Raw genomic sequence first — 56,714 nt, 5'->3', positions numbered from 1 at the left:
TCTTCGCCGACGCCGATCTGGACGCCGCCGTCGCCGCCGCCCCCATGTCCTTCCTGGACAACTCCGGCCAGGACTGCTGCGCCCGCACCCGCATCCTCGTCGAGCGCTCCGTCCACGACCGCTTCCTCGAACTCCTCGCCCCCGCGATCGAGTCCGTCGTCGTCGGCGACCCGGCGGACGAGAAGACCCAGATGGGCCCGCTGATCTCCAAGACCCAGCTGGAACGGGTGCGTTCGTATGTCCCCGAGGACACACCCGCCCTGCGCGGCAGCGCCCCCGAGGGACCCGGCTTCTGGTTCCCGCCCACCGTCCTCACCGGGCTCGCGCCCGACGCCCCCTGCGCCGTCGACGAGGTCTTCGGCCCGGTGGCCGTCGTCCTCCCCTTCGATGACGAGGCCGACGCGATCCGCTTGGCCAACGCCACCGAATACGGGCTCTCCGGCTCCATCTGGACCAGGGACGTCGGCCGCGCGATCCGCGTCTCCCGCGCCGTCGCCGCCGGCAACCTCTCCGTCAACTCCCACTCCAGCGTCCGCTACTGGACCCCGTTCGGCGGCTACAAGCAGTCCGGCCTCGGCCGGGAGCTGGGCCCCGACGCCCTGACCGCCTTCACCGAAACCAAGAACGTCTTCATCAGCACGGAGGCCTGAGCACCCATGCGCGACACCACGTCCACGACCGAGAACATCTGCCGCCGTCTCATCGGCCGCACCGCGGTCATCACCGGCGCCGGCAGCGGCATCGGCCTCGCGGCGGCCCGCCGGCTCGCCTCCGAGGGCGCGAACGTCGTCTGCGCCGACATCGACGAGACGGCGGGCAAGGCGGCCGCCGAGGAGGTCGGCGGCACATATGTACGCGTCGACGTCACCGACGCCGAACAGGTCGAGGCCCTGTTCCGCACCGCGTACGACACCTACGGCAGCGTCGACGTCGCCTTCAACAACGCGGGCATCTCGCCCCCCGACGACGACTCCATCCTTGAGACCGGCCTGGAGGCGTGGAAGCGCGTCCAGGAGGTCAACCTCACCTCCGTCTATCTCTGCTGCAAGGCCGCCATCCCCTATATGCGACGGCAGGGCAGGGGCTCCATCATCAACACGGCGTCGTTCGTGGCCGTGATGGGCGCGGCGACCTCGCAGATCTCCTACACCGCTTCCAAGGGCGGCGTGCTCGCCATGTCCCGCGAGCTGGGCGTGCAGTTCGCCCGCGACGGCATCCGGGTCAACGCCCTGTGCCCCGGACCGGTCAACACCCCGCTGCTCCAGGAGCTCTTCGCCAAGGACCCGGAGCGCGCGGCCCGCCGGCTGGTGCACATCCCCGCGGGCCGGTTCGCCGAGGCCGAGGAGATCGCGGCCGCCGTCGCCTTCCTCGCCAGCGACGACTCGTCGTTCGTCAACGCGGCCGACTTCCTGGTCGACGGCGGGATTTCGGGGGCGTACGTCACCCCCGTCTAAGGTGTGCGCATGAGCATGACCACCCCGCCCGGCTGGTACCCGGACCCGAACACGCCCGGCGTCGAACGCTGGTGGGACGGCGTCGCCTGGGCCGCGCACACCCGCGCGGCCCAGGCTGCGCCGGCACAGGCCGCCGCCGCGCTGTCCACCGTGCCGATGCACCTCTCGCCGCCACCGCCGGGCGGCGGCCGGCCGGAGCGGCGGCGCGGGCGGCTCGTCGCCTTCACCGCGGCGGGCGTCGTGTTCACGGCGGCCGTCGTCGCCGTCGCCGCCGTGATGCTCCGCGGCGGCCGCGAACCCCTCCCCGGCGATGCGTCGCAGGCCACGCCGAGCGCCTCCGAGGCCGCCGCCGTGACTCCCACGAAGGCTCCCGAGCCCTCGGAGACCGCTGCCGACCCTGAGGACGCGGCCGTCCTCGAAGACCAGCTCAACGGCATCGCCATACCCATCCCCGACGGCTGGGAGAAGTCCAGCAGATCCTCGGACATCGGCGCGACGATGGTCACGGACGAGAGCTACGACTGCCCCGGCGGCACTTCCTCCCTCTGCCGCCACGGACGTGTCACCTCCATCACCGCCGACGCCGGCGCCAAGTCGCCCGAGGAGGCGGCCAGAAAGGACATCCCGCAGGCCGCGGACAAGGCGTACGGGGAGGAGATCCTCGGCAGCCAGCCCTACGGGGGCATCACCTCGCACACCGAGGTCAAGGCCCAGTCCATCGCGGTGGCCGGCCGCGCGGGCCATCTGGTCCGGTGGCGCGTCCACACCAAGGAGGGCCGCGGCGGCTATGTCCAGTCCGTCGCCTTCCCCTCCGCCATCGGCACCGAAGCCATGATCGTCGTCCGCCTCGCCTTCGACGCGGGGCCGGACGGTCCGCCGCTCGCGGCCATGGACACGATCGTCTCCAGCGTCAGGCAGCTGGGGGACGGGGCGGGGGAGAGCGGGGGTGTGGGGGGCGGGATCACGCGGGATCCGCGGACGGGGTAGCCGGTGGGGGCTGCTCAGCACCTGGGGCTGAAGCCCCAGCCCCCCGTTTCCCGGGGGCTCCGCCCCCGGACCCCCGCGCCTCAAACTCCCCCAGCTACCGCTGGGAGGTGCCCCCACGGGGCTGAAATGTGCAGCCCCTTGCGCCTCAATCGCCGGCGAGGCTGAATTTCCGGCCCCCGCGCCTCAATCTCCCCCAGACTCCGTCCGGGGGTGCCCCCAGGCGGGGCTGGGATTTGGCGCAGCCAAATTAAGCCCGTCCGGCGATTGAGGACACGGCCGAAGGCCGTACGGGGGTCTGGGGGCGAAGCCCCCAGTTACGGGAAGGGGGGGTCCCCCTACGCCCCAGGGCGTAGGGGGAGGGGTAGGGGAAACCGCCCCGCAGGGCTACAAAAACGTCCGGCCCTCCCCCCGGTACGTCGGCGCCGCCCCCACCACCCGCTCCCCCTCCACCAAATGCACCGCATCGAACCGCTCACACAGCTCCCCCGCCTTCGCATGCCGGAACCACACCCTGTCCCCGATCAGAAGATCGTCGGCCGGGGCGCCCAGCAGCGGTGTCTGGACCTCGCCCGCGCCCTCCTGAGGGTCGTAGCGCAGGCCTTCGGGGAGATACGGGACCGGCAGCCGGTCCGCGCCCGGTGCGCCGGAGGCGGGGTAGCCGCCGCCGAGGACCGTCACCGCGCCGACGCCGGGGCGGCGTACCACCGGCTGGGCGAACAGCGCGGCCGGACGGCCCGTGAACGAGGTGTAGTTGTCGAACAGCCGCGGCATATAGAGGCCGGAACCCGCGGCGACCTCCGTCACCACGTTCTCCGCCGCGGTGTGCTGCACGCTGCCCGTGCCGCCGCCATTGACGAACTCCAGCCCCGGCGTCACGGCCCGTACCGCCTGCACCACGGCCGCGCGGCGCGCGGCGAGCTCCCGGCGGGCCGCACGCTGCATCAGCCGCACCGCCCGGGACCGCAGCGGCCGCCCCGCGACGCTGTCGCCCACGCCCGCCACATGCCCCTCGTATGCCATCAGCCCCACTAGCCGGAAGCCCGGGCGGCGGGCGATCGACCGTGCGAGCTCCGCGAGTTGCGCGGGCTCGCGCAGCGGGGAACGGCGTGCCCCGATCCGTACCCGGCCGCCCAGCAGCCACAGCGCCGTGTCGAGTTCCAGACAGAGCCGGATCTCCTCGCGCCCGCGGCCGCGCGAGCGGTCGATCAGATCCAGCTGCGCGGGGTCGTCGACCATCACGGTCACCGCGGCGGCCAGTTTGGGGTCGGCGGCCAGTTCCGCGAACCCGGCCCGGTCCGCCGACGGATACGCCAGCAGGACGTCATCGAAGCCCGCGCGCGCCAGCCACAGCGACTCTTCGAGAGTGAACGACATGATCCCGGCGAAGCCGTCGTGCGCCAGCGCCCGCTCCAGAAGCGCCCGGCAGCGCACCGACTTGCTGGCCACCCGGACCGGTTTGCCCCCCGCGCGGCGTACGAGGTCCTCTGCGTTGGCGTCGAACGCTTCGAGATCGACGATCGCGAGCGGGGCTTCGAGATGCGCGGTGGCCTGGTCGTACCGGGCCCGGTCAGCGGCACGCGGAGTCATGGCCTGAGCTTGCCAGAGAGGTTTACCCGAGGGTAGGGGGATGTTCTGCGCAGATGCCCCGGAGTTCCGGTCTCATTGCCTCCCCGTATGGAGCAGCCCGTAGAGTGACCACACACGGTGACGAACCGGGTTGCCCTGGAAGGCGATCCGCCGGTGCAGGTATGTGAACGATGGGGGCGGGATGAGCACGGAACCACACCGCCCTCCTGGCCGCCCCACCTCCCGGATCGACTCCCTCATCTCACCGGACCCGCGCGCTCCGTTCCCGGAAGCCGACGACCCCCGCGGTTCCATACGTTCCTCGCGTCCGTCACGTGCGTCGAGTCCATCGCGCCAGTCCGCGCCCGGCGAGGCCCTCCCTGCTCAGCGGGACCAGCACCCCGGCGACGCCCACACGCCCGGCGCAACGGCGGCCGGACAGCGGCCCGGGCCGTCCGCCGCTCCCGCCGCGGGTCCGCCGAGCCCTGGGCCTTCGAAGCACCCCGGCGACGTCCTCCCCGAATCCCGTGCCGGGGAGGGGGACACCCCGGACACCGACGTCACCACCCGGCTCCGCCCGCTCGGCGGCGCGCGCTCCGCACAGCCGCCGGGTGTGCCCCCGCAGAGCGACGCCTCCGCGCCCGTCACACCTCCCGCGCCGCCCCGGCGCAGGCCCGTCGGCGCCGTCGACCTCTCGCCGCCGCCCGGCGCGACGCCGGGCGTCACCTGCGAAGGGCCGAGGTATCACCTGTGGGCGCCGCCCGAGCACCCCGCCGAGATGACCACGCGGCTGCGCCCCATCCGCCCGCGCCGCCGTGGCAGAACCGCCGCAGCCGTCGTCTGCGCCGTCCTGGGGGTCGGGCTCCTCGGCGGCGCGGCCGCGGGAGCCTGGCTCATCGGTGACGCGAACGCCGACCCGGCGGCCCGCAGCGGCTACGCCCAGGCCCGCGATCTGTGGCACAGCGTCCCCGTGGACACGCTCTTCCCGCGCGCCCTCGACGGCGACCGCGCAGGCCCCGGCGGCGCCGACCGCGCGTGGAGACGGATCGCCGTCGCCCCCGACAGCGGCTGCGCCGAGGCGCTCGACCCGCTGCTCGACCAGACGCTTCAGACGGTGGGCTGCAGCCGCCTGGTGCGGGCCACCTACACCGACACCACCGCAAGCGGCGTCATTACCGTCGGTCTGGTCTTCACAGAGGCCGACGAGCAGGCGATGCGCGAGCTGAAGGCCCGCTTCGCTCGCGAGGGGCTCGGCGAGCGCACCGATCTGATGCCGCGCGCCCTGTCCGCCACGGGCACCGTCGCCGCCGGATTCGGCGATCCGCAGCGGGCGAGCTGGACGGTGAACGTCCTCACCGACGCGCCCGTCGTCGTCTACGCCGTCTCCGGCTTCGCCGACGGCCGTCCCGTGGACAAGCCGGAGCCCGCGGCCGAGGCCACCGCCGAGGGCGCGACCTCCGCCCCCGCGCAGTCCGGCCTCGGCCATGAGGCCGAGGGCGTCGCGGCGGCCGTCGAGCGAGCCCTGCGCACCACCGTCCGCCCGTCCGCGGAGGACCGCACATGACCGACCGCATCCGGCGGCCCCGCGCCCACCGGCGGTCCGCATGCCGGCCGTCCGCACACCCCGTCCACGGTCTCCCCGTCCACGGTCTCCCCGTCCACGGTCTCCCCGTCCACGGTCTCCCCGTCCACGGTCTCCCCGTCCACGGTCTCCCCGTCCACGGTCTCCCCGTCCACGGTCTCCCCGTCCACGGTCGCACGCAGCCCGCGCACCAGGCCCCCGCACCTCGCGGCCGCCGGCTCGCCGCCGTACTCGCCGCGGCCGTCCTCGCCCTGCTCCCCGCCGTGCCCGCCCACGCCGACGGCATCCGCGACCAGCAGTGGGGCCTCGACGCCCTGCACACCGAAGAGGCCTGGCGGACCACCAAGGGCGAAGGCGTCACCGTCGCCGTCCTCGACACCGGAGTCGACGACCGCCACCCCGACCTCGAAGGCTCCGTCCTGCCCGGCAGGGACTTCATCGGTTTCGGCGCCGTGCGGGGCGACCGTGCCTGGGCCCGCCACGGGACCGCCATGGCCGGCATCATCGCCGCCCATGGACACGGTCAGGACGGCGGATCCGGAGTGATCGGGATCGCTCCCGAAGCGAAGATCCTTCCCGTCCGGGTGATCCTCGAAGGCAGCGACAAGGCCCGCGAGAAGGCCCGCACCTCCCGCGGCAGCGCTCTCGCCCAGGGCATCCGCTGGGCCGCCGACCAGGGCGCGGACGTCATCAACCTCTCGCTCGGCGACGACAGCGAGTCCGCCCACCCCGAAGCGGGTGAGGACGCCGCAGTCCAGTACGCCCTGTCCAAGGGCGCTGTCGTCGTCGCCTCCGCCGGCAACGGCGGAGAGAAGGGCGACCACATCTCCTACCCGGCCGCCTACCCCGGAGTGATCGCGGTGACCGCCGTGGACCGCGCGGGCACCCATGCCTCCTTCTCCACCAGCCGCTGGTACGCCACCGTGAGCGCGCCCGGCGATGACATCGTCATCATCGATCCCGACCGCAAGTATTACGAGGGCTGGGGCACCAGCGCGGCCGCCGCGTTCGTCTCCGGCGCCGTAGCCCTGGTTCGCTCCGCCCATCCGGATCTCACCCCCGCTCAGATCAAACGGCTCCTCGTCGACACCGCCCGCGACGCGCCCGACGGCGGCCGCGACGACGCCAGGGGGTACGGGCTCGTCGACCCCGCCGCTGCGATCGAGGCGGGGGCCCGGCTGCGCCCCGCCGACCCCGTGGCGGCCGTGTCCGGGTACGACCGCCAGTACTTCGGACCCGGCCCGACCCCCGAACCCGAACCGGAGAAGACCGCCGGCCGGCTCGCCCCCGCGGCCGCGGGCCTCGGCGCGCTGGCGCTGGCCGGCGCGGTCGTGCTGTGGCGCACGAGCCGCCCGCGGTATCTCTGACGGCCGCGGCTGTGGCCTCCGTATCTGTGACGGCCGCAACCGTGACGGGCGTGCCTTGCACCCGACGCGGCGGGGCCATACCCGGACGCTAGGCTCGTCGGGTGGCGCTCAAGAACATTCCCGACCCCGGCTTCTCCGACGACGACGGCACCGCCGACCCCAGGCTTGAGGCGGCCCTTGCCGCATGGGCCGAGGACAGGGCTGCCGAACCCCGTGTCCTGGAGGCCCTCAGGGACGCCCGGCTGCTCGTGCCGGTCGTCGCGGTCCTCGGAGACGTCGAACAGGACGAGCAGACGGGACTGCGCCGTGAGAAGACCAGCGACATGGCCGTGCCCACGCTGACGGCGGGCGACCGGCGCGCTCTGCCCGCCTTCACCTCCATCGCCTCGCTGGCCCGCTGGGACCCCGAGGCCAGACCGGTCGCGGTCCCGCTGCACCAGGCGCTCCAGGCGGCAGCCCACGAAAAGGCCGACACCCTGGTCCTGGACCTCGCGGGGCCCGTCCCGTACCAGCTCACCGGCCCCGCCCTGCTCGCGCTCGCCGAGGGCCGCACCAGCGCCGATCCGCTCGACGACCCCGCGGTCACCGAAGCGGTGCGCGCCGCCGTGGCCGCCGAGCCCGCCGTGGTCCGCGCCCACCTCGGCAGAGGCCGCGCCGACGGGACCCTGGCCCTGGCCTTCGCCCCGGACGCCGCGCCGGCCGAGGCCGCCCGGCGCGTGGCCGAGGCGCTCGCTGCCGACGATGTGCTGAGGGCCCGCCTGGTGCGGGGCCTCGACCTGGCGGTGGTGCCGGCCGAGGCCGCCGTGCCGGGCGAGCCCCTGTTCGTACGCGACATGCGCGGTTGAGCGGTCGAAAAGCGGTCGAAAAGCAGTCGAGAAGCGTCGAGAAGCGTCGAGAAGTGCTTGAGAGCGAGTGGGCGGGTCAGCCGAAGACCGGGCCCGTGTACTTCTCGCCCGGTCCCTGGCCCGGCTCGTCCGGCACCAGGGACGCCTCGCGGAAGGCGAGCTGCAGCGACTTCAGCCCGTCGCGCAGCGGCGCCGCGTGGAAGGAGCTGATCTCCGTCGCGCTGGCGTCCAGCAGCCCGGCCAGGGCGTGCACCAGCTTCCGGGCCTCGTCCAGGTCCTTGTGCTCCGCGCCGTCCTCGGTGAGCCCGAGCTTCACGGCGGCCGCGCTCATCAGATTCACCGCGACCGTGACGATCACCTCGACTGCCGGGACCTCCGCGATGTCGCGGGTCATGGCGTCGAAGTCGGGGGCGGCCGCAGGGGAGGCCGCCGGGTCATTGGGGGAGGTCGCGTCACTCATGACGCACACGATATGCCCCGCCGTCCGCGCCGCCGCCGCACCCGTCGGTTAGCCGCTTCCCCCGGGAGCTGCTAACCTTGTGTGACGACCGGCCGGATCCCGTGTGAGCTCACGCAGACGCTCACACAGATTCAGCCCACAAGTGGAGGCTCCGCTCTCCCACCTTGCCGTCCTCTGGGGCGGCGGGTCACCGGTCAGGCGGTGCCCATCGTTCCGTACGGACGATGGAAGCCGTCCGATGCGCGCCCCGCGGCACACCGCGGCGGTGCTCCGGTAGTGATGGAGCAGCCGCCTGTGTACCGTCCGGGGCATTTTTCGTGCTCCGGTGTGGTTGGTCCTGCTGAAACAGATGTTGCTCGGCTGTCCGCCGGACGGCCGTGTGGTGCTACCGAGGAGGATCCATCAGCGCCGAGCCCCGCATCAACGACCGGATTCGCGTTCCCGAGGTGCGACTTGTCGGTCCCAGCGGCGAGCAGGTCGGGATTGTCCCGCTTGCCAAGGCCCTGGAGCTTGCGCAGGAGTACGACCTCGATCTCGTCGAGGTCGCGGCGAACGCCCGTCCGCCCGTGTGCAAGCTCATGGACTACGGGAAGTTCAAGTACGAGTCGGCCATGAAGGCCCGTGAGGCGCGCAAGAACCAGGCGCACACGGTCATCAAGGAGATGAAGCTCCGGCCGAAGATCGACCCGCACGACTACGACACCAAGAAGGGTCACGTCGTCCGGTTCCTCAAGCAGGGCGACAAGGTCAAGATCACGATCATGTTCCGTGGTCGTGAGCAGTCCCGCCCCGAGCTTGGCTTCCGTCTGCTGCAGCGTCTCGCCGCAGACGTAGAGGACCTCGGCTTCATCGAGTCGAACCCGAAGCAGGACGGGCGGAACATGATCATGGTTCTTGGCCCCCACAAGAAGAAGACCGAGGCCATGGCCGAGGCGCGTGAGGCCCAGGCCGCACGCAAGGCGGAGCGCCAGGGCTCGCAGGAAGACCGGGCGGCGAGCGCTCCGGCCGACACATCCTCCGAGGCGTGACCTGAGGGGCTGCCGGCACGGCAGCCCCGGGTCCGCTCGGAACCACACACTGAGGACTGACGCTCCCGCTGACCGGTGCCCGCACCGGGGGAGCGCCACTGACGAGGAGAGAACGGCGCGATGCCGAAGAACAAGACGCACAGCGGTGCCAAGAAGCGCTTCAAGATCACCGGCTCCGGCAAGGTGCTCCGTGAGCGCGCCGGCAAGCGCCACCTGCTTGAGCACAAGTCGTCCAAGCTGACGCGCCGCCTCACCGGCACCGCCGAGATGGCCCCGGGCGACGCCGCGAAGATCAAGAAGCTTCTCGGCAAGTGACGTCCGCCGTCCCCGCCGAATGACCGGGGACGGGACGCCGAGACCGGGACCTATTCGTTTCCGGGCCGTGTGAGGACACACCACGGCCCCGCTACAAGGAGTTAACAAGTGGCACGCGTCAAGCGGGCAGTCAACGCCCACAAGAAGCGCCGGGCGATCCTCGAGCAGGCCAGCGGCTACCGCGGCCAGCGGTCGCGCCTGTACCGCAAGGCCAAGGAGCAGGTCACCCACTCGCTGGTCTACAACTACAACGACCGCAAGAAGCGCAAGGGCGACTTCCGCCAGCTGTGGATCCAGCGCATCAACGCCGCTGCCCGCGCCAACGGCATGACGTACAACCGCCTCATCCAGGGTCTGAAGGCCGCCAACATCGAGGTGGACCGCAAGATGCTGGCCGAGCTGGCGGTCAACGACGCGAACGCGTTCGCGGCGCTGGTCGAGGTCGCGCAGAAGGCGCTGCCGAGCGACGTCAACGCCCCGAAGGCCCCGTCGGCGGCCTGACGGCCGCACCGACCGCGCCCCTCGGACGCCCCGGACCCGCAGGCTTCTGGCCTGCGGGTCCGCGCGTGTCGTCGCGCTGAGGGCTGCCGCGGCGGCCATGCCTGCGGCGTCCGGTGAGCGGCGGATTCGCACCCCCGCACCGGTCGGCGTACGGCGCGGCGCCGCCCCTATCCCCCAGAGCGCAGCACCCCGCGTTGCCCCGCTCGCGGGCGGGGCGGTGATCCGGCTGATCGCGATCCCGCTGAGCCCGGCCGGACCTGCGGACACGTGCCCGCGGGCACGTGCGCGGGAACCGGAGCGGTCGGCGAACGCCGGGCCGCGGCCGCCCGGCGCGGGAGTGCGTCCTGGGCGTGCGGACCCGCTGGCGGGCGTGTGCAGGTCCTCGCGGGGTACACAGGACGGGGGCCGCGCCCCGGCCCCGTACCGGCCCGCCCCCTACCGAACCGCACACGGCGCACACGCACACCGCACGCGCCCCGAGACGAAGTGAGTTCATCCCGCATGGGCACCGCCGACCAGGCCACACCCGAGCTGATCTCGCCGCGGTCGCCGCGCGTCGCCGCCGCACGCAGACTCGCCAAGCGCAACTTCCGGGGCAAGGACCGGCTGTTCCTCGCCGAGGGGCCGCAGGCCGTGCGGGAGGCCGCCGGGCACCGGGGGCCCGACGGCAGGCCCACGCTGGTGGAGCTGTTCACCACCGTCGAGGCCGCGGAACGCTACGGGGAGATCATCGCGGCCGCCCGCGCCTCCGGCGCCCGTGTCCACCACGCGTCGGCGGACGTGCTCGCCGAGGTCTCGCAGACCGTCACCCCGCAGGGCCTCGTCGGCGTCTGCCGCTTTCTGGACTCGCCGTTCGAACAGATCCTCGCCGCACGGCCGAAGCTCGTCGCCGTCCTGGCGCACGTACGCGACCCGGGCAACGCCGGCACCGTGCTGCGCTGCGCCGATGCCGCAGGGGCCGACGCCGTCGTGCTGACCGACGCCTCGGTCGACCTCTACAACCCCAAATCGGTGCGCGCGTCCGTCGGTTCGCACTTTCATCTGCCCGTCGCGGTCGGCGTCCCCGTCGAGCAGGCCGTGCGGGGGCTGCGCACCGCCGGAGTGCGGGTGCTCGCCGCCGACGGCGCGGGCGAGGACGACCTCGACGACCAGCTCGACGCCGGGTCGATGGGCGGGCCCACCGCATGGATCTTCGGCAACGAGGCATGGGGCCTGCCCGAAGAGACCCGCGCCCTCGCCGACGCCGTCGTGCGCGTGCCGATCCACGGAAGGGCCGAGTCGTTGAACCTCGCGACCGCCGCGGCCGTATGTCTCTACGCCTCCGCGCGCGCCCAGCGCGCCGGCCGCGCCCGCTGAGTGGGCGGTCTCCTCGCTGAGGGGGTCCGCGCCGTCACATCCAGCTAGTAGGGTGACGGGCTCGGGGGCCATACGCCTGGGGAGAGGGTGGGGTACGGGGATGGCTGTCCGGACGAGCGGAGCCGCACACGCAGACGCCGCACACGCGGACGCGGCCGTGCTGCGCCGCCGCGACGGATCCGAGCAGCTCGGGGTCGACCCCGACGAGCTGCCCGACGGCCTGGTCGTCGCGGACGAGACGGGCCGGGTGATCTGCTTCAACGCCGCAGCGGCGAAGATCACGGCCGTCTCCAAGGCGGAGGCCCTCGGCGCCCCCCTGGAGCGCGCCCTGCCGCTGGAGGACCTCAAGGGCCGCCGCTGGTGGCGGCTGACCGACCCGTACGGAGGCATCGCCACCCGCGTCGGACAGCCCGAGCGGAATCTGCTGCTGCCCGGCGGCCGGGAGGTCCTGGTCTCCGCCCGCTATGTGCGCGACCGCCCCACCGGGCCGATCCGGCGGCTGGTGGTCTCGCTGCGCGGCACCGAGGCCCGCCGCCGCACCGAGCGCAGCCACGCCGAACTGATCGCGACGGTCGCGCACGAGCTGCGCTCCCCGCTCACCTCCGTCCAGGGATTCACCGCGACGCTGCTCGCCAAGTGGGAGCGGTTCACCGACGACCAGAAGCGGCTGATGCTGGAGACCGTCGACGCCGACGCGCACCGCGTCACCCGGCTGATCGCCGAGCTGCTCGACATCTCCCGCATTGACTCGGGCCGGCTGGAGGTGCGCCGTCAGCTCGTCGACGTCGCGGCCGCCGTCGGCCGGCACATCCAGGCGCACATAGCGGGCGGCCAGTCGGCCGACCGGTTCCTGGTCCGCATTCAGCAGCCGCTGCCCGACCTGTGGGCCGACCCGGACAAGATCGATCAGGTGCTGGGCAATCTGCTGGAAAACGCGGTGCGCCACGGCGAGGGAACGGTCACCATTGAGGTGGCGCCCGCCTCGGCGCACGACGATCAGAAAGGGACGGCTGTCACCGTGAGCGACGAAGGCCCCGGCATCCCCGAGGAGTCGATGGGCCGTGTCTTCACCCGCTTCTGGCGGGGAAGCAAGCGCGGCGGCACCGGCCTGGGCCTCTATATCGTCAAGGGCATCGTCGAAGCGCACGGGGGCACGATCGCCGTCGGCCGCGGGCCGGGCGGCGGCGCCCAGTTCCGATTTACCCTGCCCGTCGGCGCCCCCGCGTATCTCAGCTGACCGCTCCCGGACCCTCCGGATCACCGCTGATACGCACCCCGGGCAGCCCACGGGCGCATCCGCGACTCCCCACCCCGTTAGACTCGGCCTTTGGCACCTTTGCGTCCTCGGTCGTCGAGCGGGGGCCCAGCCACCCCATCGGAAGTACGGGAAGAGATGTCGGCACCCAACAAGTCGTATGACCCGGTCGAGGTCGAGGCACTGAAACCGGAAGAGATCGAGCGCATGCGCGACGAGGCGCTCGCCGCCTTCGCCGCCGCCGGCGACCTTGAGGCGCTCGCCGCCGCGAAGGTCGCCCACACCGGCGGCACCTCGCCGCTCGCGCTCGCCAACCGGGAGATCGGCGCGCTGCCGCCGCACGCCAAGGCGGAGGCCGGCAAGCGCGTGGGCCAGGCCCGCGGCGCGGTCAACAAGGCGCTCGCCGCCCGCCAGGCCGAGCTGGAGGCGGAGCGTGACGCCCGTGTGCTGGTCGAGGAGGCCGTGGACGTCACACTGCCGTACGACCGCGTCCCGGCCGGCGCCCGCCACCCGCTGACCACGCTGTCGGAGCGCATCGAGGACATTTTCACGGCCATGGGCTACGAGGTCGCCGAAGGCCCCGAGGTCGAGTCCGAATGGCTGAACTTCGACGCGCTGAACATCGCCGCGGACCACCCGGCGCGCGGCGAGCACGACACCTTCTTCGTCCAAGGCCGTGAGGCGGACCAGGACTCCGGCGTCGTGCTGCGCACCCACACCTCGCCCGTGCAGGTCCGCTCCCTGCTCGACCGCGAGCCGCCGGTGTATGTCATCTGCCCCGGCCGCGTCTACCGCACCGACGACCTGGACGCCACGCACACCCCGGTCTTCCACCAGGTCGAGCTGCTCGCCGTGGACGAGGGCCTGACCATGGCCGACCTCAAGGGCACCCTCGACCACATGGTCCAGGCGCTCTTCGGCGGCGAGGGCATGAAGACCCGGCTGCGGCCGAACTTCTTCCCCTTCACCGAGCCGTCCGCCGAGATGGACATGGTCTGCTACGTGTGCCGCGGCGAGTCCGTGGGCAACCCGGACCGGCCCTGCCGCACCTGCTCCAGCGAGGGCTGGATCGAGCTCGGCGGCTGCGGGATGGTCAACCCCAAGGTGCTCATCGCCTGCGGCGTCGACCCTGACAAGTACAGCGGATTCGCCTTCGGGTTCGGCATCGAGCGGATGCTGATGTTCCGCCACAACGTCGAAGACATGCGAGACATGGTCGAGGGTGACATCCGGTTCACCCGGCCGTTCGGGATGGAGATCTGATGCGGGTCCCGCTTTCCTGGCTGCGGGAGTACGTCGACCTGCCGGCGACTCAGACCGGCCGTGACGTCCAGGCCAAGCTCATCTCCGCGGGCCTTGAGGTCGAGACCGTCGAACAGCTCGGCGCCGGGCTCAAGGGCCCGCTCGTCGTGGGCAAGGTCCTCACCGTCGAGGAGCTGACGGAGTTCAAGAAGCCCATCCGCTTCTGCACCGTCGACGTCGGCGACGCCAACGGCACGGGCGAGCCGCAGGAGATCGTCTGCGGCGCCCGGAACTTCGCCGAGGGCGACAAGGTCGTCGTGGCGCTGCCCGGCGCGGTGCTGCCCGGCGACTTCCAGATCGCGGAGCGCAAGACGTACGGCCGGATGTCGCGCGGCATGATCTGCTCCGGCGATGAGCTGGGCATGGGCGACGACGGCAGCCACGGCATCATCGTGCTGCCGCCGGAGGCCGAGATCGGCGCCGACGCCGTCGAGCTGCTCCAGCTGCACGACGAGGTCCTGGACATCGCCGTCACCCCCGACCGCGGCTACTGCCTGTCCATGCGCGGAGTCGCCCGCGAGGCGGCCACCGCCTACGGCCTGCCGCTGCGCGACCCGGCGCTGCTCGATGTGCCCGCCCCGAACTCCTTCGGCCACGCGGTCAAGATCTCCGACCCGATGGGCTGCGACCGCTTCACCGCGCGCACCGTCGTCGGACTCGACCCCGAGGCCCGTTCCCCGATCTGGCTGCAGCGCCGCCTCCAGAAGGCCGGCATGCGCCCGATCTCCCTCGCCGTCGACATCACCAACTATGTGATGCTCGAAATCGGCCAGCCGCTGCACGCCTATGACCGCTCCCTGATCGACGGACCCATCGGCGTGCGGCGCGCCGAGCCCGGCGAGAAGCTCACCACCCTCGACGGCGTCCAGCGCACCCTGGACCCCGAAGACCTGGTGATCACCGACAACCGCGGGCCGATCGGCCTCGCGGGCGTCATGGGCGGCGCCAACACCGAGATCGCCGACTCCGTCCGCGACCCCGAGACCGGTGAGATCAAGGGCACCACCGAGGTCGTCATCGAGGCCGCGCACTTCGACGCCGTCTCCATCGCCCGCGCCGCCCGCCGCCACAAGCTCGGCTCCGAGGCGTCCCGGCGCTTTGAGCGGGGCGTCGACCCGCAGGCCACGGCGGCCGCCGCCCAGCGCACCGTCGACCTGCTGGTGCTGCTCGCCGGCGGCACCGCGGAGGGCGGCGTCACCGAGGTCATCGCACCGACCGCGCCGCGCGCCATCACCATGGCCGCCGACCACCCCGACCGGGTGGCCGGCGTCACCTACGGCCGCGAGACCGTCGTACGCCGCCTCCAGGAGGTCGGCTGCGACGTCTACGGCCAGGACGAGCTGGTCGTCACCGTCCCGTCGTGGCGTCCCGACCTGCACGAGCCGAACGACCTCGCCGAAGAGGTCATCCGGCTGGAGGGCTATGAGAACCTGCCCTCCACGCTGCCCACCCCGCCCGCGGGCCGCGGGCTGACCCCGCGGCAGCGGCTGCACCGCCGCGTCGGGCGCGCCCTGGCCGGGGCCGGCTATGTGGAGGCGCCGAACTACCCCTTCATCGGGGAGAGCGTGCTGGACCAGTTCGGCCTGGACGCGGACGACCCGCGCCGCACCGTCGTGACGCTGGCCAACCCCATCTCCGACGAGGAGCCCGCGCTGCGCACCACGCTGCTGCCCGGACTGCTCGCCACGCTGCGCCGCAACCACGGCCGCGGCGCGTCCGACCTGGCGCTCTTCGAGACCGGCCTGGTCTTCCGGCCGACCGGTGAGGAAACGGTCCCGCCGGCCGCCCTGCCCGTCGACCGCCGCCCCACCGACGAGGAGATCGCCGCGCTGAACGCCGCCCTGCCGCGGCAGCCGCGCCGTGTCGCGACCGTCCTGGCCGGTGCGCGCGAGCAGGCCGGCTGGTGGGGCGAGGGCCGCCCGGCCGACTGGGCCGACGCGATCGAGTCCGCCCGCACGGTCGCCCGCGAGGCCGGCGTCGACCTCGTCCTCCGCTCCGACCAGCACGCGCCGTGGCACCCCGGCCGCTGCGCCGCGCTGTACGCCGCCGTGGACGGCGAGGAGACCCTCGTCGGCCACGCGGGAGAGCTGCACCCGCGCGTCATCAAGGCGCTCGGACTGCCGGAGCGCACCTGCGCGATGGAGCTCGAACTGGATCTGCTGGAGCAGGCTGACCGGGGCCCCGTGCGCGCCCCGGGCATCTCGGCCTTCCCCGTGGCCACCCAGGACGTGGCGCTCGTCGTCGCCGACGACGTCCCGGCCGCCGAGGTGGAGCAGGCCCTGAGTGACGGCGCGGGCGAACTGCTCGAGTCCATCCGGCTCTTCGATGTGTTCAGCGGGGAACAGATCGGCGAGGGCCGTAAGTCGCTGGCGTACGCGCTGCGCTTCCGCGCCGCCGACCGCACCCTGACCGTCGAGGAGGCCTCGGCCGCCCGTGACGCGGCGATCGCCCTGGCGGGCGAGCGCACCGGGGCGGTGCTGCGCGGGGCCTGAGCAGCGGAACGGCCCGGCTGAAGGGGCGCACACGGACCGGCCGTGTGCGCCCCTCCGCCGTATCCGACCGCCCCTTCTGCCGTGTGTCCGGGGCAACTCCGACCGGTGCTCACTCATTTGGGTGAGTTCGTCGGACGATGTTCCTTTCAGCCCTTCGTGCTCGACAGAATCGAGCCGGTCGAAGGTGCGGGCCGGTGCGCCGGACAGGGTCAATGAGGGGATCATCCGCATGATCCGTATCAGATCTCGGAGCCCCTTTCCGCTCTCTCTGTGGGGGAGATCCGCGAGGGAGCGCCAGGCGCGGTTGCGCCGACTGCTGCCGATCGCCCTGCCGGTGGGCTGGGCCGCGGCCGCCGTCGTCTGGCGGCTGGTCTGCGCCCCCGACGAACCGGACGGGCAGGGTGAGCGGATCGTCACCTCCGTCGTCTTCTTCGCCACGGGCGTCGCCCTCGTCCTCGGCGTCCGCCGCGGGCTCTACCGTGAACTGCGCCGCGTCCGCGAAGTCGCCCACGCCGCCCAGCGGGTCCTGTTGCGGCCGCCGCCGCCCCGGCTGGACGGGCTTGCGCTGGCCGCCGGACAGCTGTCCGCCAGCCGTGGCGCGGCCGTCGGCGGTGATCTGTACGAGGCGGTCGCCACCCCCCATGGCGTCCGTCTCGTGATCGGGGACGTCCGGGGCCATGGCATCGGCGCGATCGGGGCCGTCGCCGCCGTCCTCGGCAGCTTCCGCGAAGCGGCGTACGACGAACCGGAACTCTGCGGGGTGCTGCGGCGGCTGGACCGCGCGATCCAGCGTCATCTGGGGGAGCGGGCGGGCGAAGGCCATCCAGCGGCGCGGCTTGACGCGCACCCGGCGGCCGAGGAGTTCGTCACCGTACTGCTGCTCCAGATCGGCCCGGACGGCAGGCTCACGGCGCTCAACTGCGGCCACCCCTGGCCCTATCGGCTGCGCTGCGGACCGCAGCCGCCCGCCGCACTGCCGCTCGCGGACGCGGACCCGCTGCCGCCGGTCGGCATGTTCCCGCTGCCGCCGAAGCTGCCGGAGCAGGAGTGCGGAAGGCTGCTGCCCGGCGACACGCTCGTCCTGCACACGGACGGGGCGGAGGACGCCCGCGACGCATCGGGCCGCTTCTTCAGCCTGGACGCCGCGCTGACCGACGCCGCGCTCGCCTGCGACGGCACACCGGTCCCGCCCGCCGCGGTGATCCACGCCGTGCACACGGCGCTGCTGCGGCATACCGGCGGCCGGCTCACCGACGATGTGGCGCTGCTGGTGTTGCGCAACGACCGTGCCCGGGTGCCGGCGCAGCCCGGAGAGACCGCGGAGACCGCGCCGCGCCGCACCCGGCCGGAACCCTCCAATCGCTGACGTCACGTTTACGGACTCGGCGCGGCCGGGCGTCGTCCGCCCTGCCGCGGAGTGTCGGGCAGATCAGCAGGGCAGACGACGCGAGCACGGGCCGCCGCATGTTTCGAGGGGGAGCCGGCGGCCCCGGCCGCCTCTGTGAGAGGGAGACAAGTCAACCGGCGCACCCGGCACGGCGGCAGAGCGCACGGGGCACAGACGCGGGCACTTGATTCACACCCCGTGCGAATCGCCCTCCACTAGGCTGGGCGCACCGAGTTGACGGAGGGGCACCATGCAGCCCAACACCCTGCTCGACGCCCTGCTCGACGAGGCGGGCATCTCCCACGCCGGGCTCGCGGCCCGCGTCAACCACGCGGGCCGGGCCAGAGGACTCGCGCTGCGCTATGAGCACACGGCGGTGGCGCGCTGGCTGAAGGGACAGCGCCCGCGGGGACAGGTGCCGGATCTCATCTGCGAGGTGCTCGCGGACCGGCTGCGACGGCCCGTCACACTCGGGGACATCGGTCTCGCGGTGCCCGGGGAGCCGCCGCCCGCCCTCGGCACCCCCCTCTCCGGATTCGTGGAGCGTGCCACCGCGCTGTGGCGCTCCGACGAGCAGCAGCGCCGCCACCTCCTCCAGGCCCCCGCCGTCACCGGCACGCCCGCCGTGATGCCCGTGTGGGAGTGGGAGAACCCGCCGGAGGACGCCGATGTGTCACGCGCCGGACAGACCCGCGTGTCCATGTCCGACATAAAGATGCTGCGCGCCGCCAGGGCCCACTACGAGCTGATGTACCGCAGAGCGGGCGGCGTCGCCACCCGCTCGCGGATCGTCGGCTTCCTCAACGCCGAGACCGCGCCGCTGCTGCGCGGCGGCTACAGCGACGCCCTGGGGCGGCAGCTGCACCGCGCCACCGGCGGACTGGTGGCGGTGGCCGGCATCTGCGCCTATGACTCCGACGCCCACGGTCTGGCGCAGCGCTACTTCCATCAGGCGCTGCGGCTGGCGAAGGCCAGCGGGGACCGCGGGCTCGGCGCCTATGTCATCGCGCTGCTGGTCAACCAGGCCCTGTTCATGGCGGAGTACCGGCAGGCGGTGGCCTTCGCCGAGGCGGCGCTGCGCGGCGCCGGGCGGGAGATCACCCCGGCTCTCGCCGCGGATCTGCATGCGATGCAGGCCAAGGCGTATGCGCATCTGGGCGACGGGAGCAGCGCGCTGCGGTGCATACGGCGGGCCGAGCTGGAGGCGGAGCGGATCAGCCCGGGCACGGAGCCGGACGAGACCGGCTATGTCCAGCCTGGTCTGGTGAACGTCCAGGTGGCGGAGGCGCTGCTGAGCCTCGGTGATCTGCCGGCCGCGCGGGAGCACGCCGCGGTCGCGGTGGACGCGCCCGCCCATGACCGCGGACGCGTGCACCGGCTCGCCATGCTCAGCCAGATCGAGCTGCGGCAGGGCGAGGCGGAGCGGGCGGCGTGCACCGCCGCGGAGATGGCCGAGCGGGCCAGGGGGATGGAATCCCAGCGGCTGCGGGACCGGCTGCGGGCGGTGCGCCGTCATCTGGCCGCGAGCGGCTGCACCGACGCGGAGGAGGCGGCCGAACTGATCGACGGGGCGTTGCGCGTTCCCCTCTGATCGTGCTCCTGCTGCGATATTGCCACCGACTCATCGAAAGGTGGCAGAAGCGTGCAGTGGACGAAATTAAGCGAACAGACCGTGTATGAAAACCGCTGGTTCCGCGTCAATCTGGCGGATGTGGCGCTGCCCGACGGGCGGCGTCTTGACCACTTTCTGATCCGGCTCCGCCCGGTCGCCGCCGCCACCGCGGTCAACGCGGCCAACGAGGTGCTGATGCTCTGGCGGCACCGCTTCATCACCGACAGCTGGGGGTGGGAGCTGGCCGCGGGGGTCGTGGAGGACGGGGAGGACGTGGCCGCCGCGGCCGCGCGGGAGATGGAGGAGGAGACCGGCTGGCGGCCGGGCCCCCTCCAGCATCTGCTGACCGTCGAGCCGTCCAACGGCCTGACCGACGCCCGGCACCACCTCTACTGGTCCGAGGAGGCCGCGTACATCGGCCCCCCGGAGGACGACTTCGAGTCCTCGCGCCGCGAGTGGATCCCGCTGAAGCTGATCCCCGACATGATCGCCCGCGGCGAGATCCCCGCGGCGAACATGGCGGCGGGCCTGCTGATGCTGCACCACCTGCGCCTGGGCTAGCCCCGGCCCGCGCGGGAACGGGGTGCGGGGCTTTCCGCTCCGCACCCCGTGCACGACGTCCCCGCCGCGCGGCGGGGGTGCGGGGGCGGCAGCCCCCGCTTCAACCTCCCACCGCCTCCCAGAGCGCGACCGCCAGCGCCCCCAGCGCGGTGAGCGCGGCCACCGCGGGCAGGGGCCACCTGCCGTGTTCCAGCGAGCCGACGCGTGCGGCGAGGTCGGACAGGTCCCGGTCGATCTGTTCGTTGCGCTGTGCCAGCAGCGCGAGTTGGCCGTCGATGCGGGCCAGGCCGACGTCGATGCTGCGGCGCAGTTCTGCGAACTCCTCGACGACCACTAAGTGATCAGGGCCGGTGGTCACGGATGGACTCCTTAAGCAGGGGGAAAGTCGTGCGCGGACCCTTGGCTGAGCGAGTCCGAGTCAACTCCCCCTGACAGAAGGGCGGGAGTGTGTGCGCAGGGCATATGCGAGCACGCCCCGCACACTCCGTGTGAAGCGTTCCGGGTGGACCGGTCTCTCAGGAGTACGGGTAGAAGCCGGCTCCCGACTTCCGCCCCAGCCGCCCCGCGTCGACCATCCGCTGCAGCAGCGGAGGCGCGGCGTACAGCGGCTCCTTGAACTCCGCGTACATCGAGTCCGCCACGGACGCGACCGTGTCCAGACCGATGAGGTCGGAGAGCTTCAGCGGCCCCATCGGATGGGCGCAGCCGAGCTCCATGCCGTTGTCGATGTCCTCACGGCTGGCGATGCCCGACTCGAACATCCGGATCGCGGAGAGCAGATACGGGATGAGCAGGGCGTTCACCACAAAGCCAGAGCGGTCCTGGGCACGGATGGCGTGCTTGCCCAGCACCTGCTGGACCACGGCCTCGGAGCGCTTGACCGTCTCCTCGGAGGTGGTCAGCGCGGGGATCAGCTCGACGAGCCGCTGCACCGGCGCGGGGTTGAAGAAGTGGATGCCGATGACCTGGTCCGGCCGGGAGGTCGCCACCGCCAGCTTCACCAGCGGGATGGAGGAGGTGTTGGAGGCGAGGATCGCGTCCTGCCTGGTCACCACCTGATCCAGGACCTGGAAGATCTCGGTCTTGACCTGCTCGTTCTCCACGACCGCCTCGATCACGAGATCGCGGTCCGCGAACTCCCCGAGATCGGTGGTGAAGGTGAGCCGCTCCAGTGTCGCGTCGCGCTCCTCCTCGGTGATCTTGCCGCGCTCCGCGGCCTTGGCCAGAGAGTTGTACAGGCGGGTACGGCCGATCTCCAGGGCCTCCCCCGTGGTCTCGGCGACCTTCACCTCCAGGCCGCTGCGTGCGCACACCTCCGCGATGCCCGCGCCCATCTGGCCGCAGCCCACCACTCCGACGCGTGCAATGTCGGCCATTGAGTCCGTCACCTCGTGCCCTTCGCTCAGCTCCTGCGGCAGGCCCCCCGTACGGTTCCGGCGCCCGCCTCGACCCCCCGACGTTACTCCGACTGCCTCTGTGCAGGGCGGCCAGGGGCGGGCATGCTGTCCGGACATGGGAGCTGAAATCCGAACAGTCACCCGGCACACCGGGAGAAGAAGGCTTGTGCTCGGCGCCGCCGGCGCGCTGGCTGCCGCGCTGACGCCGGCCGGGGCCGCCTTCGCCGCATCCGCACCCGGACGTACACCCGCACCCGCGCGCAAGACCCGCCGGGGCCGGTGCGCCCGGGACTTCCGGGGCATGTGGGCGGCCACCGTCTCCAATCGCGACTGGCCCTCCCGGCCCGGTCTCGACGCCGCGCGGCAGCGCGCCGAACTGGTCGACCTCCTCGATGCGGCCGTGGTCCGGCGGCTGAACGCCGTCGTCTTCCAGGTCCGCCCCACCGCGGACGCCCTGTGGCCCTCCCCGTACGAGCCCTGGTCGCAGTACCTCAGCGGGGTACAGGGCCAGGACCCCGGCTGGGACCCGCTCGGCACGGCGGTGCGCGAGGCCCATGCGCGTGGGCTGGAGCTGCACGCCTGGTTCAACCCGTACCGGGTCGCCGTCCACGACGACCCGTCGCGGCTGGTGTCCTGCCACCCGGCCCGGCAGCACCCGGAATGGATCGTTCCGTACGGCGGCCGGCTCTACTACAACCCGGGCCTGCCCGAGGTGCGGCGCTTCGTCCAGGACGCGATGCTGGACGCCGTCGAGCGCTATGACATCGACGCCGTCCACTTCGACGACTACTTCTATCCCTATCCGGTCGCCGGGGAGCCGTTCGACGACGATGACGCCTTCGCCCGCTACGGCACGGGCTTCGAGGACCGGGCCGCCTGGCGGCGGGACAACACCGACCGGCTGGTGTCCGAGATGGCCGACAGGATCAAGGGCATCAGGCCGGGCGCCCGCTTCGGCATCAGCCCCTTCGGGGTGTGGCGCAACGCCGACAGCGATCCGCGGGGCTCCGACACCCGGGCGGGCGTGCAGACCTACGACGATCTCCACGCCGACACCCGCAAGTGGGTCAGGGAGGGCTGGCTCGACTATGTCGTGCCGCAGCTGTACTGGCACATCGGCTTTTCCGCCGCCGATTACGCGCGGCTGACGCCCTGGTGGGACGAGGTGGCCGCGGGCACCGGTGTGGACCTCTACATCGGGGAGGCGCTCTACAAGGCAGGCGCGCCCGGCCAGCCAGACGCCTGGCAGGACCCGGCGGAGCTGTCCCGCCATCTCACGCTCGCGGCCGCGTACCCGCAGGTCCGCGGCCACTGCTACTTCTCGGCGAGGGAGGTCGTGCAGGACCCGATCGGCGCGATGGCCAAGGTGGTCTCCGACCACTACACCGACCGGTGAGAGGTCTTGCGCCGAGTGCGTCTAGTGGTCGTTCTTGTCCGGGAAGTGGCGGACGACGGTGTCGGGACCGGGAGACATCAACGTCTCGTGCCCGTCCTCGAACCGGACCCGGAAGGGCGGCCCGCCGTTCTCACCCAGCACTTCGATGACCTCGGCCGTCCTGTCGTGCTGGCCGACGATCCTGCCGTGCACCACCAGCCTGTCGCCCTTGCTTGCGTGCATCGGGGTGACCTCCTCGAAGACGGTCGTCCGTGAAGCGGTGGTCCGTACTGAACAGTCTAAAGGCGCGCGGCCTGCTTGCACCTCAGTTGCCAGCCTTCTGAGTGACGGCGATGCACACCAGGACGGCCACGGCGGCCGCCGGCGCGGCGGGCGAGACGCGCTCGCCGAGCAGTGCGAACGACCATACGAGCGTCAGCAGCGGCTGGGCGAGCTGGAGCTGGCTCGCCCGGGCGATCCCGATCGCCGCCATGCCCCGGTACCACACGTACATCCCGGCGAAGCTGGACCCGGCCGCCAGCCACAGCAGCCCCGTCACGCCCCGGGCGGTCGGCGCCGCCGGCTCATGGGCCAGCGCGAGGGCCGCCCCGGCGAGCATCAGCGGCAGGGACAGCACCAGCGCCCAGCCGATCACCTGCCAGCCGGGCATCAGCCGCGCCAGCCTGCCCCCCTCGGCGTAGCCGACGGCGCACACCAGCAGCGCGGCGAACAGATACAGCTCGCCGGTGTGCAGCGCTCCGCCGCTCTGCCCCACGGTGAAGGCCGCGACGACCGCGGCCCCCGCACCCGCAGCCAGCCAGAACCTCCGTGAGGGGCGGTGGGAGGTGCGTACGGCGGCGACGGCGGCGGTCGCGAGCGGCAGCAGCCCCACCACGACGGCCGCGTGCGAGGTCGCCGACGTCTGCAGCGCGAGCGTCGTCAGCAGCGGGAAGCCGAGCACGACGCCGCCCGCCACCGCCGCGAGCGGGCCCCAGTGGCGGCGCTGGGGCAGCGGCGCCCGCAGCGCCAGCAGAAAGCCGCCCGCGATCAGCGCCGCGAGCACGCTCCGCAGCGCCACCAGCGACCAGGGGCCGAAGCCGTCCAGGCCCCAGACCGTGGCTGGAAAGGTGAGGGAGAAGACGACGACGCCGAGCGCCGCGAGGGCAGCGCCCGGGGTGGTGCTGCCGCCGATCGCTATCGCCGGAGGAGTAGTAGCGCTATTCTGTACCGTCATGCAAGAGCGTAGCAGTGTGGTCGAACTGGCGAATTCGCTGCGGCGGGAGCTGAAGCGCTATCCAGTCGGTGGAAAGCTGCCGTCCAGCCGGTCGCTCGTCGAGCGCTATCGGGTCTCCCCGGTGACCGTCTCGCGTGCGCTGGCGCAGCTCTCCGCGGAAGGGCTGGTCGTCACCCGGCCGGGCGCGGGCGCCTTCCGGGCACAGCCGCGTGGAGACGCCCCGACCCCCGCGGACACCTCCTGGCAGGAGGTCGCCCTCAGCGCCGACGCCTCCGCGGAACCCGTGCCGCGCGCGGTGGACGCCTCCGGCGTCCTGGTCACCCTCGCCGCGCCGCCGCCCGGCGTCGTGGAGTTCAACGGCGGCTATCTGCACCCCTCCCTCCAGCCGGAACGGGCCATGGCCGCGGCCCTCGCCCGCGCCGGGCGGCGGCCCGGAGCATGGGGCCGCCCACCCGTCGAGGGCCTTCCCGAGCTGCGCGCATGGTTCGCCCGCGGACTCGGCGAGACCGCATCCGCCGCCGATGTGCTGGTCACGGCGGGCGGCCAGTCCGCGCTGAGCTGTGCGCTGCGCGCCCTCGCCCCGCCCGGCGCGCCGGTGCTCGTCGAGTCGCCCACCTACCCCGGCATGCTGGCCATCGCCCGCGCCGCCGGGCTGCGGCCGGTGCCGGTCCCCGCGGACGACGACGGCGTACGGCCCGATCTGCTCGCCGCGGCCTTCGCCGCCACCGGCGCCCGCGTCTTCGTCTGCCAGCCGCTCTTCCAGAACCCCACCGGCGCCGTCCTCGCGCCCGGGCGCCGCCCCGAGGTGCTGCGCATCGCCCGCGACGCGGGAGCGTTCGTCATCGAGGACGACTTCGCCCGGCGGCTGGCCCACGAGGACGCCGGCGAGGTGCCCGCGCCGCTCGCCGCCCTCGACCGGGACGGAGTCGTCGTCCACGTCGGCTCGCTCACCAAGGTGGCCTCGCCGAGCCTGCGGGTGGGCATGCTCGCCGCGCGCGGGCCGGTGTTCGAACGGCTGCGCGCCATCCATGTCGTCGAGAACTTCTTCGTGCCGCGCCCGCTGCAGGAGACCGCCCTCGAACTGGTCGGCTCGCCGTCCTGGAGCCGTCATCTGCGGACGGTCGCCTCCGAGCTGAAGAGCCGCAGGGACACCATGGCCGCGGCGCTGCGGCTGCACCTGCCCGAGCTGTCCCTTCCGTATGTGCCCTCAGGCGGCTACCACATGTGGCCGCGGCTGCCCGAGGGCGCGGACGAGGCGGCCCTGGCGGCGGCAGCCCTGCGCGCCGGGGTCGCCGTCGCCCCCGGCCGCCCGTACTACTGCGCGGAGCCCCCGGCCGGCCGGCTGCGGCTGAGCTTCGCCGGGGTCGCGGGGACGGCGGAGATCACGGAGGGGGTACGGCGGCTGCGGGCCGCCTGCGACGAGGTTCTGCCGTCCTGAGACCGCACGGACGCGGCTGAGGCCGAATCGTTTCTTGACCAGGCGGGTCTGCATCAGCACGATCTGGCCATGGGTGTCCGGATCACGATGGTGGCCGCCGCGCGCAGCGCGTCCCTCCTTGCAGAGCGCTTCGGCGACGACCGGCCGCTCGACCACGCCGGCTGGCACGAGGTGCGGCTCGCCGCGCACGCCCTCGTGCCGCTGAGCGCCGCCGAGCTGCGCTACTGCTCGCCCACCCCGCGCTGCCGCGCCACCGGCGAGGCCCTCGGCTTCGCCCCCATGGCGCAGCCCGCCCTGCGCGACTGCGACATGGGCCGCTGGCACGGCTGCACGCTGGCCGAGGTGACAGCCCGGGAACCGGACGCGGTCGACGCCTGGCTCGCCGACCCGCGCTGCGCGCCCCACGGCGGCGAACCGCTGCTGTCCTTCATCACCCGCATAGGAGGCTGGCTGGACACCCGCCCCGCCGACGACGGCGGCTCCATCGTGGCGGTCGCCGAACCCGCCGTCGTCCGGGCGGCCCTGGTCTACGCCCTCAAGGCCCCGCCCTCCTCGTTCTGGAACGTGGAGGTGCGGCCCCTGTCGACGCTGACGCTCATGGGAATGCGGTCGCGGTGGAGCGTACGGCTGGAGATGGCGGCGTAGACGCGGTGCCGGTGTCCGGATCATTGCATAAAGCTGCGAAAGGCCGTATAGTCATGCCATCGAGAAGGAGGCTTCGATGGCGATTCGGGCGGCGGTGGCGGGAGCCAGCGGATACGCGGGCGGGGAACTGCTGCGTCTGCTGCTGGCGCACCCGGAGGTGGAGATCGGCGCCCTCACCGGCCACTCCAACGCGGGCCAGAAGCTCGGCGCGCTCCAGCCCCACCTGCTGCCGCTCGCCGAGCGGGTGCTCGAGCCGACAAGCGCGGCAGCGCTCGCCGGACATGATGTGGTGTTCCTCGCGCTGCCGCATGGACAGTCCGCGGCCGTCGCACAGCAGCTCGGCGACGAGGTGCTGGTCGTCGACATGGGCGCGGACTTCCGGCTCCGCTCGGCGGCGGACTGGGAGGCCTTCTACGGCTCCGAGCACGCCGGCGCCTGGCCGTACGGCCTGCCGGAGCTGCCGGGCGCCCGTGCCGCGCTGGAGGGGTCCAGGCGCGTCGCGGTGCCCGGCTGTTATCCGACGGCCGTCTCGCTGGCCCTGTTCCCCGCGTATGCGGGCGGGCTCACCGAGCCGGAGGCCGTGATCGTCGCCGCCACCGGCACCTCGGGCGCGGGCAAAGCGCTCAAGCCGCATCTGCTCGGCTCGGAGGTCATGGGCTCGATGAGCCCGTACGGGGTCGGCGGGGGGCACCGCCACACACCCGAGATGATCCAGAACCTCACCGCCGTGGCCGGGGAGCGGGTGAGCGTCTCCTTCACGCCCACGCTCGCCCCCATGTCCCGCGGCATCCTCGCCACCTGCTCCGCCAAGGCGAAGCCGGGCGCGACCGCGGCCGACGTCCGGGCCGTGTACGAGAAGGCGTACGCGGACGAGCCGTTCGTCAGGCTGCTCCCCGAGGGGCAGTGGCCCGCCACCGCGTCGGTCTACGGCTCCAACGCCGTGCAGATCCAGGTCGCCTACGACGCGGCCGCGGACCGCGTCATCGCGATCAGCGCCATCGACAACCTCACCAAGGGCACCGCCGGCGGCGCGGTCCAGAGCATGAACATCGCCCTGGGTCTCGGCGAGACCACAGGACTTTCCACGATCGGAGTCGCGCCTTGAGCGTCACGGCAGCACAGGGATTCACGGCGGCGGGGATCGCCGCCGGAATCAAGGAGAACGGCAACCCGGACCTGGCCCTCGTCGTCAACAGCGGTCCGCGCCGTGCCGCCGCGGGCGTCTTCACCTCCAACCGCGTCAAGGCCGCGCCGGTCCTGTGGTCCGAGCAGGTCCTCAAGGGCGGCGAGCTGGCCGCCGTCGTCCTCAACTCGGGCGGCGCCAACGCCTGCACCGGACCGAAGGGCTTCCAGGACACCCACGCCACCGCGGAGAAGGCCGCCGACGTCCTCGGCGTCGGCGCGGGCGAGGTGGCCGTCTGCTCCACCGGGCTGATCGGCGTACTGCTGCCGATGGACAAGCTGCTGCCCGGCGTGGAGAAGGCCGCGCGGGAGCTGTCCGCACACGGCGGCGAGAAGGCCGCCATCGCCATCAAGACCACCGACACCGTCCACAAGACCGCGGTCGTGACCAAGGACGGCTGGACGGTCGGTGGCATGGCCAAGGGCGCCGGCATGCTCGCCCCCGGCCTGGCCACCATGCTCGTCGTCCTCACCACCGACGCCGATGTGGAGGCCCCCGCGCTGGACAAGGCCCTGCGGCACGCCACCCGGCTCACCTTCGACCGGGTCGACTCGGACGGCTGTATGTCCACCAACGACACCGTGCTGCTGCTCGCCTCCGGCGCGTCCGGCGTGGCCCCGGCGCATGACGCGTTCGCCGAGGCGGTCCGCGAGGTCTGCGACGATCTGGCGCGTCAGCTCATCGGGGACGCCGAGGGCGCGTCCAAGGACATCCGCATCGAGGTGATCAACGCCGCGAGCGAGGACGACGCCGTCGAGGTGGGCCGCTCCATCGCCCGTAACAACCTCTTCAAGTGCGCCGTTCACGGCGAGGACCCCAACTGGGGCCGGGTGCTCTCCGCCATCGGCACCACTTCCGCCGCCTTCGAGCCCGACCGGCTCAACGTCGCCATCAACGGTGTCTGGGTCTGCAAGAACGGCTCCGTCGGCGAGGACCGCGACCTGGTCGATATGCGCTACCGCGAGGTCACCGTCACCGCGGACCTGGCCGCGGGCTCGGAGTCCGCTGTCATCTGGGCGAACGACCTCACCGCCGACTACGTCCACGAGAACAGCGCGTACAGCTCATGAGCACGACACGGAAGCACACCGCACTGCCCAAGGCCCAGACCCTCATCGAGGCGCTGCCCTGGCTGACCCGCCACAACGGCAAGACCGTCGTCATCAAGTTCGGCGGAAACGCCATGGTCGACGAGGACCTCAAGGCCGCCTTCGCCCAGGATGTCGTCTTTCTGCGGCACGCCGGCCTCAAGCCCGTCGTCGTCCACGGCGGCGGCCCGCAGATCAGCGCCCAGCTCGACAAACAGGGTCTGGTCAGCGAGTTCAAGGCGGGACTGCGGGTCACCACCCCGGAGGCCATGGACGTGGTGCGGATGGTGCTCGCCGGGCAGGTGCAGCGCGAGCTCGTCGGGCTGCTCAACCGGCACGGCCCGCTCGCCGTCGGCCTGACCGGCGAGGACGCCCACACCATCACCGCGACCAAGCACCAGCCGCGCATTGAGGGCAGGCTCGTCGACATCGGCCGGGTCGGCGAGATCACCGGGATCGACACCGGAGCGATCGAGGCGCTGCTCGACGACGGCCGCATCCCGGTCATCTCCTCCATCGCCCGCTCCGCCGACGACCACCACGTCTACAACGTCAACGCCGACACCGCGGCCGCCGCGCTGGCCGCCGCCCTCGGAGCGGAGACGCTGATGGTCCTCACGGATGTCGAGGGGCTGTACGAGGACTGGCCGGACAGCGACGAGGTCATCAGCAAGCTCACCGCCGCCCAGCTGGAGAAACTGCTGCCCGACCTCTCCAGCGGCATGGTGCCCAAGATGGAGGGCTGCCTGTACGCGGTGCGCAACGGCGTCACGACGGCCCGCGTGCTCGACGGGCGGGTGCCCCACTCGATCCTGCTGGAGATCTTCACGGACGAGGGCATCGGCACGATGGTCGTGGCCGACACAGACAGCGAAGAGACAGACGGCGGGGAGGCGGGGGAACCGGCATGAGCAACCAGGAGCTTTCGCGCCGCTGGCAGGGCGCGATGACGAACAACTACGGCACACCGGGGCTCGCTCTGGTCCGCGGCGAAGGCGCCCGGGTCTGGGACGCGGACGGCGTCGAGTACCTCGACTTCGTCGGCGGCATCGCGGTGAACGCCCTCGGCCACGCCCATCCGGCCGTCGTCGAGGCCGTCTCCCGGCAGATCGCCGCTCTGTCCCATGTCTCCAATCTGTACGTCGCCGAGCCGCCCGTCGTCCTCGCCGAGCGGCTGCTCCAGCACTTCGCCCGACCGGGCAGGGTGTTCTTCTGCAACTCCGGCGCCGAGGCGAACGAAGCCGCCTTCAAGATCGGACGGCTGACGGGCCGCCGGCATATGGTCGCCACCCACGGCGGCTTCCACGGCCGCACCATGGGCGCTCTCGCACTCACCGGCCAGCCGGGCAAGCAGGAGCCGTTCCTGCCGCTTCCCGGCGAGGTCAGCCATGTGCCGTACGGGGATGTGGAGGCGCTGCGCGCCGCGGTCACCGAGGACACCGCATTTGTCATCGTCGAGCCGATCCAGGGCGAGATCGGCGTGATCACACCGCCGCCCGGCTATCTCCGGGCGGCCCGGGAGATCACCCGTGCCGCCGGGGCGCTCCTCGTCCTCGACGAGGTGCAGACCGGCATCGGCCGCACCGGCCACTGGTTCGAGCACCAGGCTCACCAGGGCGTGGAACCCGATGTCGTCACCCTCGCCAAGGGCCTGGGCGGCGGTCTCCCCATCGGAGCGACCGTCGCCTTCGGCCAGGCGGCCGACCTCCTCAAGCCGGGCCAGCACGGCACCACGTTCGGCGGCAACCCGGTCGCCTGCGCCGCCGGACTCGCCGTGCTCGACACGCTCGCCGAAAACGGCCGGCTGGACGAGGTCAAGCGGCTGGGCGAGAAACTCCGCGAGGGAATCGAGTCCCTCGGGCACCCCGCGGTCTCCCATGTCCGTGGCGCGGGCCTGCTGCTGGGTATCGTGCTCAACGAGCCCCTCGCGCCCCGTGTGCAGCAGGCGGCTCAGGGTGCCGGTTTCCTGGTGAACGTCCCCGCCCCTGATGTTCTGCGGCTTATGCCGCCCCTGATCATCGGCGACGCGGAGGCGGACGCGTTCCTCCAGGCGCTCCCCGGCATCCTCGACGCGGGCTCGACAGGGACGGAGCCCGGGGCAGGACGATCCGGAGAATGAGACGACGATGACCGAGGCGCAGGACACCGAGCACGGAGGACCGGCGGTTCCACAGACCCGCACGGCCCGCCATCGCCGGATCGTGGACATCCTCAACCGGCAGCCGGTGCGCTCGCAGAGCCAGCTGGCCAAGCTGCTCGCGGACAGCGGGCTGAGCGTCACCCAGGCGACGCTCTCCCGCGACCTCGACGAACTGGGCGCGGTGAAGATCCGCAACACCGGCGGCGAGCTGATCTACGCGGTGCCGAGCGAAGGCGGATTCCGCACTCCGCAGGCTCCGCTCGGCGAGTCGGCCAAGGAGGAGCGCATGCGCCGCCTCTCCGGTGAACTGCTGATCTCCGCGGAGGCCTCGGCCAACCTCGTGGTGCTCCGCACCCCGCCCGGCGCCGCGCAGTTCCTCGCCTCGGCCATCGACCAGGCGGAACTCCACGCCATCCTCGGCACCATCGCCGGCGACGACACGCTCCTCCTGATCAGCCGCGACCCGACGGGCGGCCAGGCGCTGGCGGACCACCTGCTGCGGCTGGCCCAGAGCGGCCGCTAGCCGTCGAAGCGGGGGCTCCGCCCCCGGACCCCCGGCACAGCCTTCGGACGTGTCCTCGAACCCCGGACGGGCTGGAATTGGCTGCGCCTGAGTCCAGCCTCGCCGGCGTTCGAGGGGGGAGCCGAAAATTCAGCCTCGTGGGAGCACCTCCGTGGGGTCCCCCTGGGGGTACCCCCGGACGGAGTCTGGGGGAGTTTGAGGAGCGGGGGTCCGGGGACGTGCAGCGCGGGCGTCCGCTCAGTAGCGCGTGATCGCCGTCTCCCCGCCCGCCGTCCCGATCGCGATATGCGGCTCCCGCCCCCTGTCCACCCACGCCAGGATGCGCTCCATGGCGTCCTTGGGGACGGACACACAACCCGCCGTCGCGCCCTTCCCGTTGACGTGCAGAAAGATGCCCGCGCCGCGGCCCCGCACGGGCCGGTGGTAGTTGAAGCCGATGACCAGCGCCTGCGCGTACTGCGTGCGGTAGTCGGCCAGATGCTCGGACTCCGCGGCCCGGCAGTCCTCGGGCAGCCCTTCCACCCACCGGTTGTACGACCGTGACGCGTTGTCCTGGCACCACCAGGACGTCTGCGTCACCCTGCGATGGGGGTATTCCGTACCCGCGGGCGGGGCCTCGATGCCGAAGGCGTACGGCAGGTCGTACAGACCGGCGGGCGTGGTCGATGTGCCCTGCTCGCGGCGGTCGCCCGCCACCAGGCCGTTCGCCCCGAAGCGGGCCGGGGCCGACCCCGCCGCCACCCAGCGCCCGCCGCGCCGCCGGTCCCACCAGGTCACCCGGCCGGTCGTGGCGCCGGGGCCCGGCGCCTCGGCAGTGATCAGCTGACGGCCGCCTCCGGTGTCGGCCATCCGATGCGGCAGCGGCACGGGCCGATCCGCTGCGGCCGCGCCTGCGGGGGGCGCGGCCGCCATCGAGCCGGCGGCGAGCAGGAGCAGCACGGAGCGAAGTGCCGATGAGGGGCGCATGGTTCATGACCGTATGCGCACGGCCTGCCCGCCGCCGCCCGCACTGCGCCGTCCGGGCGGGCGAAGCCCCCCGTCAGTCCGCCCGCACGGGCAGCGGCAGCGGCAGGGGCGGCGGGCCGTCGAGGGAGGCTTACGCCTCGGCGAAGTGCTCGATGAAGTCGTGCCACGGCGGATCGTCAGTGCTGCCGCATCCGCCCCAGAACACCTTTGACAAAACATACGGAGGTCTGCATAGTTATACCCATCGTTGAATGCAGGGCATGCACCGTAAGGAGAAACCAGTGACCGAGCGCGTCGTACTCGCCTACTCGGGCGGTCTGGACACCTCCGTCGCCATCGGCTGGATCGCCGAGGAGACGGGCGCCGAGGTCATCGCCGTCGCCGTGGACGTCGGCCAGGGCGGCGAGGACCTGGACGTCATCCGCAAGCGCGCGCTCGCCTGCGGTGCCGTCGAGGCGGAGGTCGCCGACGCCAAGGACGAGTTCGCCGAGGAGTACTGCCTCCCGGCGATCAAGGCCAACGCCCTCTACATGGACCGCTACCCGCTGGTCTCGGCCCTCTCCCGGCCGACCATCGTCAAGCACCTCGTGGCCGCGGCGCAGAAGCACAACGCCTCGATCGTGGCCCACGGCTGCACCGGCAAGGGCAATGACCAGGTCCGGTTCGAGGCCGGCATCGCCTCGCTCGCGCCCGATCTGAAGTGCATCGCACCGGTCCGCGACTACGCGATGACCCGCGACAAGGCGATCGCCTTCTGCGAGGCGAAGCAGCTCCCGATCGCGACCACCAAGAAGTCCCCGTACTCCATCGACCAGAACGTCTTCGGCCGGGCCGTCGAGACCGGCTTCCTGGAGGACATCTGGAACGCGCCGATCGAGGACATCTACGAGTACACCTCCAACCCGGCCACCCCGCGCGACGCCGACGAGGTGATCATCTCCTTCAAGGAGGGCGTGCCGGTCGCCATCGACGGCAAGCCGGTCACCGTCCTCCAGGCGATCCAGCAGCTCAACGAGCGGGCGGGCGCGCAGGGCGTCGGCCGGATCGACATGGTCGAGGACCGGCTCGTCGGCATCAAGTCCCGCGAGGTCTACGAGGCGCCCGGCGCCATCGCGCTGATCACCGCCCACCAGGAGCTGGAGAACGTCACCGTGGAGCGCGAGCTGGCCCGCTACAAGCGGCAGGTCGAGCAGCGCTGGAGCGAGCTGGTCTACGACGGTCTGTGGTTCTCCCCGCTCAAGCGCGCCCTGGACGGCTTTGTCAACGAGGCCAACCAGCATGTCACCGGCGACATCCGGATGACCCTGCACGGCGGCCGCGCCGTCGTCACGGGCCGGAGGTCCGACCAGTCGCTGTACGACTTCAACCTCGCCACGTACGACACCGGGGACACCTTCGACCAGTCGAAGGCCCAGGGCTTCATCGACATCTTCGGCCTCTCGTCGAAGATCGCGGCACGGCGTCAATCGCGGGCATAGCCCGACAGCCCGACGTGACCTCGCCTGAGGCGTTCGCTCGTTACACCGTGCGTCGCGCTGCCTCCCCGCCCCCTCCGCGGCCGGGGAGGCAGCGGCACATCCACCCCTGTTGAGGAGCTAGAGCAGTGAGCAGCAGTGACAACGGTGACGTCCGGCTCTGGGGCGGCCGCTTCGCCGACGGCCCGGCCGAGGCGCTGGCCAAACTGTCGGCGTCGGTGCACTTCGACTGGCGTCTCGCCCCGTACGACATCGCCGGCTCGCGCGCCCATGCCCGCGTGCTCCACACGGCCGGACTGCTCACCGACGACGAGCTGACCCGGATGCTGGCGGGCCTCGACCGGCTGGAAGCGGATGTCGCCGACGGCTCCTTCACCGGCACCGTCGCCGACGAGGACGTGCACACCGCCCTGGAGCGCGGACTGCTGGAGCGGCTCGGCCCCGACCTCGGCGGCAAGCTGCGCGCCGGCCGGTCCCGCAACGACCAGGTCGCCACCCTCTTCCGGATGTATCTGCGCGACCACGCCCGGATCATCGGCGGGCTGATCACAGAGCTGCAGGAGGCGCTCGTCGGGCTGGCCGAGGCGCATCCGGACGTCGCCATGCCGGGCCGTACGCACCTCCAGCACGCGCAGCCGGTCCTCTTCGCCCACCATCTGCTCGCCCATGTCCAGTCCCTGTCCCGGGACGCCCAGCGGCTGCGCCAGTGGGACGAGCGCACGGCCGTCTCCCCGTACGGCTCCGGCGCGCTCGCCGGCTCCTCGCTCGGCCTCGACCCCGAGGCGGTCGCCAGGGACCTCGGCTTCGAGCACGGCTCAGCCGGCAACTCGATCGACGGGACGGCCTCCCGTGACTTCGTCGCGGAGTTCGCCTTCATCACGGCGATGATCGGGGTGAACCTGTCGCGGATCGCCGAGGAGATCATCCTCTGGAACACCAAGGAGTTCTCCTTCGTCACCCTCCATGACGCCTTCTCCACCGGCTCGTCGATCATGCCGCAGAAGAAGAACCCGGACATCGCCGAGCTGGCGCGCGGCAAGTCCGGCCGGCTCATCGGCAATCTGACGGGGCTGCTGGCCACCCTGAAGGCGCTGCCGCTCGCGTACAACCGTGATCTGCAGGAGGACAAGGAGCCCGTCTTTGACTCCTGCGACCAGCTGGAGGTGCTGCTCCCGGCCTTCACCGGGATGATGGCCACGCTCACCGTCAACCGGGAGCGGATGGAGGAGCTGGCTCCGGCCGGCTTCTCGCTCGCCACGGACATCGCCGAGTGGCTGGTCCGCAAGGGCGTGCCGTTCCGGGTGGCGCACGAGGTCGCGGGGGAGTGCGTCAAGGAGTGCGAGCGGCACGGGATCGAGCTGGACCAGCTCACCGATGAGCAGTTCGCCAAGATCTCACCGCATCTGACGCCCGAGGTTCGCACCGTGCTGAACGTCCCCGGCGCGCTCGCCTCCCGCAGCGGCCGCGGCGGCACGGCGCCCGCGGCGGTCGCCGTGCAGCTCGCCGAAGTCAAGGAGGATCTCGCGGTCCAGCGCGCCTGGGCCACGGCCAAGCGGTAGCGCTGCGCCCGTCTCTCCTCTCCGTTCTCCGTTACGCCGCCCTGCTCGTCCCGAGCAGGGCGGCGTCGCTGTTTCATCTGAGGCACTCACCTCCCGAGTGAGACATCCATGTCTCATATGGGATATGGTTGTCTCATGGCTATGGATCGTGATCAGGTACTCAAGGCCGCCGCCGCTCTGCTCTCCCGTAAGTCGACCGCCACGATGGACGAGGTCGCCCGGGCCGCCGGCATCGGACGCGCCACCCTGCACCGGCATTTCGCCGGGCGGGACGCCCTGGTCAGAGCCCTTGAGGGGCTCGGCATCCAGGAGTTCGAAGCGGCCCTCGACCGGGCCCGGGTCGACGAGGGCGGTGCGAGCGACGCACTGCGGCGGCTGATCGCCGAGATGGAGCCGGCGGCCGATCTGCTGGCCTTCCTCGTCACCGAGAACCAGCTCTTCGAGGGCGACCAGGTCAACGAGGGCTGGGCCCGGCTGGACGCCCGGGTCGCCGCCCTCTTCCGGCGCGGCCAGGAACGGGGCGAGTTCCGCATCGACCTCCCGCCCGCCTGGCTGACCGAGGCGCTGTACGGCCTCATCGGCGCCTGCGCCTGGGCCGTCATGGACGGCCGGGTCGCCAAGAACGATTTCCAGTACATGATCGCCGAGCTGCTGCTCGGCGGAGCACAGCGGAGTGTGGAGCAATGACCAGTACCGTCCGGCGCGCTACCGGGACGGACGACACCCTGCACCGGCCCGGGCGCTGGCTCGCCCTCGCGGTGCTGGCCCTGGCCGTGCTGCTGGTGGCCGTCGACGCCACGGTGCTCGGCCTGGCCACGCCGTTCCTCAGCGAGGACCTCGGACCGTCGGCCACCCAGCTGCTGTGGATCGGCGATGTCTACTCCTTCGTCATCGCCGGACTCCTGGTGTCCATGGGCAGCCTCGGCGACCGGATCGGCCGCAAAAAGCTGCTGCTGACCGGAGCGGTGGCGTTCGGCGCGGTCTCCGTGCTCAACGCCTACGCCACCACCCCCGAGCTGATGATCGCCGCCCGTGCGCTGCTCGGCGTCGCCGGCGCGACCCTTATGCCCGCCACGCTCGCGCTCATCCGGAACATCTTCCACGATCCCCGGGAGCGCAGCCTCGCCATCGGCATCTGGGGCGCGATGGCCTCCGCGGGCGCGGCCGTGGGGCCCGTCGTCGGAGGATTCCTGCTGGAGCACTTCTGGTGGGGCTCGGTCTTTCTGATCAACCTGCCGGTCATGGCCATCCTCGTCCTCGTCGGCGTCAAGCTGATACCCGAGTCCAAGAACCCGGTCACGGGCCCCTGGGACCTGGCCAGCGTCGCCCTCTCGCTCATCGGCATGGTCGCCGTCGTGTACGCGATCAAGGAAGCGGCCACCCATGGCCCGAGCTGGCAGGCGGGAGCCGCGGCGGTGATCGGACTGGCCGCTCTGTACGGATTCGTCCGCAGACAGCTCACCCTGCCCGCGCCGCTGCTCGATATGCGGCTGTTCCGGCACCGGGGCTTCTCCGGAGCCGTCCTCGCGGACCTGCTGACCATCCTCGGCCTGTCCGGTCTGGTGTTCTTCCTCTCCCAGTTCCTCCAACTGGTCCAGGAACGGCGGCCCTTCGAGGCCGGACTCGCCGAACTGCCCGCGGCGATCGGCGCGGTCGCCACCGGACTGGCGGCGGGCGCCGTCGCCCGGCGCTTCTCGGTACGGGGCGTGGTGGCCGGCGGCCTGGCCGCGGTGGGCCTCGCGCTCGGCGGGCTGACCCTGGTCAGCCAGTCCACCGGCTATCCGCTGCTCGGCGCGATCCTGCTGGTCGTCGGCGCCGGGGCCGGCTTCTCGTTCACCGTCACCGCCGATGTGATCCTCTCCAGCGTGCCGAAGGAGCAGGCGGGGGCGGCCTCCGCGGTCTCCGAGACGGCGTACGAGCTGGGCGCGGCGCTCGGCATCGCGCTGCTCGGCTCCATCGTCACCGGCGTCTACCGCGGCTTCGCGACGCCGGACGGAATCCCCGTGGGGGTCGCGTCCGCCGCGCATGAGTCCCTCGGCGGCGCGGTGGAGGCGGCGGCCGGGGTGCCCGGCGAGACGGGCGCGGCGCTGGTCGCCGCGGCGCAGCGGGCCTTTGTCGACGGTCTGCATGTCGCCGCGGCCGTCAGCGCGGTGGTGCTGCTGGCCACTGCGGCGGCGGCGTGGTTCCTGCTGCGGGGCCAGCGCCTTGAGGCGCACGCGGACCACCCGTAACTGGGGCTCCGCCCCCGGACCCCCGCGCCTCAAACGCCGGCGGGGCTTGAGTGTGCTGCCTCTTGCGCCTCAAACGCCGGCGGGGCTGGGTTTCTGGCCCTTTGCGCCTCAAGTGCCGACGGGGCTGAATGTGTGCTTCCAACGTCGGCGGGGCTACGGCCCTACCGGGGGTCTGGGGGCGAAGCCCCCAGTAGTTATGTAGTTACGCCGCCTTCGCCTTCGTTGCGTACATGTCGACATACTCCTGCCCCGACAGCCTCATGACCTCCGTCATCACCGAGTCCGTCACCGCCCGCAGCACATACCGGTCCCGGTCCATGCCCTCGTAGCGGGAGAACTCCATCGGCTCGCCGAAGCGGACCGTGACCCGGCCGGGGCGGGGGAGGCCCGCGCCGCCCGGCTGGAGCCTGTCGGTGCCGATCATGGCGAAGGGCACGACCGGCGCTCCGGTCATGAGCGTGAGCCGGGCGATGCCGGTGCGGCCGCGGTAGAGGCGGCCGTCGGGGGAGCGGGTGCCTTCCGGGTAGATGCCGAAGAGCTTGCCCTCCTCCAGCACCCGACGGCCCGTCATCAGCGCCGCCACACCGCCGTTGGCCCCGTCGCGGTCCACGGGGATCATGCCGACGCCGGTGAAGAACCAGGCCATCAGCCGGCCCTTGAGGCCCTTGCCCGTCACATACTCGTCCTTGCCGATGAAGTACACCGGGCGGTCCGTGACCAGCGGAAGGATCATCGAGTCGATGAAGGTCAGGTGGTTGCCGGCGAGGATCACCGGGCCCGAGTCCGGGATGTTCTCGGCGCCTTCCACCCGCGGGTGGAACATCAGGCGCAGGATCGGTCCGAGCACTGCCTTGATGAGCGACAAGCGGGACAACGGGTCCTCCGGTGTCATGGACGGCGGGCGCAGGACCGCAAGGTCCGTGCAGGTGAGGACGATACTCGCGGGTCTCGGCAGATCGCACATCGGGTTCACAGATCGGATACGCAGTGTTGACGTACGTTGCCCGGGCGTTGGCCCCCGGTCTGCCGTGCGTCAGGGGCGACCGCCTACCATCGGACGCTGCTTGTCAGGTGCAGGACCCTCAGCGAGAGATCAGAGGAGAGTCGATGACCAAGGGCGCGGACAGAACTCCGGGACGACGGACGGTGCTGGGAGCCGCGGTGCTCGGCGGCACGGCCGCACTCGGGGCGGGTGTGGCCGGAGCCTCTCCGGCGGCCGCACAGGAGCACGGCCGCGGCCATGGTCATGGCCGCCGCCCGGGCTCGTACAGGCAGCTGCCCGTCCCCACGGTCATCGCCCACCGCGGCGCCAGCGGCTACCGCCCCGAGCACACCCTCGGCTCCTATCAGCTCGCGCTCGACATGGGCGCGCACGTCATCGAGCAGGACCTGGTGCCCACCAAGGACGGCCATCTCGTCTGCCGTCACGAGAACGACATCACGGGCACGACGGACGTCGCGGACCACCCGGAGTTCGCCTCCCGCAAGACGACCAAGACCGTGGACGGAACGGCCATCACGGGCTGGTTCACCGAGGACTTCACCCTCGCCGAGCTGAAGACGCTGCGCGCCAAGGAGCGCATCCCCGCCACCCGCCCGGACAACACCCTCTATGACGGCCGCTGGACCATCCCGACCTTCGAAGAGGTGCTGCGCTGGGCCGACAAGGAGGGCCGCCGCCGCGGCTGCCCCGTCTGGCTCCATGTCGAGACCAAGCACCCCACCTACTTCCGCGAGCTGGGGCTCGGCCTGGAGGAGCCGCTGGCCCGGCTGCTGCGCCGGTACGGACGGCACCGTCACAACTCGCCGGTCTTCCTTCAGTCGTTCGAGCCGACCAGCATGCAGCGGATGGCGAAGCTGGTCTCCTCGCCGCGTGTGGTGCTGCTGTGGACCGCGGACTACCGGCCCTGGGACTTCACGGTCACCAAAGACCCGCGCACCACGGCCGATCTGATCACGCCCGAGGGCCTGAAGTGGATCGCCTCCTTCGCGCAGGGCATCGGCCCCGTCCTGGACCTGGTCATCCCCAAGGACGCCGACGGCAAGCTCGGCACGCCCACCACCCTCGTACGGGACGCCCACCGCAAGGGGCTCATCCTGCACCCCTACACGATGCGCAACGAGAACACCTTCCTGCCCGCGGACTTCCGGCGCGGCACGGACCCCGACGCGTTCGGCGACGTCTTCGGCGCCTACCGCACATACCTCGCGACCGGCATCGACGGGATCTTCACCGATCACCCGGACACCGGTCTGCTGGCCGCCGCGGACTTCCACGGCTGAACCGCCGCGACCGGCCATCTCGGCTGCCAGGGCCCTGCGCGTCAACTGCGATCCGCAGGGCCCTGCGTACGGGTGACACTGGCGTCGGGCGGAAACCGCCGCCGCGCCGTGGCACGTCCCGCGGGGCATGACGCTTCTCGACGAAACGGCGGCCTCCGCCCATGTCGTCAGCGCGCTGCGCCCGCTGGTGAACGCCGAGGCCACCGCCGAAGCCCCAGCCGCCGCCATGGAGCCAGGCGACCTCGAACAGGCCGTCTGGCTGCGGCTGCTGGAGCGCCTCGACGGCGACGGCCCTCCGCCGGACGCGGCCCGCTGGGTCAGACGGGCGGTACGTGCGGAAGCGCGCCGCGCCCGCAGGACGGCGGCCCGGGAACTGCCGTACGCCGAAGAGCCCGTCACCGACCCCGCACAGGACTGTGCGGGCACCCCCGAGCCGGCCGCCCTGAAGGCCGAGCGGCGGCGGGCGATCCGGGCCGCCGTCGCCCGCACGCCTGGCAACTGCCCACGGCTGCTGACTGCGATGTTGTCCCCAAACGACCCGACCTACCGAGAAATCGCAGGAGAGTTGGGTATCTCACAAGGGAGTTTGGGGCCAATGCGTTCCCGTTGCCTGGGATGCCTGCGCAGAATGCTCTCGGCAGAGGTTGCGGCTCCTGAACTTCGGGGAAAGGAGCGGTAGACAACCGGCGGGACAGGTGAGCGGGAGGCATGCGCACATGGGCATGAGCGTGACCATCTCAGCGGCGACGGAGCAGGACGCGGAGCACATCCTCAAGCTCCAGTATCTGTGCTACCAGAGCGAGGCCGAGCTGTACGGGGACTACGGCATCGAGCCCCTCACCCAGACGCTCGACGACCTCAAGGCGGAAGTCGCCCGGGGCTGCGCCCTGGTGGCCAGGCTCGGCGACGAGGTGGTGGCCTCCGTGCGCGGAGAGGTCGACGGGGCGGGCACGGCCCGTATCGCCAAGCTCATCGTCCACCCCAGAATGCAGCGCCATGGCCTGGGCGGGCGGCTCCTGGACGCGATCGAGGCGTTCTTCGCCGAGGACCCGGCCGCCAAGCGGTTCCAGCTGTTCACCGGGCATCGCAGCGAGGGCAATCTGCGGTTGTACCGCAGCCGGGGCTATGCGCCGGTCTCCAGCGAGCGAGCGGGGCCGCGGCTGACGGTCGTCACCCTGGAGAAGGACGCTGTGAAGGACGCCGTGAAGGCTGCGCAGCCCGAGGCCTGCGGAGCCACAGCATCCCGGTGACCGGCAGCAGCACCGGAATGAAGACATAGCCCATGCCGTACGTCGTCCACACCGTGTCGTCGGGGAACAGCGACGGCTCCAGCAGCGTCCAGGTCCCCACGATCAGCACGCCCGCAAGCTCCGCCGCGCAGCACGCCAGCGCCGCCCTGCGGGCCGTCTCACCGCCGCGTACCAGCGTGTAGGTGATGAACGCGTACACCACGGCCGCCACCGCGGACAGCGTGTACGCCAGCGGCGCACGGTCGAACTCGGTGAGGATCTGGTAGGCGGAGCGCGACACCGAGCCGACGGACATCACTCCGTACAGCCACACCAGCAGCAGGCCGGGGCCCTTGACGAGCTGACTCCGCGGGGTCTTCGACGCCTCTGCCGGGGCGGTTGCCGGAGCGTTCGCGGGGCGGTTCTCGGCGTGGTTCTCGGTCATGGAAGCCCCTCAGCCCTTCCAGATGTCGTAGAGCCGCACTTCCAGCACCGCCAGCACGATCGCCCCGGCCGCGACCGTCGCGGAACCCCACCGGGTCCGCTCCGCCAGCGACAGAAACCCGGCGGCGGGAACGGCGGCGAACGAGCCGATCAGATACGCCAGGAAGATCGCCGTGCCCTCGTGGGGTTCCTCGCCCCGCGCGAGCTGGACGACGCCGACCGCCAGCTGGGCGAAGGCCAGCAGCGTCACCACGGCCATGCCGAGGAAATGCCAGTCCTTGGTCGGCTGGTCGCGGTAGGCGGCGAAGCCACACCAGGCGGCGAGGGCGACCGCGGTCACACCGATCGCGATCGTCAGGGCGTCAAGCATGGCTCAGAGAGTATTACGGGCTGAAAGGCCCGATGCGGGCGGGCCCGCGGGGTGACCGGAGGCAGTGGTCTTGACCACAGCCCGGTGTGCGCGCCGGACGGCCAGGGGCTGCCCGCCCTGTCGCCGGGCTCACGGTGTCCGCACAGGTCAGGCCCCTGGATCACGGCCCGCCCCCGGTCGGCTCGCACGTAGGGCATACGCCCACACCGTCCCTATGCCGCGTTGCGCGCGTCCGGAATGCGGACATGCGTGATCGGTTCATCAGCCCGTCTGCTTTACTTGCCGCCATGACCAGGACGAGCAGCCGCACCCTTGCGACCGAGGCGAAAACGACGCCCGGTGCTCGTTGTATGTGTCGAATGTGCGCCTTCTGAGGGCCCCTGCCGCACGCTCGCGCCCCGAAGCGAGAATCGACAGCCACGCCGTGTCCGGCGTCCGCCTGCGCCCAGCCGCCGCCCCCGGACCGACACCCCGCGCACACACCGCCCGGCCGCCCGGCCGGACCCGCCGTATGCGCCCGGCTGTCTGCCGACATTCCACACCCGAATGCCCCGTGCGCGGCGCACACACCGCGCCGCGCACTCGACAGCGACGGAAACCCCTGTGATCACCACAACAGGCCTGACCAAGGTCTATCAGTCACGAGGCCGCGAGGTCACCGCCCTCGACGGCGTCGACCTCCAGGTGCGAGAAGGCGAGGTCTTCGGCGTCATCGGCCAGAGCGGCGCCGGGAAGTCCTCCCTCATCCGCTGCGTCAATCTGCTGGAGCGCCCCACCGCCGGCACCGTGACCGTCGACGGCCGGGACCTGACCGCCCTCGCCGGCCGCGGCCCGCGCGCGAGCAAGGAGCTGCGCGCCGCCCGCAGCCGCATCGGCATGGTCTTCCAGCACTTCAACCTGCTGTCCTCACGCACCGTCCAGGACAATGTCGAACTGCCCCTGGAGATCCTCAAGGTCTCCGGCGCGGAGCGCTCCCGCAAGGCCCTGGAGCTGCTCGACCTGGTCGGCCTCGCCGACAAGGCCAAGGCATACCCCGGACAGCTCTCCGGCGGCCAGAAGCAGCGCGTCGGCATCGCCCGGGCGCTCGCCGGCGACCCCAAGGTGCTGCTCTCCGACGAGGCCACCAGCGCCCTCGACCCCGAGACCACCCGCTCGATCCTGACGCTGCTGCGCGACCTCAACCGCGAACTCGGCCTCACCGTGCTGCTCATCACCCACGAGATGGATGTCGTCAAGACCGTCTGCGACTCGGCAGCCCTGATGAAGAAGGGCAAGGTCGTGGAGTCCGGCACGGTCAGCGAACTGCTGGCCACCCCCGGCTCCGAGCTGGCCCGTGAGCTGTTCCCCGTCGGCGGCCGCGCCTCGGGACCCGACCGCACCGTGCTCGACGTGACCTTCCACGGAGAGACCGCGACCCAGCCGGTGATCTCCCAGCTCTCGCGCACGTACAACATCGACATCTCGATCCTCGGCGCCGCGATGGACACCGTCGGCGGCCGGCAGATCGGCCGTATGCGCATCGAACTGCCCGGACGGTACGAGGAGAACGTCGTCCCCGTCGGCTTCCTGCGCGAACAGGGCCTGCAGATCGACGTCGTGGACGACACCTCGTCCGCCGCGGCGGACGACAGCCCCGACCTGGTCGAGGAGGCCGCCAAGTGACCTGGTCCGAGATGCAGCCGCTGCTTCAGCAGGGCACCCTCGACACCCTCTACATGGTGCTGTGGTCCACGCTCGTCACCGTACTCGGCGGGCTCCCGCTCGGTGTGCTCCTCGTGCTCACCGACAAGGGCGGACTGCTGCAGAACATCCCCCTGAACCGGGTCGTCGGGGTGATCGTGAACATCGGCCGCTCCCTGCCGTTCATGATCCTGCTGATCGCGCTGATCCCGTTCACCCAGCTTGTCGTCGGCACCTTCATCGGCCCCACCGCGATGATCGTGCCGCTCGCCGTCGGCGCCATCCCCTTCTTCGCCCGGCTCGTCGAGACCGCCATCCGCGAGGTCGACCACGGGCTGGTCGAAGCCGTCCAGTCGATGGGCGGCTCCATCCCCGCCGTCGTGCGCAAGGTTCTGCTGCCGCAGGCCCTGCCGTCGCTGGTGTCCGCCGTCACCACCACCGTCATCGTCCTCGTCGGCTACTCGGCGATGGCCGGCGCGGTGGGCGGCGAGGGACTGGGCTCCAAGGCCGTCACCTACGGGTTCCAGCGCTTCGAGACCCAGTTCATGCTGATCACGGTCATCATCCTGATCGCGATCGTGACCGCGGTGCAGCTCATCGGCGACACCGTCGTACGGCTGCTGGCCCGCCGGGGCCGCGCCGCCGCCTGAGCGGCCGCCGCACCCCTTTCCCGGCACCCACCGGCCCGCACTCCTTGTCCGGGCGTCAACCGCACCACCAGAAAGAGGCACTCTTCGTGCTCAAGAACATCAAGAACACCAAGCTCCCCCTGGCCGCCTCGGCCTCCGCCGCGCTCGCCCTCGGCCTCACCGCCTGCGGCACCGCCTCCGACCCGGACTCCGGCTCCGGCAAGGCCGACGCATCCAAGCCGCTCGTCGTCGCCGCGTCCCCGACGCCGCACGCCGACATCCTCACCTACGTCAAGGACAAGCTCGCCGCCAAGGCCGGCCTCAAGCTGGAGGTCAAGGAGTTCACGGACTACGTCCTGCCGAACACCGCCACCGAGAGCGGGCAGGTCGACGCCAACTTCTTCCAGCACCGCCCCTACCTCGACGACTTCAACAAGAAGAACGGCACCCACATCGTGCCCGTCGCCGACGTCCACCTGGAGCCGCTCGGCCTCTACTCCAAGAGCGCCAAGGACCTCAAGGACCTCAAGGCCGGCCAGACCGTCGCCGTCCCCAACGACACCACCAACGAGGGCCGCGCGCTCAAGCTGCTCGCCGACAACGGCCTGATCACCCTCAAGGACGGCGCGGGCGCCGACGCCAAGCTCTCCGACATCGCCGACCCCAAGGGCCTGAAGTTCAAGGAGCTGGAGGCCGCCACCCTGCCCCGCGCCCTGAACGACGTGGACGCCGCCGTCATCAACGGCAACTACGCCATCGAGGCGGACCTCAAGCCCGCCGCCGACTCCCTGGCGCTGGAGAAGGCCGAAGGCAATCCGTACGCCAACTTCCTCGCCGTCAAGGAAGGCAACGAGAACGACCCGCGCGTCAAGAAGCTCGTCGGGCTCCTCAACTCGCCCGAGGTGAAGAAGTACATCGAGGACACTTACGACGGCTCCGTCATCCCCGCCTTCTCAGCCGCCGGGTAACCGGCAGCCGCTGACGGACCGCCAGGCCCGCGCCCTGTGAACAGCGCATTTCAACACCGCGTTGGAAAGTCTGTGCCGGGGCGCGGGCCTCGCTGTCCCCCGGGCAGTACCGGACCCGGCCATGCGCGCTCCCCGCCCGATGTTGCATGCTGTGCCTTCACGGCTACACACCACACGAGCCACAACGCCCCACGCGACAACAGCGGTCACCACTCGGCGACCGGCACGCCAGACCGGCATGGAGATGCGCATGACGACCTTCCCGGACGTGTCCATCAGCACGGAGCGGTTGGTGCTGCGCCCCTTCGAAGCCGCCGACGTCCCGGCGCTCACCGAGATGATGAACGACGAACTGGTCACCGCCTGGACCTCCGCACCCCACCCCTACACCGCCGCCGACTCCGAGACCTGGGTGCGCACCACCGCCCCGGCCGAGCGCCGCGAAGGCCGCGGCATCGTCTTCGCGGTGACCGAGTTCCTCACCCAGCGGCTCGTCGGGATCGTCCAGCTGCAGCACACCAACTGGCGCACACTGTCGACCGAAGCCGCCTTTGTCACCGCCCCCTGGGCGCGCGGCGAGGGCTACGCCACCGAATCCCTGCTCGCCGTCGCCCAGTGGCTCTTCCGCGACCAGCGCTTCGAACGCCTGGAGCTGCGCACCGCCGCCGACAACACCGCCTCCCAGCAGGTCGCCCAGAAGATCGGCTGCATCAGCGAGGGAGTGCTCCGCAACGCGTGGATAGCGCGCACCCAGACGGAGGACGGCAGCTGGACCGACATCCGCACCGATCTGATCGTCTGGAGCCTGCTGCCCGAGGACCTGGAGGGCGCGGCCGACCAGCTCGCGGACGCCGGATACGCCTCCTTCACCGACTGGAACTGACCCCGGCAGCCCGCCGGCCGCGGCAGGCGGCGACGCGACGCCGCCGGACTCCGGGTAATCTCACCGTGCCCGCAGCCTGCGGGCGGCTCACCAGCTGCGACGACACCAGGAGACTGACGACGATGGCCGACCGGGTCACGGTGATCGGCTGGGACGGCTCGCCCCTCACCGCCGCGGCCGTCTCCGCCCTCTCCGCCGCCACCCTCGTGGCCGGAGCCGCCCACCACCTGGCCCTCCCCGAGGTGCCCGGCGAGGCGGAACGGATCCGCCTCGGGAGCGTCGACCTCGCCGCCCGGCGGATCGCCGGCCACCGCGGCACCGCGGTCGTCCTCGCCGACGGAGACCCCGGGTTCTTCGGAGTCGTCCGCACCCTGCGTGCGCCGGAGTACGGGCTTGAGGTCGAGGTGGTGCCCGCCGTCTCCTCCGTCGCCGCCGCCTTCGCCCGCGCGGGAATGCCCTGGGACGACGCCCAGATCGTCGTGGCTCACGCCCGCACGCTGCGCCGTGCCGTCAACGTCTGCCGGGCCCACGGCAAGGTCGCCGTCCTCACCTCGCCCGGCGCCGGCCCCGCCGAACTGGCCCTCCTGCTCGACGGAGTGCACCGCACCTTCGTCATCTGCGAGGAACTCGGCACGGAACGCGAACAGGTCACCGTCCTCACCTCGGACAAGGCCGCCGACCACGTCTGGAGCGACCCCAACGTGGTCATCGTCATCGGCGGCGCGGGCGGGGGCGGCACACCGTCCGGCAACGGCGCGGGCGGCTGGGCCATGGGCCGCGACCTGGGCTACCCGCCCCCGGTGCGGGGTTGGGCGCTCTCCCCCAGGGAGTACGGGGCAGGGAACGCGGATAGGGGGGACAGGGGGGACAGCGGCGGCGAAGGGGCTGTCGGGAGTCCGGGCGCCGCCCCCGAACTGCGCGCCGCGCAGCTGGCCCGCCTCGGGCCGCGCTACGGCGACCTGGTGTGGGACATCGGCTGCGGCAGCGGCGCACTCGCCGTGGAGGCCGCCCGCTTCGGCGCGGCGGTGATCGCTGTCGACGCCGACCCCGCCGCCTGCGCCACGACCGAGGCCGCCGCCCGCCGTTTCGGCGTACAGCTCCAGACGGTGCACGGCGACGCCCCGCAGGTGCTCGAACGGCTGCCCGAGCCCGACGTCGTACGGGTCGGAGGCGGCGGCGTCGCCGTCGTCACCGCCTGCGCCGAACGCCGCCCCGAACGCATCGTCGCCCATGCCACCACCCGCGACGAGGCCGAGGCCGTCGGAGCGGCCCTGGCCGCCGGCGGCTACACCGTCGAGTGCTCGCTGCTCCAGTCCGTCGAACTCGACACCGCCGACTGGGCGGAGCGCGACCGCTGCGTCGTCTTCCTGCTCTCCGGCAGGGCCGCGCCCCGGCAGCCCGACCGCGCCCCGTGACCCCGCGGAGGGGCGGCGCGGGGTAGGCTGGCCGATCGTTGTACCGCAGCCGGGCGTTCAGCAATTAGTTCACCAATGTCCGGAAAAAGGGGCCGCATTGGGCTCCGGCTGTGGTAGGTCGGAATCGGGGGGCGCGCGACGTGGCGCAGTCCACACCGAACCGCGGCAGAACTGCGTGCCGCAGAGGCGATCGGCCGCGAGAATGCTTGCTGCCGGGGGCCATCGTGCCGCGTGGCGCACCCGCTCGTTCTTGTTGACGGGCGCGGGGTGCGCCGCTGTGCGAGCGCCCCGGCCATAGGGCGAAGGATCACAAGCGATGGGCGAGGGGTACGCATGACTGACACCGGCCAGGTCCCGGGCGAGGGGCTGCCGGAGAACGCCAGGCTGGTGGAGCAGCCGGGCGTCCCCGCTCCGGGCGCGTACACCTTTCTGGACTCCTCTGACACCGCCGACGAGGACGATCTGCTGCTGATGCCCGGCTCGGCGGGGGCGTGGAGCGACCCGCAGCCGGTCGCGCCGCAGCCCATGCCCGCGCCAGCCTCCGCGCCCGTACCAGCGCCCGCGCCCGTACCCGTACCTGCGTCGCCGGAGCCCGCCCAGGCGCAGGCGCCCATGCCGGTGCAGCAGCAGGAGGAGCAGGCGACTGCGGAAGCCGCCGCGCCGGTCGCCGCGACGGCCGCGCCGGAAGCCGTGGCTCCGCAGGAGCCCGTGGCCGTGGCCGAGCCGATGGCCGTCGCCCCGGAGCAGCTCGCGGCCCAGCAGCCCGCCGCGCCGCAGGCTCCCGTCGTCGCGCTGCCTCCGCAGGCTCCCGTCGCCCAGGAACCTGCCACGGCGGAGCAGTCGGTGACGTCTGAGCCGGTCGCACCGCAGGCGTCCGTGGCTGCGGCCACGGCTGAGCCGGTGGCTGCCGCGGCGGAGCAGCTCGCGGCCCGGGAGCCCGGCACGCTGCAGGCCCCCGTCGCCCAGGAACCCGTCGCGGCGGAGCCGCAGGGGGCGCCGGAGCCGGGGGACCGGACCGCCGAGCGCGCCGCCGCTGCCGTGCGGCAGCCGGCCGCGCCGCAGAGCGCCATGCCGCAGGAGTCCCTCGCACCCGCCGCACCCGCCGCACCCGCCGCGCCCGCGCCGGACGAGCAGGTGCCCGGCGCGCACGAGATGGGCGGCCGGGACTCGGGCTCCGTGGACCTCGGGGGCGTACGCACTCCGCCGGTCGCCACGACCGCCGCGCCGACGCCGGCCCCCCGCCGTCCCCTGCACATGGGTCCGCCCGTCCCCGAGCCGCCGAGCGGGGTCGTACGCTCCCTCGCCGACCGCGGCCCGGCGGCCGTGCCGCAGGCAGCGCCGCAGCCCGCCGAACCGCTGCCCGCTCAGCCCGTGGCCGCCGAGCAGCCGCCCGCCGAGCCGGTGACGGCAGAGCTGGAGCAGCCCGCGGCGGCGGAGCCGGAGCAGGCTGCCGCGGACCCTCAGGACCCGCCGGCGGTCTCGGGGCTCGAATACCTGGACGTGCCGAGTGAGGACGCGGCAGCCGTGCTGCCGGGACCCCAGCTCGGCGAGATCCCGCCGCAGGCGGGCATCCCGTGGGACCCGCAGCCCCCTGTGGCTCAGCTGCCTCGTCAGTCACCCGAGACCCAGCAGCAGCCCGAGCCGCCTGTCGCCTCAGCAGAAACGGTCGTCCCAGCGGCGACGACGGGGGAGGAGCCCCAGCCCGCGCCGGCCGCCGTCGTGCCCGCGCCGCGTTCGGTCGAGCAGCCGACGGAGCCCGCGGAGCCCGCGGAGCCCGCGGAGTCGGCTCCGGAGCCCGTCGCACAGCACGCGGACAGGGCGGCCGAGCCGGAGCCGGAGCGTGAGCCGCTTGCGCCGGAAGCGGCGGCCCCTGAGCCCGTACCGCAGTCCGACCCCGACGCCGGGCCCGAGACCGAGCAGCAGGCGGAGCCGGTGCGGCAGCCCGAGGCCGCCGACGGCGAACCGGCTGTGAAGGAGCAGGAAGAGCAGCAGCAAGAGCAGCAGGAAGAGGCGCAGGAACAGGAAAGTGCGCAGGAAGCGGCCGCGGAGCCCGCAACCGTCCCGGCCGCCGCGCCCGAGGACGGGCCCGCGCCCGGCTACGCCGACGCCGAGCGGGAGGCGGTGCTGCGCGTGATGCGCGAGCGCCGCGACATCCGCAACGGCTTCCGCTCCGACCCGATCCCGCACGATGTGCTGCTGCGGGTCCTCGAAGCGGCTCACACCGCCCCCAGCGTGGGCCACTCCCAGCCCTGGGACTTCGTGGTCATCCGCTCCGCCGAGACCCGCCGCACCATGCACGAGCTGGCCCAGCGGCAGCGGGAGGCGTATGCGAAGTCGCTGCCGAAGGGCCGCGCCAAGCAGTTCAAGGAACTGAAGATCGAGGCCATCCTCGACACGCCCGTGAACATCGTCGTCACCGCCGATCCGACGCGGGGCGGCCGCCACACCCTCGGCCGGCACACCCAGCCGCAGATGGCCCCGTACTCCTCCGCCCTCGCCGTCGAGAACCTGTGGCTCGCCGCCCGCGCGGAGGGCCTCGGCGTGGGCTGGGTCAGCTTCTTCGACGAGCGTGAGATGGTCCGGGCGCTCGGCCTGCCGGAGCACCTTGAGGTCGTCGCGTACCTCTGCGTCGGATACGTCGACGAATTCCCGGAGGAGCCGGAGCTGATGCAGGCCGGCTGGTCCAAGCGACGCCCGCTGTCGTGGGTCGTCCACGAGGAGACCTACGGCCGGCGCGCCCTGCCGGGCGAGGAGCCGCACGATCTGCTCCAGGAGACGGTCGGCAATATCCGCCCGCTGGACGCCAAGGCGCTCGGCGAGGCGTGGGAGCGGCAGAAGCGCATGACCAAGCCGGCCGGGGCGCTGGGCATGCTGGAGATCATCTCCGCGCAGCTCAGCGGGCTGTCCCGGATGTGCCCGCCGCCGGTCCCGGAGCCCGCGGCCGTCGCGATCTTCGCGGGCGACCACGGGGTGCACGCCCAGGGTGTGACCGCCTGGCCCCAGGAGGTCACGGCCCAGATGGTCGCCAACTTCCTCGGTGGAGGGGCGGTGTGCAACGCGTTCGCCAACCAGGTGGGCGCGGAGGTCTGCGTCGTCGACGTGGGCGTGGCCGCGGACCTGCCCGCGACGCCCGGCCTGCTGCCGCGGAAGGTCCGCCCCGGCACCGCGGACTTCACCACCGGGCCCGCGCTCAGCCGCGAAGAGGTCCACGCGGCGATCGAGGTGGGCATCGAGACGGCGCGGGATCTGGTGGCCGCGGGCAACAAGGCCCTGCTGACGGGTGAGATGGGCATCGCGAACACCACCGCGTCCGCGCTGCTCATCGCCGTCTACACGGGCATGGACCCCAGCGAGATCACGGGCCGGGGCACCGGCATCAACGACGAGATGCTCGCCCGCAAGGTCGACGTCGTCCGCCGTGCCCTGGAACTCCACGCCCCCGACCCGGCGGACCCCGTCGGAGTCCTCGCGGCGGTGGGCGGCCTTGAGCACGCGGCGCTGGTCGGCTTCATCCTCGGCGGCGCGTCGCTGCGGACGCCGGTCGTCCTGGACGGGGTGAGCGCGGGCGCGGCGGCGCTGGTGGCGCGGGCGATCGCGCCCGAGGCCCTCGCCGCCTGCATCGCCGGCCACCGCAGCGCGGAGCCGGGCCATGTCGCCGCCCTCAACAAGCTCGGGCTGCGCCCCCTCGTCGACCTCGACCTCCGCCTCGGCGAGGGCACGGGCGCGCTGCTGGCCCTCCCCCTTGTGCAGAGCGCGGCACGCGCGATGCACGAGGTCGCGACGTTCGACTCCGCGGGCGTGACAGAGAAGTAGCCCCCGCACCCGAGTCCGCCGTCCCGCACCGTTCGGGGTGCCGGAAGGTCCCCCGGGCCGCGCCTGGCGAGGTGTTGGAAACGGGCGGGTGGGTGGGAATGGCGCCTGCCCGGGCCTCGGGTGGCTGGCACGAACCTGCGGGGTCGCCGGGGAGGCCCCCGGCCCGCGCCGGGTGCGGCTCCGGGGCCACTGGCTCGCGCCTGGGCGCCTGCCTGGGCCTCGGGTGGCTGGCACGAGCGTTCGGGGTGCGGGAAGGTCCCCCGGCCGCGCCTGGCGAGGTGCTGGAAACGGGCGGGTGGGTGGGAATGGCGCCTGCCCGGGCCCCGGGCAGCGGGTACGAACGGGCGGGGTCGCCGGGGAGGCCCCCGCCGCGCCCCGGCACCCGCGCCTTGTCAGGTGCCCGACGCCCACAGGCGTCACCCGCACCGTAAGGTGGGGCGACGGGGTCTGCCACCCCGCCCACCAGCCGCTTCACCGCCGCAGCGGCCCGCCCGCCCGTCCCGCACGAGGAGCCCGCACCACCATGGCCGAGCATGTGGAGCACGCTCAGTACGCCGACCCAGCCGACCCAGCCGCCGCCGTCGGCGCAGGCGACCCGCACCCCGCCTACCCCGTAGGGCTCCGCCTCTCCGGGCGGCGCGTCGTCGTCCTGGGCGGCGGCCAGGTCGCCCAGCGCCGCCTCCCCGCCCTGATCGCCGCTGGTGCGGACATCATCCTCATCTCGCCGTCCGCGACACCTTCCGTCGAGGCGATGGCCGAGGCCGGTGAGATCCGCTGGGAGCAGCGGCGCTACCAGGAGGGCGACCTCGCCGACACCTGGTACGCCCTCATCGCCACCTCCGACCCCGCGGCCAACAACCTCGCCTCCGCCGAAGCCGAACGCACCCGCACCTGGTGCGTACGCTCCGACGACGCGAACGCCGCCACCGCCTGGACCCCGGCCACCGGCCGCTCCGAAGGCGTGACCGTCGCGGTCCTCACCGGGCGCGACCCACGGCGCTCCGCCGCCGTGCGCGACGCCATCGTCGAGGGCCTGCGCGACGGCACGCTCGCCGCGCCGCACCACCGCGAGCGGACCCCTGGCGTCGCGCTCGTCGGCGGCGGCCCCGGCGACCCGGACCTGATCACCGTCCGCGGCCGTCGTCTCCTCGCCGAGGCGGACGTCGTCATCGCCGACCGCCTCGGCCCGCGCGACCTCCTCGACGAACTCCCGCCGCACGTCGAGGTGATCGACGCCGCGAAGATCCCGTACGGCCGTTTTATGGCCCAGGAGGCCATCAACAACGCCCTGATCGAGCACGCCAAGGCCGGCAAGGCGGTCGTCCGCCTCAAGGGCGGCGACCCCTTCGTCTTCGGCCGCGGCATGGAGGAGGCTCAGGCCCTCGCCGAGCACGGCATCCCCTGCACCGTCGTCCCCGGCATCTCCAGCTCGATCTCCGTGCCCGGCGCCGCGGGCATCTCCGTCACCCATCGCGGTGTGGCCCATGAGTTCACGGTCGTCAGCGGTCATGTCGCCCCCGACGACCCGCGTTCCCTCGTCGACTGGCAGTCCCTGGCCAAGCTGCGCGGCACGCTGGTCCTGATGATGGCGGTCGACAAGATCGGCGCGATCGCCGAGGCGCTGATCGCGCACGGCAAGGACCCGGCCACACCGCTCGCCCTGATCCAGGAGGGCACGACTTCCGCCCAGCGCCGGGTCGACGCGACGCTGGCCACCGTGGCGGAGACCGTCAGGACGCAGGACGTACGGCCGCCTGCCGTCATCGTGGTCGGCGACGTCGTCACCGTCGGCGTCGGCGCGCCGGACCAGCCCGAGTGACCACGCCCGTTGGCGCCGCACCACCGAAGGGGCAGTATCACACCGTGGCCGATCTCATCACTGTCGAGGACCCCGACGACCCGCGCCTGCGCGACTACACCGGCCTGACCGACGTCGAGCTGCGCCGCAGGCGCGAACCCGCCGAAGGGCTGTTCATCGCGGAGGGCGAGAAGGTCATCAGGCGCGCCAAGGACGCCGGCTATGAGATGCGGTCGATGCTGCTGTCGGCCAAGTGGGTCGACGTCATGCGCGATGTGATCGACGAGCTCCCGGCACCCGTGTACGCGGTGAGCCCGGAGCTCGCCGAACGCGTCACCGGCTACCACGTCCACCGCGGCGCGCTCGCCTCCATGCAGCGCAAGCCGCTCCCCGCGGCGGAGGAACTGCTGCGCACCGCGCGCCGCGTGGCCGTCATGGAGTCCGTCAACGACCACACCAACATAGGTGCGATCTTCCGCAGCGCCGCGGCCCTCGGCATGGACGCGGTGCTGCTCTCGCCCGACTGCGCCGACCCCCTCTACCGCCGTTCCGTCAAGGTCTCCATGGGCGCCGTCTTCTCGGTCCCGTACGCACGGCTCGACTCCTGGCCCAAGGGCCTGGAGGCGGTGCGGGAAGCCGGCTTCAAGCTCCTCGCCCTGACCCCCGACGAGAAGGCCGCCGCCATCGACGAGGCGGCCCCGCACCGGCTGGAGCGCGTCGCGCTGATGCTGGGCGCGGAGGGGGACGGGCTGTCCACCCAGGCCCTGGTCGCCGCCGATGAGTGGGTACGCATCCCGATGGCGCACGGCGTCGACTCGCTCAATGTGGGGGCCGCGGCCGCGGTCGCCTTCTACGCGGTGGCCACGGGCCGCCCGCGGACATGAGCCGCGGCTGACCCGGCCCGCGCGGGGAGGCAGGGCCGGCCCCGGGGGGGATCAGAGCTGCTGTGCCAGGGCGATCCCCAGCGCCACGATCAGCGTCACCACGACGAAAACGACGATCCGCTGCCGCAGCAGCCGTGGATTGGCCGGCCTCCGGCCGGTGGAGGTGGTCCGGACGGGCGCCCCGGTCCGCCGCGGCCGGCCGTTCGTATGAGGCGGACGGGAGCCCCGAGGGCCGCTGGGCGGGGCGGTGTTGCGCCCCGTCGTACGCGGCGGCTGCGGACGCGGCACCGGCGTGCCGCCCGTACGCCGCTCGGCGCGTTCGGTGTACCGGGCCGTGGGCCGCTCCGGCGCGACACGCTCCCTCTCCCTCTCCCGGTCGCGCTCCCGTTCCCTGTCATGGCCGCGCTGCGCGGGCGGCCGTGTGTCGGACAGCCCCTGCGCCTCCCTGGCCGCGATCTCCTTCAGCCGCATCGACAGCTGGAGGGTGCTGGGGCGCTCCTCGGGGTCCTTGGCCAGACAGGCCCGTACCAGCGGGGCCAGTGCGTCGGGGACCCCGTACAGCTGCGGCTCCTCGTGCACCACCCGGTAGAGCATGACCTCCGAACTGCCGTGCCCGAAAGGGGAGTCCCCCATGCCCGCGTACGCCAGCGTCGCACCGAGCGAGAACACGTCCGTCGCCGGTGTGACCGCGGCCCCCCGCACCTGCTCGGGCGCGAGGAACCCCGGGGACCCGACCGCCGTGCCCACATGCGTCAGCGTGCTCGCGCCCGTCGCCCAGGCGATGCCGAAGTCGATGATCCTCGGCCCCTTGGGGGAGAGGAGGATATTGGAGGGCTTCAGATCCCGGTGGACGACACCGGCCTCATGCACCGCCACCAGGCCCTCCGAGAGCGCCGCGCCGATCGCGGCCACCTCGGCGGCCGACAGCGGGCCCTCCTCGGCCACCTTGTCGTGGAGGGAGGGGCCGGGGACGTACTGGGTGGCGAACCACGGGCGGTCCGCCTCCAGATCCGCGGCCACCAGCCGGGCCGTGCAGCCGCCCCGGATACGCCGCGCCGCGGACACCTCGCGCGCGAACCGCGACCGGAACTCCTGGTCCTCCGCCAGATCGGGCCTGATCACCTTCAGCGCGACCCGCTGGCCACGGCGGTCGGAGCCCAGATAGACCACGCCCATGCCGCCCGCGCCCAGCCGCCGGTGCAGCCTGAACGAGCCGACGACACGCGGGTCCTCGCGCCGGAGCCGCATCATCGCCATGTCCGTCCCCTATGTGTGGTGGAAGGCTCCACCCTGCTGCCCGGTCGTCCGTTTTCAACGTGGCACAGCTTACGTACCCCCGCCCCGGTGTGCTCATAGGCCGCGCCTTCCCGTACGTTCGGATGTCGTCGCCGACCGGCCCCCGGCATGCCACCCGGCCCGCCCGCACATGCCCAACGCGCCGTCAGTGAAGGTGAGTTGAGCGGCCCGTGCGGCCCGGCGCGGGGGAATGCCGGGCGCGTGATCGAACTCACCTGACCGCCCGCACTGAGCGACCCTTCAGGGAAGACCCCCAGGCGCACGTCCCCGTCTCCACCCAGGGGAGTACACGGCGCACGCGCGGGTCATCCTCCGGGAGGCCCGGCAATCGGTACGCGGGCATGACGTCCGGCCCGGCCGGTTTCCCTAATGTTGAGGTCAAGCGGCGGGCGCAAGCACTCGTCCCCCGAGGTCAGACGCCCGCCGCTGCCAACCACGACAGGAGAGGACCATGGCGGACACGGCTCCGCGGACACTGATCCGCACGCGGGAACGCAAGGCGCTCGCCGCGTTCGGCGGCCGTCCGTCCGGCACGCGCCACCCCCTCGTCGCAACGGCCATGGTGCTGCCGCTGGCAGCCCTGCTCGTGGTCGTCTTCGGCGGCTGGGACGCGGTGGTCGCACAGGCGTCGTCCGTGGGCGTGATGCTGGGGCGCTGAGCGGCGCCCCGGGCCCGGAAGAGCGGTCCGGGCCGGGGACATCCGGCCAACAGCCCCGTGGGGACGGGGGTGCGGCGGACGGCAGCGGTGGGCCGGTCAGCTGGGGAGCTGACCGGCCATCGCGCTGTCCGGGGTACGGGGTTGCTCCCCTGCCTCTCCCCCTACGCCCTGGGGGCGTGGGGGGACCCCCACTTCCCGTGACTGGGGGGGCAAGCCCCCAGACCCCCGGTTCGGGCTTCGGCCGTGTCCTCACTCTCCCCCAGCTACCTCCCCCAGACTCCGTCCGGGGGTACCCCCACGGAGGTGCCCCCAACGGGCTGAATTTGGCTACGCCAAATCCCAGCCTCGCCGGCGATTGAGGCGCGGGGGTCCGGGGGCGGAGCCCCCGTGAAAGGGGGTCTGGGGGCTTGCCCCCAGTTACGGGAAGGGGCGGGGCAGGGGAAAGACCCGCCAGACACGGCCCGCGCCCCCGGGCGTAAGGTCCGTACCGACGCCGCCCCGGCGCATGCCGTAACCCATGCCCACGCCACGCCGTGCCGGCGCCCGGAGGGGGAGACCGTGACCGCACCCGCCGCGCCCCCCTCCTCCATCGTCCGCCTGCTCGCCGATCTCGCACAGTCCGTGGCCCACGCCCCCGCCCCCTCCCGCCGGCGGTCCCCGTGCCGCGCCTGCGGGCAGGCCGCGCAGGTGCTGGCGGAGCGGGACGACGGGACCGTGGTCCGCCATGACGCGGTCGTGGCCAAGGCGCACGCCCCCGGCACCGACCCGGACGCCCACCGCACCCGGCTCGCCGTCGCCGCCCACCCCCGGCTCGCGGGGATCCTCCTGCCGCCGCTCCCCGCCGACGGCGCACACGTGGCCGGCAGGCCCGTCAGCGCCTGGCCGTACGGAGTGCCGGTCGACCCCGGCGACCCGGACGCCGCCCCCTGGGAGCAGGCCGCGGCCCTCCTCGCCCGGCTGCACCGCACCGCCCCGGCGGAGCTGCCGGGCCTGCCGGGGCCCCTGCCCGCCATGCGCGGACCGGCGAAGGCCGCGCAGGC

51 protein-coding genes and 1 pseudogene (1 of these 52 running past the window's edge) are annotated in these 56,714 nt (G+C 72.6%); 41 read left to right on the top strand and 11 right to left on the bottom strand.

Annotation, left to right across the window (positions count from 1 at the left end; all coding sequences use genetic code 11):
• The 3 genes in view from OF819_RS24400 to OF819_RS24390 are tightly spaced (at most 9 nt apart) and all read left to right on the top strand, a layout consistent with a single transcriptional unit that may run on beyond the window.
• A protein-coding gene (locus tag OF819_RS24400; RefSeq protein WP_267245784.1) for an aldehyde dehydrogenase family protein crosses the window boundary here: on the top strand, positions 1-650 show its final stretch. 703 nt of this gene lie to the left of the window's left edge; 650 of the gene's 1,353 nt are visible here — the last part of the coding sequence; its start codon lies beyond the left edge, outside the window; its stop codon occupies positions 648-650.
• A 6-nt stretch (positions 651-656) separates the two neighbouring features.
• On the top strand, positions 657-1,454 hold the full coding sequence (locus OF819_RS24395; RefSeq protein WP_267245776.1) for a 3-oxoacyl-ACP reductase: 798 nt from the start codon (positions 657-659) through the stop codon (positions 1,452-1,454).
• Positions 1,455-1,463: 9 nt separating this feature from the next.
• A complete protein-coding gene (locus tag OF819_RS24390; protein ID WP_267245775.1) occupies positions 1,464-2,441 on the top strand; it encodes a DUF2510 domain-containing protein in 978 nt (325 codons plus the stop codon).
• Between the two features lie 384 nt (positions 2,442-2,825).
• Here OF819_RS24390 and OF819_RS24385 read toward each other — a convergent pair whose 3' ends face one another.
• On the bottom strand, positions 2,826-4,028 hold the full coding sequence (locus OF819_RS24385) for an amino acid deaminase/aldolase (protein WP_267245774.1): 1,203 nt from the start codon (positions 4,026-4,028) through the stop codon (positions 2,826-2,828).
• Positions 4,029-4,209: 181 nt separating this feature from the next.
• On the opposite strand from OF819_RS24385, the gene OF819_RS29295 reads away from it, so the two are divergent.
• From OF819_RS29295 to OF819_RS24370, 3 genes are all read left to right on the top strand, one after another.
• Complete coding sequence (locus tag OF819_RS29295) at positions 4,210-5,571, top strand: hypothetical protein (protein ID WP_416370617.1); 1,362 nt, start codon at positions 4,210-4,212, stop codon at positions 5,569-5,571.
• Entirely contained in the window at positions 5,568-6,956 is a 1,389-nt protein-coding gene (gene mycP, locus OF819_RS24375) for a type VII secretion-associated serine protease mycosin (protein ID WP_267245773.1), read from the top strand. The genes OF819_RS29295 and mycP overlap by 4 nt, the downstream gene beginning before the upstream one ends.
• A gap of 101 nt (positions 6,957-7,057) precedes the next feature.
• Entirely contained in the window at positions 7,058-7,801 is a 744-nt protein-coding gene (locus OF819_RS24370; RefSeq protein ID WP_267245772.1) for an SseB family protein, read from the top strand.
• A 76-nt stretch (positions 7,802-7,877) separates the two neighbouring features.
• Here OF819_RS24370 and OF819_RS24365 read toward each other — a convergent pair whose 3' ends face one another.
• Positions 7,878-8,261, bottom strand: coding sequence for a DUF1844 domain-containing protein (locus tag OF819_RS24365; RefSeq protein ID WP_267245771.1), 384 nt, complete (start codon positions 8,259-8,261; stop codon positions 7,878-7,880).
• 377 nt (positions 8,262-8,638) lie between these two features.
• Here OF819_RS24365 and infC point away from each other — a divergent pair, with 377 nt between their 5' ends.
• The 10 genes from infC to OF819_RS24315 all read left to right on the top strand — a co-directional run bounded on the left by infC (position 8,639) and on the right by OF819_RS24315 (position 20,070).
• Positions 8,639-9,289 (top strand): translation initiation factor IF-3, encoded by a 651-nt coding sequence (gene infC, locus OF819_RS24360; protein WP_267245770.1) that lies wholly within the window; start codon positions 8,639-8,641, stop codon positions 9,287-9,289.
• Between the two features lie 120 nt (positions 9,290-9,409).
• Positions 9,410-9,604, top strand: coding sequence for a 50S ribosomal protein L35 (rpmI, locus tag OF819_RS24355; protein WP_267245769.1), 195 nt, complete (start codon positions 9,410-9,412; stop codon positions 9,602-9,604).
• A 108-nt stretch (positions 9,605-9,712) separates the two neighbouring features.
• Complete coding sequence (rplT, locus tag OF819_RS24350; protein WP_267245768.1) at positions 9,713-10,105, top strand: 50S ribosomal protein L20; 393 nt, start codon at positions 9,713-9,715, stop codon at positions 10,103-10,105.
• 501 nt (positions 10,106-10,606) lie between these two features.
• The gene (locus tag OF819_RS24345; RefSeq protein ID WP_267245767.1) at positions 10,607-11,461 is read left to right on the top strand and encodes a TrmH family RNA methyltransferase; all 855 of its coding nucleotides are present in this window, start codon (positions 10,607-10,609) and stop codon (positions 11,459-11,461) included.
• 100 nt (positions 11,462-11,561) lie between these two features.
• The gene (locus OF819_RS24340) at positions 11,562-12,698 is read left to right on the top strand and encodes a sensor histidine kinase (protein WP_267245766.1); all 1,137 of its coding nucleotides are present in this window, start codon (positions 11,562-11,564) and stop codon (positions 12,696-12,698) included.
• A gap of 156 nt (positions 12,699-12,854) precedes the next feature.
• Positions 12,855-13,979: a phenylalanine--tRNA ligase subunit alpha gene (gene pheS / locus OF819_RS24335; protein ID WP_267245765.1), complete on the top strand. Its 1,125-nt coding sequence runs from the start codon at positions 12,855-12,857 to the stop codon at positions 13,977-13,979.
• On the top strand, positions 13,979-16,510 hold the full coding sequence (pheT, locus tag OF819_RS24330) for a phenylalanine--tRNA ligase subunit beta (protein ID WP_267245764.1): 2,532 nt from the start codon (positions 13,979-13,981) through the stop codon (positions 16,508-16,510). Before pheS ends, pheT begins: the two co-directional genes overlap by 1 nt.
• 229 nt (positions 16,511-16,739) lie before the next feature.
• On the top strand, positions 16,740-17,876 hold the full coding sequence (locus OF819_RS24325) for a PP2C family protein-serine/threonine phosphatase (RefSeq protein ID WP_416370616.1): 1,137 nt from the start codon (positions 16,740-16,742) through the stop codon (positions 17,874-17,876).
• A gap of 271 nt (positions 17,877-18,147) precedes the next feature.
• Positions 18,148-19,488, top strand: coding sequence for a transcriptional regulator (locus OF819_RS24320; RefSeq protein WP_267245762.1), 1,341 nt, complete (start codon positions 18,148-18,150; stop codon positions 19,486-19,488).
• Positions 19,489-19,539: 51 nt separating this feature from the next.
• Complete coding sequence (locus tag OF819_RS24315; RefSeq protein WP_267245761.1) at positions 19,540-20,070, top strand: NUDIX domain-containing protein; 531 nt, start codon at positions 19,540-19,542, stop codon at positions 20,068-20,070.
• 100 nt (positions 20,071-20,170) lie between these two features.
• Here the strand turns inward: OF819_RS24315 and OF819_RS24310 are convergent, their stop codons facing one another.
• Together OF819_RS24310 and OF819_RS24305 are read right to left on the bottom strand one after the other, a co-directional pair.
• On the bottom strand, positions 20,171-20,428 hold the full coding sequence (locus tag OF819_RS24310; protein WP_240137334.1) for a hypothetical protein: 258 nt from the start codon (positions 20,426-20,428) through the stop codon (positions 20,171-20,173).
• A gap of 157 nt (positions 20,429-20,585) precedes the next feature.
• A complete protein-coding gene (locus OF819_RS24305) occupies positions 20,586-21,446 on the bottom strand; it encodes a 3-hydroxybutyryl-CoA dehydrogenase (RefSeq protein WP_267245760.1) in 861 nt (286 codons plus the stop codon).
• A 136-nt stretch (positions 21,447-21,582) separates the two neighbouring features.
• Here OF819_RS24305 and OF819_RS24300 point away from each other — a divergent pair, with 136 nt between their 5' ends.
• A complete protein-coding gene (locus tag OF819_RS24300; RefSeq protein WP_267245759.1) occupies positions 21,583-22,863 on the top strand; it encodes a glycoside hydrolase family 10 protein in 1,281 nt (426 codons plus the stop codon).
• 21 nt (positions 22,864-22,884) lie between these two features.
• Here the strand turns inward: OF819_RS24300 and OF819_RS24295 are convergent, their stop codons facing one another.
• Complete coding sequence (locus OF819_RS24295) at positions 22,885-23,085, bottom strand: DUF1918 domain-containing protein (protein ID WP_267245758.1); 201 nt, start codon at positions 23,083-23,085, stop codon at positions 22,885-22,887.
• Positions 23,086-23,167: 82 nt separating this feature from the next.
• Positions 23,168-24,076 carry a DMT family transporter gene (locus OF819_RS24290; RefSeq protein WP_267245757.1) on the bottom strand — a complete coding sequence of 303 codons (909 nt, stop codon included), beginning with the start codon at positions 24,074-24,076 and terminating at the stop codon, positions 23,168-23,170.
• Here OF819_RS24290 and OF819_RS24285 point away from each other — a divergent pair.
• From OF819_RS24285 to OF819_RS24255, 7 genes are all read left to right on the top strand, one after another.
• Positions 24,075-25,514, top strand: a complete 1,440-nt coding sequence (locus OF819_RS24285) for a PLP-dependent aminotransferase family protein (RefSeq protein ID WP_267245756.1) — start codon at positions 24,075-24,077, stop codon at positions 25,512-25,514. The two genes, OF819_RS24290 and OF819_RS24285, sit on opposite strands and share 2 nt — an antisense overlap.
• Before the next feature lie 69 nt (positions 25,515-25,583).
• Complete coding sequence (locus OF819_RS24280) at positions 25,584-26,159, top strand: histidine phosphatase family protein (protein ID WP_267245755.1); 576 nt, start codon at positions 25,584-25,586, stop codon at positions 26,157-26,159.
• A gap of 76 nt (positions 26,160-26,235) precedes the next feature.
• Positions 26,236-27,264 (top strand): N-acetyl-gamma-glutamyl-phosphate reductase, encoded by a 1,029-nt coding sequence (gene argC, locus OF819_RS24275; protein ID WP_267245754.1) that lies wholly within the window; start codon positions 26,236-26,238, stop codon positions 27,262-27,264.
• Positions 27,261-28,412, top strand: a complete 1,152-nt coding sequence (argJ, locus tag OF819_RS24270) for a bifunctional glutamate N-acetyltransferase/amino-acid acetyltransferase ArgJ (RefSeq protein ID WP_267245753.1) — start codon at positions 27,261-27,263, stop codon at positions 28,410-28,412. Before argC ends, argJ begins: the two co-directional genes overlap by 4 nt.
• Positions 28,409-29,341, top strand: a complete 933-nt coding sequence (argB, locus tag OF819_RS24265) for an acetylglutamate kinase (protein WP_267245752.1) — start codon at positions 28,409-28,411, stop codon at positions 29,339-29,341. Before argJ ends, argB begins: the two co-directional genes overlap by 4 nt.
• Complete coding sequence (locus tag OF819_RS24260; protein ID WP_267245751.1) at positions 29,338-30,549, top strand: acetylornithine transaminase; 1,212 nt, start codon at positions 29,338-29,340, stop codon at positions 30,547-30,549. Before argB ends, OF819_RS24260 begins: the two co-directional genes overlap by 4 nt.
• Positions 30,550-30,556: 7 nt before the next feature.
• The gene (locus OF819_RS24255) at positions 30,557-31,093 is read left to right on the top strand and encodes an arginine repressor (RefSeq protein ID WP_267245750.1); all 537 of its coding nucleotides are present in this window, start codon (positions 30,557-30,559) and stop codon (positions 31,091-31,093) included.
• 237 nt (positions 31,094-31,330) lie between these two features.
• Here the strand turns inward: OF819_RS24255 and OF819_RS24250 are convergent, their stop codons facing one another.
• Complete coding sequence (locus tag OF819_RS24250) at positions 31,331-32,059, bottom strand: L,D-transpeptidase family protein (RefSeq protein WP_267245749.1); 729 nt, start codon at positions 32,057-32,059, stop codon at positions 31,331-31,333.
• A gap of 281 nt (positions 32,060-32,340) precedes the next feature.
• Between OF819_RS24250 and OF819_RS24245 the strand changes: the two genes are divergently transcribed.
• The 4 genes from OF819_RS24245 (at position 32,341) to OF819_RS24230 (ending at position 37,324) form a co-directional block, all read left to right on the top strand.
• Entirely contained in the window at positions 32,341-33,537 is a 1,197-nt protein-coding gene (locus OF819_RS24245; RefSeq protein WP_267245748.1) for an argininosuccinate synthase, read from the top strand.
• Positions 33,538-33,662: 125 nt separating this feature from the next.
• Positions 33,663-35,093 (top strand): argininosuccinate lyase, encoded by a 1,431-nt coding sequence (gene argH, locus OF819_RS24240; RefSeq protein WP_267245747.1) that lies wholly within the window; start codon positions 33,663-33,665, stop codon positions 35,091-35,093.
• Between the two features lie 135 nt (positions 35,094-35,228).
• Positions 35,229-35,780, top strand: a complete 552-nt coding sequence (locus tag OF819_RS24235) for a TetR/AcrR family transcriptional regulator (protein ID WP_267245746.1) — start codon at positions 35,229-35,231, stop codon at positions 35,778-35,780.
• Positions 35,777-37,324, top strand: coding sequence for an MFS transporter (locus OF819_RS24230; protein WP_267245745.1), 1,548 nt, complete (start codon positions 35,777-35,779; stop codon positions 37,322-37,324). The genes OF819_RS24235 and OF819_RS24230 overlap by 4 nt, the downstream gene beginning before the upstream one ends.
• A gap of 202 nt (positions 37,325-37,526) precedes the next feature.
• On the opposite strand, the gene OF819_RS24225 is transcribed toward OF819_RS24230, so the two are convergent.
• Positions 37,527-38,216: a lysophospholipid acyltransferase family protein gene (locus OF819_RS24225; protein ID WP_416370615.1), complete on the bottom strand. Its 690-nt coding sequence runs from the start codon at positions 38,214-38,216 to the stop codon at positions 37,527-37,529.
• Positions 38,217-38,431: 215 nt separating this feature from the next.
• On the opposite strand from OF819_RS24225, the gene OF819_RS24220 reads away from it, so the two are divergent.
• From OF819_RS24220 to OF819_RS24210, 3 genes are all read left to right on the top strand, one after another.
• Positions 38,432-39,607, top strand: coding sequence for a glycerophosphodiester phosphodiesterase (locus OF819_RS24220; RefSeq protein ID WP_267245744.1), 1,176 nt, complete (start codon positions 38,432-38,434; stop codon positions 39,605-39,607).
• A 127-nt stretch (positions 39,608-39,734) separates the two neighbouring features.
• On the top strand, positions 39,735-40,286 hold the full coding sequence (locus OF819_RS24215) for a sigma-70 family RNA polymerase sigma factor (RefSeq protein WP_267245743.1): 552 nt from the start codon (positions 39,735-39,737) through the stop codon (positions 40,284-40,286).
• Between the two features lie 37 nt (positions 40,287-40,323).
• Positions 40,324-40,857 (top strand): GNAT family N-acetyltransferase, encoded by a 534-nt coding sequence (locus tag OF819_RS24210; protein WP_267245742.1) that lies wholly within the window; start codon positions 40,324-40,326, stop codon positions 40,855-40,857.
• Here the strand turns inward: OF819_RS24210 and OF819_RS24205 are convergent.
• Both OF819_RS24205 and OF819_RS24200 read right to left on the bottom strand, forming a co-directional pair.
• On the bottom strand, positions 40,778-41,281 hold the full coding sequence (locus OF819_RS24205; RefSeq protein ID WP_267245741.1) for a hypothetical protein: 504 nt from the start codon (positions 41,279-41,281) through the stop codon (positions 40,778-40,780). The genes OF819_RS24210 and OF819_RS24205 overlap by 80 nt on opposite strands.
• Positions 41,282-41,290: 9 nt before the next feature.
• Positions 41,291-41,650 carry a hypothetical protein gene (locus OF819_RS24200; protein ID WP_267245740.1) on the bottom strand — a complete coding sequence of 120 codons (360 nt, stop codon included), beginning with the start codon at positions 41,648-41,650 and terminating at the stop codon, positions 41,291-41,293.
• 546 nt (positions 41,651-42,196) lie between these two features.
• Between OF819_RS24200 and OF819_RS24195 the strand changes: the two genes are divergently transcribed.
• The 8 genes from OF819_RS24195 to OF819_RS24160 all read left to right on the top strand — a co-directional run bounded on the left by OF819_RS24195 (position 42,197) and on the right by OF819_RS24160 (position 53,720).
• A complete protein-coding gene (locus OF819_RS24195) occupies positions 42,197-43,312 on the top strand; it encodes a methionine ABC transporter ATP-binding protein (protein ID WP_323748962.1) in 1,116 nt (371 codons plus the stop codon).
• Positions 43,309-43,980, top strand: coding sequence for a methionine ABC transporter permease (locus OF819_RS24190; RefSeq protein ID WP_267245738.1), 672 nt, complete (start codon positions 43,309-43,311; stop codon positions 43,978-43,980). Before OF819_RS24195 ends, OF819_RS24190 begins: the two co-directional genes overlap by 4 nt.
• A gap of 86 nt (positions 43,981-44,066) precedes the next feature.
• Complete coding sequence (locus OF819_RS24185) at positions 44,067-44,927, top strand: MetQ/NlpA family ABC transporter substrate-binding protein (RefSeq protein WP_267245737.1); 861 nt, start codon at positions 44,067-44,069, stop codon at positions 44,925-44,927.
• Between the two features lie 238 nt (positions 44,928-45,165).
• Positions 45,166-45,810 carry a GNAT family N-acetyltransferase gene (locus OF819_RS24180; protein ID WP_267245736.1) on the top strand — a complete coding sequence of 215 codons (645 nt, stop codon included), beginning with the start codon at positions 45,166-45,168 and terminating at the stop codon, positions 45,808-45,810.
• Positions 45,811-45,932: 122 nt separating this feature from the next.
• The gene (gene cbiE / locus OF819_RS24175; RefSeq protein WP_267245781.1) at positions 45,933-47,225 is read left to right on the top strand and encodes a precorrin-6y C5,15-methyltransferase (decarboxylating) subunit CbiE; all 1,293 of its coding nucleotides are present in this window, start codon (positions 45,933-45,935) and stop codon (positions 47,223-47,225) included.
• Between the two features lie 333 nt (positions 47,226-47,558).
• Positions 47,559-51,038 (top strand): nicotinate-nucleotide--dimethylbenzimidazole phosphoribosyltransferase, encoded by a 3,480-nt coding sequence (gene cobT / locus OF819_RS24170; RefSeq protein WP_267245735.1) that lies wholly within the window; start codon positions 47,559-47,561, stop codon positions 51,036-51,038.
• A gap of 523 nt (positions 51,039-51,561) precedes the next feature.
• Positions 51,562-52,857: a uroporphyrinogen-III C-methyltransferase gene (gene cobA / locus OF819_RS24165; protein WP_267245734.1), complete on the top strand. Its 1,296-nt coding sequence runs from the start codon at positions 51,562-51,564 to the stop codon at positions 52,855-52,857.
• Between the two features lie 44 nt (positions 52,858-52,901).
• Complete coding sequence (locus OF819_RS24160; protein ID WP_267245733.1) at positions 52,902-53,720, top strand: TrmH family RNA methyltransferase; 819 nt, start codon at positions 52,902-52,904, stop codon at positions 53,718-53,720.
• 51 nt (positions 53,721-53,771) lie between these two features.
• Here the strand turns inward: OF819_RS24160 and OF819_RS24155 are convergent, their stop codons facing one another.
• The gene (locus OF819_RS24155) at positions 53,772-54,977 is read right to left on the bottom strand and encodes a serine/threonine-protein kinase (RefSeq protein WP_267245732.1); all 1,206 of its coding nucleotides are present in this window, start codon (positions 54,975-54,977) and stop codon (positions 53,772-53,774) included.
• 490 nt (positions 54,978-55,467) lie between these two features.
• Between OF819_RS24155 and OF819_RS24150 the strand changes: the two genes are divergently transcribed.
• Positions 55,468-55,674, top strand: a complete 207-nt coding sequence (locus tag OF819_RS24150; protein ID WP_267245731.1) for a hypothetical protein — start codon at positions 55,468-55,470, stop codon at positions 55,672-55,674.
• A 558-nt stretch (positions 55,675-56,232) separates the two neighbouring features.
• A pseudogene (locus OF819_RS24145) lies at positions 56,233-56,714 on the top strand (aminoglycoside phosphotransferase family protein); the annotation flags it as partial.

It is taken from the genome of Streptomyces sp. PR69 (assembly GCF_026420845.1).
In the GTDB taxonomy this organism is placed as follows: Bacteria; Actinomycetota; Actinomycetes; order Streptomycetales; family Streptomycetaceae; genus Streptomyces.
Note: the sequence above shows the minus strand (reverse complement) of the source record. Positions and strands in the feature narration are given on the sequence as shown.

Coding starts and splice junctions, on each gene's coding strand:
- OF819_RS24395 (WP_267245776.1), top strand. CDS start 657: ATGCGCGACACCACGTCCACGACCGAGAACATCTGCCGCCGTCTCATC.
- OF819_RS24390 (WP_267245775.1), top strand. CDS start 1,464: ATGAGCATGACCACCCCGCCCGGCTGGTACCCGGACCCGAACACGCCC.
- OF819_RS24385 (WP_267245774.1), bottom strand. CDS start 4,028: ATGACTCCGCGTGCCGCTGACCGGGCCCGGTACGACCAGGCCACCGCG.
- OF819_RS29295 (WP_416370617.1), top strand. CDS start 4,210: ATGAGCACGGAACCACACCGCCCTCCTGGCCGCCCCACCTCCCGGATC.
- mycP (WP_267245773.1), top strand. CDS start 5,568: ATGACCGACCGCATCCGGCGGCCCCGCGCCCACCGGCGGTCCGCATGC.
- OF819_RS24365 (WP_267245771.1), bottom strand. CDS start 8,261: ATGAGTGACGCGACCTCCCCCAATGACCCGGCGGCCTCCCCTGCGGCC.
- rpmI (WP_267245769.1), top strand. CDS start 9,410: ATGCCGAAGAACAAGACGCACAGCGGTGCCAAGAAGCGCTTCAAGATC.
- OF819_RS24345 (WP_267245767.1), top strand. CDS start 10,607: ATGGGCACCGCCGACCAGGCCACACCCGAGCTGATCTCGCCGCGGTCG.
- OF819_RS24340 (WP_267245766.1), top strand. CDS start 11,562: ATGGCTGTCCGGACGAGCGGAGCCGCACACGCAGACGCCGCACACGCG.
- pheS (WP_267245765.1), top strand. CDS start 12,855: ATGTCGGCACCCAACAAGTCGTATGACCCGGTCGAGGTCGAGGCACTG.
- pheT (WP_267245764.1), top strand. CDS start 13,979: ATGCGGGTCCCGCTTTCCTGGCTGCGGGAGTACGTCGACCTGCCGGCG.
- OF819_RS24325 (WP_416370616.1), top strand. CDS start 16,740: ATGATCCGTATCAGATCTCGGAGCCCCTTTCCGCTCTCTCTGTGGGGG.
- OF819_RS24320 (WP_267245762.1), top strand. CDS start 18,148: ATGCAGCCCAACACCCTGCTCGACGCCCTGCTCGACGAGGCGGGCATC.
- OF819_RS24305 (WP_267245760.1), bottom strand. CDS start 21,446: ATGGCCGACATTGCACGCGTCGGAGTGGTGGGCTGCGGCCAGATGGGC.
- OF819_RS24300 (WP_267245759.1), top strand. CDS start 21,583: ATGGGAGCTGAAATCCGAACAGTCACCCGGCACACCGGGAGAAGAAGG.
- OF819_RS24295 (WP_267245758.1), bottom strand. CDS start 23,085: ATGCACGCAAGCAAGGGCGACAGGCTGGTGGTGCACGGCAGGATCGTC.
- OF819_RS24285 (WP_267245756.1), top strand. CDS start 24,075: ATGCAAGAGCGTAGCAGTGTGGTCGAACTGGCGAATTCGCTGCGGCGG.
- OF819_RS24290 (WP_267245757.1), bottom strand. CDS start 24,076: ATGACGGTACAGAATAGCGCTACTACTCCTCCGGCGATAGCGATCGGC.
- OF819_RS24280 (WP_267245755.1), top strand. CDS start 25,584: ATGGGTGTCCGGATCACGATGGTGGCCGCCGCGCGCAGCGCGTCCCTC.
- argC (WP_267245754.1), top strand. CDS start 26,236: ATGGCGATTCGGGCGGCGGTGGCGGGAGCCAGCGGATACGCGGGCGGG.
- argB (WP_267245752.1), top strand. CDS start 28,409: ATGAGCACGACACGGAAGCACACCGCACTGCCCAAGGCCCAGACCCTC.
- OF819_RS24260 (WP_267245751.1), top strand. CDS start 29,338: ATGAGCAACCAGGAGCTTTCGCGCCGCTGGCAGGGCGCGATGACGAAC.
- OF819_RS24255 (WP_267245750.1), top strand. CDS start 30,557: ATGACCGAGGCGCAGGACACCGAGCACGGAGGACCGGCGGTTCCACAG.
- OF819_RS24250 (WP_267245749.1), bottom strand. CDS start 32,059: ATGCGCCCCTCATCGGCACTTCGCTCCGTGCTGCTCCTGCTCGCCGCC.
- OF819_RS24235 (WP_267245746.1), top strand. CDS start 35,229: ATGGCTATGGATCGTGATCAGGTACTCAAGGCCGCCGCCGCTCTGCTC.
- OF819_RS24230 (WP_267245745.1), top strand. CDS start 35,777: ATGACCAGTACCGTCCGGCGCGCTACCGGGACGGACGACACCCTGCAC.
- OF819_RS24225 (WP_416370615.1), bottom strand. CDS start 38,216: ATGACACCGGAGGACCCGTTGTCCCGCTTGTCGCTCATCAAGGCAGTG.
- OF819_RS24220 (WP_267245744.1), top strand. CDS start 38,432: ATGACCAAGGGCGCGGACAGAACTCCGGGACGACGGACGGTGCTGGGA.
- OF819_RS24215 (WP_267245743.1), top strand. CDS start 39,735: ATGACGCTTCTCGACGAAACGGCGGCCTCCGCCCATGTCGTCAGCGCG.
- OF819_RS24210 (WP_267245742.1), top strand. CDS start 40,324: ATGGGCATGAGCGTGACCATCTCAGCGGCGACGGAGCAGGACGCGGAG.
- OF819_RS24205 (WP_267245741.1), bottom strand. CDS start 41,281: ATGACCGAGAACCACGCCGAGAACCGCCCCGCGAACGCTCCGGCAACC.
- OF819_RS24200 (WP_267245740.1), bottom strand. CDS start 41,650: ATGCTTGACGCCCTGACGATCGCGATCGGTGTGACCGCGGTCGCCCTC.
- OF819_RS24195 (WP_323748962.1), top strand. CDS start 42,197: ATGCCCCGTGCGCGGCGCACACACCGCGCCGCGCACTCGACAGCGACG.
- OF819_RS24180 (WP_267245736.1), top strand. CDS start 45,166: ATGGAGATGCGCATGACGACCTTCCCGGACGTGTCCATCAGCACGGAG.
- cbiE (WP_267245781.1), top strand. CDS start 45,933: ATGGCCGACCGGGTCACGGTGATCGGCTGGGACGGCTCGCCCCTCACC.
- cobT (WP_267245735.1), top strand. CDS start 47,559: ATGACTGACACCGGCCAGGTCCCGGGCGAGGGGCTGCCGGAGAACGCC.
- cobA (WP_267245734.1), top strand. CDS start 51,562: ATGGCCGAGCATGTGGAGCACGCTCAGTACGCCGACCCAGCCGACCCA.
- OF819_RS24155 (WP_267245732.1), bottom strand. CDS start 54,977: ATGGCGATGATGCGGCTCCGGCGCGAGGACCCGCGTGTCGTCGGCTCG.
- OF819_RS24150 (WP_267245731.1), top strand. CDS start 55,468: ATGGCGGACACGGCTCCGCGGACACTGATCCGCACGCGGGAACGCAAG.